This is a genomic window from Emticicia aquatilis (genome assembly GCF_014644295.1).
In the GTDB taxonomy this organism is placed as follows: domain Bacteria; phylum Bacteroidota; class Bacteroidia; order Cytophagales; family Spirosomataceae; genus Emticicia; species Emticicia aquatilis.
In genome coordinates this window covers 115,344-173,014 of record NZ_BMKK01000007.1, presented here as the reverse complement: position 1 = coordinate 173,014, position 57,671 = coordinate 115,344, and the positions used below count along the sequence as shown (strand labels likewise).

The following is a 57,671-nucleotide window of genomic DNA, read 5'->3' as shown; positions in this document are numbered from 1 at the left end:
TTTGTGTTTTGAATGGCAGTAGTATCGGTCAACACACTCGGCACGTTATTGAATTTTATCAGTGCTTACTCAAAGGTGTGGCTGGGGGAATCATAGATTATGATGCCCGTGAGCGAAACTTCCTGCTCGAAAACGACCTATATTTCACGGTCGAAACCTTAGAAAATATCCAAAAACAGATAATTTCTATCAAAAAACCTAATGAGTCAATCTTATTGGCAGTCAGTTATAGTCCAGATAATCAAGACTATATCGAAACCAATTTTATGAGAGAAATGGTTTATCTCGTTGAGCATTCAATTCACCATTACGCACTCATTCGTATTGGTTTACAAGAAAATTTTTCAAACATCTATATTCCAAAAAACTTTGGAGTAGCCTATTCAACCGTTCGTCACCACGAAATGAGTGCGTAGGTTTGGTGATTTGTTATTGGGAAACTTTACTGGTGGATTAGTCATTAATTATCAGCCAAGAGTATAACAATAACTAATTCTCAATTAACAATACACCAATAACCAGTTTCCCAATAAACCAATAACAAATCGACCAATAACAAAAATGTGCGTTCTGACCTACATACCAATCAAATCTGGCGGTTATCTATTCACTTCTAATCGAGATGAAAGTGTTTTGCGTGAAGCGGCATTACCGCCACGAAAATATGGGCTCGGAGGTCGATATGTTTTCTTTCCGAAAGACCCTGTGGGTGGCGGAACATGGATTGCAGGCTGCGATAGATTTACACTTTGTTTGCTAAACGGGGGTATTGAAAAACACCTACCTTCGCCGCCATATCGCCAAAGTCGTGGGCGAATCATCTTAGATTTTTATCAATTCCAAAACATTGATTCTTTCTACAAAAACTACCAATTTGAAGGAATTGAACCGTTTACGTTAATTATCATTGACCGAGAAAACTCTTTCATAATCAATGAATTAAGATGGACGGGCAGCCAAATAAGTATCAAACAAATTGATGCACAAAAACCACATATTTGGTCGTCGGTTACGCTCTATACTCCTCACATCATTCAAGAACGAGAAGAATGGTTTCTTGATTTTCTGGAGAAAAACCCCAACTGCACGGAAGAAGATGTACTAAACTTTCATCATTTCGGAGGAAATGGCGATGTACGAAACAACATAAAGATGAATCGTGAAAACAAATTGAAAACTTTGAGTGTTACACAGTTTAGTATTAGTAACGAAAATTTTCTGGTAAGATACCAAGACCTCCAAAAAGAGAAAGATTTCGTATATAGAGTATTCACAGAATATGTTTGAAAATCAACACTACAAGATACTGATTCTCACAAAAGTACGTTCTGAGTTAAGTTTACTTTGAAAACTATCGACTATTGTCGATGGACAATTGACTTTAATTCTCTTTCATGTCAAAAATATTAGCCATCGGCACTGCCAATCCGGCTCATCGTCATCAACAAAACGACATCATGCAATTTATGCTCGATGCCAATAATCCTGACGAAAAAAACAGAAAACTTCTTCCGATTTTATACCATAGAAGCGGCATTGATACACGTTACTCCGTATTTTCTGATTTCTCGCTTGCTCGTGGACAATGGGCTTTTTTTGGTGATAACTGCACCATGCCATCGCTCGAAAAACGTATGACTTTCTATAATCAAGAAGCTGTAAAATTATCAGTTTCAGCCATTGAAGACTGCCTAAATTCTATTGAGAAACCCACTGACATTCAAGAAATCACGCACCTAATTACGGTTACTTGTACAGGAATTACAGCCCCAGGATTAGATATACAACTCGTACAAGCCCTCAATCTTTCGCCCAATATTGTCCGTACTTCGGTCAATTTTATGGGTTGCTATGCCGCACTTCATGCCCTCAAGATAGCAGATGCTTTTTGTAGAGCCGACGCTTCGGCTAAAGTATTGGTTGTTTGTACTGAACTCTGTACGCTTCATTTCCAAAAATCTAACGATGTTGACGCCATTCTTTCATCCACGCTCTTTGCCGATGGCTCGGCGGCTTGTATCATCAGTGGCGATAAGAGTGCTAAAGGCTTAGAAATCAAGCAATTTTATTCACAAATTGCCTTGAGTGGACAAGCAGATATGGCTTGGCAACTATCGAGTACAGGTTTTCTGATGACGCTTACCAATCACGTTCCGAAGTTGATAAAGCATGAAATAAAGCATCTGCTTGAAAATTCACTACAAAAACTGGGCATAGAAACCGAAAGTATTACCGATTGGGCCATACATCCTGGGGGAAAAAATATATTAGAGGCCGTTGAATCTTCGCTCGAATTAGCTCCTGATGCCTTAGCCGAATCTTATGATGTATTAAAGAACTACGGAAATATGTCGTCACCGACAATCTTATTCGTTTTGAAAAAAATGATGGAAGACTCCAACAAAAAAGGCAATATTTTTGCAATAGCTTTCGGACCAGGTATCACGATGGAAAGCGTAATTTTAGAACGATGAATTTCAAAACTCGCTCCTACCAACCCGAATTACTCGATAACGACGAAATTCCGACCGAAGACCTTTACCAAAATCTTCGAGAGCTTGACTTTATCAATAGTTATCTCGGCGGACATTCAGTAGTTTTAGATGGAATTAGACATTTTATTAATTCAATACATAATAAATATACAGATAATACAATTCAATTAAACAATTCGATAAATTCCAATAAAAATATAAATTCAGAATTTACACAAAAAACAATTAATACAAATCAATCAAAAAATTCAATCATTCCAGTTAATAATATATTTTCAAATATTTCTGAAAAATTAAAAATATGTGAAATTGGTAGTGGTGGTGGTGATAATTTAAGAGCTATTAGTCGATTTCTAAGTCAAAAAAGTATATCACATTCGCTCGGTGGCGTTGATTTGAAAGAAGATTGTGTAAGATTTGCTGAAAATTTTGAAACGCAAAATACAACAATCAACTATGAAATAGCCGATTATCAACTGGCCACATTCCCAGATGGGAAGCCACATATAATCTTCAATTCGTTGTTTTGCCATCATTTCAAAGATGAAGATTTAGTAAAAATGCTACAATGGATGCAAAAAAATGCACAAGTTGGTTTTGTTATTGCCGATTTGCACCGACACCCATTGGCTTATTATTCAATCAAATGGCTTACTGCTATATTTTCAAAATCTTATTTGGTCAAAAACGATGCTCCTCTTTCCGTTTTAAGAGGTTTTTCGAGAAAAGAATGGGTAATTCTGCTTGAAAAAGCTGGCATCAAAAACTATAAAATCAAGTGGAAATGGGCATTTAGATGGTTGATTTTGGTAGAAAATTAAATCATACACCAAACTTTCCTTATCTTCGCTATCGACATTTGAAAACTTGTCCTACAATTTTATAACTTATTGTGGTTTCCGATGTTTATACTTTAATCATCAACTTCGTACTCATCAAAAAAATGTTTGTCAGCCTAACCATTGTTCGTTACCCAAAATATTTGATTCCTCTGGCGTTTATTTCGATGGCAATTCTGCATATACCGTTGTTTTTTACCAAAGGAATTACATTTTGGAAGCTATTGGGCTGTGGTAAAAATGGCACTTTTGATATTCATCCCGATTATCAACAATGGGGTTTGATGGCAGTTTGGAAAGAGAAAAATGACTTTGATAATTTCAAGAATAAATCATTTGTTTGGGCATGGTGGCGATTACTAACCAATGAACAATGGACAATCGGCTGTATTCCTTACGAATCGCACGGCAAATGGGACGATAAAGAACCATTTGGACAACCTACACCTAACAGAAACTATACTGGCCCAATTGCAGTACTGACCCGTGCAACAATTCGATTATCAAAATTATCTGGTTTTTGGAAAAATGTACCAACCATTGCGGCATCAATGACGCACGCCCAAGGGTTTATCACTTCGGTTGGGATTGGTGAAATGCCTTTTGTGCGACAAGCCACATTCTCAGTTTGGGATAGTTTAGAAGATGTGAAAAAGTTTGCGTATAGGCAGAGAGAACACGCCGAAGTCATCAAGAAAACACACGCAGAAGGTTGGTATTCGGAAGAACTTTTTGCGAGATTCATACCCGTAGAAACCTTCGGTACTATCAAGGGAATCAATCCATTTACAATCGAACTACAAAATCAGGCTTAACAAATATCACGCCAAACCACCTTTTTGAGTCAAAACACATTAAACAACTGACTATCAGCAAGATAATACACATTTTTATTATCCTTCATTTGCATTTCTCACTATATTTTTTAAATTTTACTGAATATTTCCCTCCACAGATTCGTTATCTAACAGATTCCGCTACTAACGGGCATGATTTTTGCTTAAAAAAACTATTGAGTGAGTGAACACATGAAAAGATTTTAACTATGTCCCGTATTAAATTTATTTTATTATGGTTATGTGCTTTTTGCATTACTAACCTTTCTTTTGGCCAGCAAGATACGAAGCCAGCAAAGTGTACAAATCCTGGAGGAGGTATATTAGTTGGCGGTTTTTTTGATGTCTCGCCTGGAGTTGGTTGCTTAAATTTCCAAACAAATTCAGGCACTGCGATAGTTGCAAATGCTAAAGACTTAACTGGTGGCACTAATTTTAAAGATTTAGGATACATTTTTAATTTTAAAGATGGCGATAATATCATTTTCCAACCTACTTTAGAAACATCTAAAACTTTTACACAACCTGGCACTTATTGGATTTTACAAGGTATGAATATAAATGGTGCTGCCTATATTACTTGTAATTCATTTGAATTAGTACAAACAGAAGTACCTGACCTTGATGTAAGCTCTTGCGGCACCAATGAAATAACCTTGACATTCAAAAAGTCGGCGGCTAATGATAAGCATAGTGGTTATAGAATTCTTTGGGGTGACGGTTCTCAAGAATTTCTTTCTGGCATCACTCCAAATAATTTCCCATTTACTAAAACGCATACTTATTCAGGAACTCCATCAGGTCAACCACTAATTGTCGGACGCTACGCTAAAGGTTGTGAAAGCACGCCGCTTCCGTTCCAGTTTAATGTAAATAATAAACCTAAAATCAGCGAATTAGAGGGATTAACTGGTGGAACAAGTAATAAAATTACAATGATTGAAGGGTCAGATGGTAAAGCTTACACTATCGAACAAAAGCCTAAAAATGGTAACTGGAATGATACAGGTATGAAATTAACCCGTAATATTGGCGAAACATTTAAAACCACAACTCTTACTGGCTTCAACGCTACAACCGAATATTGCTTTAGATTAAAAACTACTGATGGATGTAATAATGCAATTTTATCTAACGAAGTATGTACGATTATTCCAAAAGCAACCGTAACCAGCCCTAAAGAAGTAAAAATTGATTGGAATTCACCCGACCCAACTGTAACTCGTTACTCGGTTGGTTATAGCGAATCGCCAACAGGGGCAAATCCAAATACTGGAGCCCCAGTAACTCCAACAGGTACAACCTATCTATTTAATGCACTTGACTGCAAGAAAAAATATGATTTCAAAGTAACTGGATTTGTCGGTACTACTCCTAATCAAGTCGTAATCAAATCTCCAACTATTTTGGTTGACCCAGCAGTTTCGGCAAAATTAGCAGCTAAAACTATCGGTACTGTATCAGTTCTTAATAGTAGTACGATTAAGTTTAGTATTTATGAAGCTGGAAATAAGGCCGATAACTATATTTTTTATCGTTCGGAAGGTGGCCCAAATAATTTTGTACAAATAAAGCAGTCAACCGAAAATTTCTATGATGATAAAAGTGTTGAGCCAGCTAAACAACAATATTGTTATAAAGTAGAATATCAAGATGAATGTGGCAATACTTCTGAACCATCACCTGCGTTTTGCAGTATTTTTCTTACTTCTACTCGCCCAAATACACTCAATTGGACGCAATATGTAATTCCTGCTCCTGGAACTTTCCCAGTAGATTATTACGTAGAAACAATAGATGAAAGTGGCAACATCAATACGGTTAACTCTACTGGTGATACCGAATTAGGTGTAAAAATACAAATCGAAAAACTTTTAGAATCTCCAACTACCAATGGGGAGGCAAAGTTTAGAATAAGGGGAGTTCAAAAAGTAAAAATTGATATCGGAGGTGGAACAATAATCGACTTTCCATTTGAGGTATATTCCAACGAATATATATTTATTACCCCTGCCCAATTGTATGTTCCTACGGCATTTTCGCCTAATGCTGACGGCTTCAATGAAGTATTTGAGATAAAAGGCAGATTTATTGCAGAATTTAACTTAGAAGTCTATGACCGTTGGGGAAATATAATTTTTGAAAGTAAAAGATTAGATGATGGATGGAAAGGCACTGCCAGCGATGGCGTTACGCCTGCACCAGCAGGTAATTATGGCTTTAAAGTATTTGGTTTAGACCCCGCAGGACAGAAATTTGAGAAAGTCGGCTCAGTGACACTTATCAGATAATCAACTCATAATATTTAGGCGTGTTATTTTAACCAAAGGCAGTTCTTAACCGACTGCCTTTTTTTGTATATTTGCATTACAATTAAACTCATACGGATATGAACATGGGAGACCTTTTCGGGATGGCAAGCAAAATGAAAGAAATGCAAGCCCGAATGCAAGAAGCACAAGAGAATTTGACAAAAATAACCGAAGTAGGTGAAGCAGGAGCTGGAATGGTAAAAGCCACTGCCAATGGTAAAAAACAATTAGTACGCATAGAAATCGACGAAGATTTAATGAAAGCCAGCGACCGTGAAATCTTGCAAGATTTGATTGTGGCAGCCACTAATAAAGCTCTCGAAAAAGTAGAAGTAAAAGCCAAAGAAGAATTACAAAAATCGACTGAAGGATTGATGCCGAATATCCCTGGAATGGATTTGGATAAACTTTTCAAATAAAATACTATGACCAAAGTTGCCGTAGTAATTTTAAACTATAACGGACAAAAGTTTTTAGCGACCTTCTTACCATCTGTAATTAATCATAATGATGGGTATGAAATTATTGTGGCAGATAATGCCTCAACTGATAACTCTGTAAACTTTCTTAAAAGCAATTTTGCTGATATTAAAATTATTCAGCTTGCCAATAATGATGGTTTTGCGGGCGGATATAATAATGCACTGAAAGAAATTGAGGCAGAATATTATGTTTTGCTCAACTCAGATGTTGAAGTAAGTCCGAATTGGACAAAACCAATCATTGATTTAATGGATAAGGATAAGTCAATTGCAGCATGTCAACCAAAAATCTTGAGTTATCAGCAAAAAACGCACTTTGAATACGCAGGAGCAGCAGGTGGCTATATTGATTGGTTAGGTTATCCTTTTTGTAGAGGAAGAATCTTTGATAGTTACGAAGAAGATACAGGGCAGTATAACGATACCAAAGAAATTTTTTGGGCTACGGGTGCATGTATGTTTGTTCGGGCAGAAGTTTTCCACCAACTAAATGGATTCGATGCTCAATTCTTTGCTCACATGGAAGAAATTGACCTATGTTGGCGAATGAAAAATCAAGGAAATCGCATCATTTATTCATCAGCTTCAACTGTCTATCATGTTGGTGGCGGGACTTTGCACAAGTCAAATCCACGCAAGACATTTCTGAATTACCGCAATGGTCTTGCAATGCTTTATAAAAATTTACCAAGCAATAAGCTATTTTCAACGATTCTGCTAAGACTCATTCTGGATGGAATTTCGGGAATTAAACTATTGGCAGATGGCTCATTTTCTGATTTCTTGGCTGTTATCAAAGCACACTTTGCATTTTATGCAATGATTCCGAAACTGGAGAGAAAAGCTCCTAAGCAGGTAAATCATATTTATCAGAAAAGCATCGTTTGGGAGTATTTTGTGAAGAAACAAAAACCAATAATATGAAAGTAATTGGCATAACAGGAGGAATAGGCTCTGGGAAAAGCATTGTTTGCAAAGTTTTTGAATTACTGGGCATTCCTGTTTACTATGCCGATTTACGAGCAAATTGGCTTACTAATAATGATTTACAGCTACGAAAAGAAATCAAAGAATTATTTGGCCGACAAGCATACGACGAAAACGGTCAATATAATAGAAAATGGATAGCGAATCAGGTTTTTGAAAATCCTCAATTACTTCAAATGCTTAATATGTTGATTCATCCGAGAGTTTTTAAAGACACTCAACATTGGCTCGAACTGCATCAAAACCAAGCTTATGTTTTACGCGAAGCGGCCATCAGCAATGCAGCAGGAAAAGGCAATGATTTAAACAAAGTAATTGTAGTAAGTTGTCCGATTGAAATCAGAATTAAACGAATTCAGCAGCGTGACCCTCAGCGTAGTATAGAGCAAATACATTCGATTATTGCTCGACAGAAATCAGAAGAAGAATTTTTAAATATTGCTGACTATCAAATTATTAACGATGATAGCCAGCTTATTTTACCTCAAATTTTAAGCCTTCATCAAAAATTATTAGTTGGCTTTTAGAGCCAAATGTTGTGTCTTTAAGTAATCTTTTTCTTCATCAACATCAGTTAAAGTTGGTAAAAGAAAATACCTTAAATTCATTTCTTTACACGTTTCTATTGCCTCTTGCCCTACCCTTTCATGGCTCCATTCTTTATTCCAAAATATTTGCCTTAACACTTCCTCACTTGCTTCGCCAATTAACTCAAAATTAAAACCTATCAAATAATATCCACCATCAAAAGCCGGCCCTATAACTACCTCATTAGTAGATAGTTGTCGATAAGCATCAGTAATTATATCTTGATTTAGTTCCAGGCAGTCACTTCCAATTATCAAGGCTTTAGCGTGTTTTTGGTGGTACGTTTCAACGAATGCCTCAGCCATTTTTAGACCTAAATCTTGCCCAGCAAACTGAACGGACTTATGGTATTCCGTATTCCCCCAAATATCTTTTTCATCTACAAAATCAGAATAAAACAAATATTTATCAATATCTATTAAAGGCTTAGTGATTGCCTTTGTGTGTTGCATCAAAAGATGATAAATCTCTAAAGCTCGCTCATTGCCAACGGTTGCGGCTAAACGTGTCTTTACTTTACCCAATTGTGGATTTTTTATGAAAATTATGATGGCATCCTTTTTTAAAAGATTTTGATTTTCTGAAGTTTGTGTACCAGTCGAGCTGCTCATTTATTGTTAATAATTATGCGACGAAAATTGTTTATTGTCAGTTTTATTCTGATTTTTGTTTTTCAAATTTACGAAATTAAACGTAGAATGGTTTAAAGAAAATAGACACTCATAAAAACAAACATTATCTTCAACAAAAATTCATACATGAAACAAATCATTTATACCGAAAAAGCACCCGCTCCGATTGGACCTTACAGTCAAGCGGTTTTGGCAGGTAATACGCTGTACGTTTCGGGTCAAATTGCATTCGAATTATCAACATCGGGCGACCTAAAAGCCGAAGCTCAAAAAGTAATGGAAAACATCGGTAATATCTTAGCAGAAGCGGGTATGAATTACGAAAACATTGTTAAATCGAGCATATTTTTAAAGAACATGGACGACTTCGGTCTTGTGAACGAAGTATATGGCAGCTATTTTACATCAATGCCTCCTGCTCGTGAAACAGTGCAAGTAGCCAAACTACCAAAAGATGTAAACGTTGAAATATCAGTTATTGCAGTCCAATAAAGTGCTTTCAACACAAGTACAAGGCCAGTTTATTGACTATCAACTACTTATTTTACAATTAAATCTAATTTAAAGAAATAAAGTTTACCGTAAAATAATTTTCGTGTGTCAGAATGGGTCAATAATGAATAAAAACATTTATATTTACAAAAAACAAAAGTTCCCTCCCAATATTAATAACTAAAACTGATAGTTTAGCTATGAGAAAAAATTATTTTCTATCCCTTTTTTTGTTGATTACGGCATTTTGGCACGTGCAAGCATCAGATGCAAGTAAATCAACAAATGCAAATGGTAGCTCTACCAACACAACAATGTTTGCTGCTCCCAACGCACCTTCTGGCCTTTCAGGTTCAGCAGTTGGCGGAACTGGCACAAGAATCAATCTAACATGGAATGATAATTCTATAGACGAAGCGGAATTCCAAATTGCTTATTCTGTATTACCAACAGGTTACTCTTCTATTCTTACAGGTACAGCAAATAGTATCTCTGTCGGAGGTTACACACTTACTAATTTACAACCAAATACAACTTATTATATTTGGGTAAGAGCAATTAAAAACAGTGTGGAAGTTGCACCAACTTGTTCTCCGCAAACAAACATGCCTTCTGACCCTGCTCCTGCAGGAAGGAGTGCGTCATGTTGGAGTAATGGAATTGTTGTTTCAACAAACGATAATATTCCTGCACCTGTTACTGGTGCATTTGTAGGAACGCCTTATTCTCAACGCACTAATACAGTTTATTTCAACGATAACTCAACTAACGAGTCGAACTTTATTATTGAGCGTTCAACAGGCGGAGATTATAGTGTAATTGCCACAATACCTGGCATTGCAGGAACGGGGCAACGCTCTTATGTTGATAACACTACTCAACCGAATTCAACATACTCTTACCGTATATCTGCTCGTAATGGAAGCGGTGTTGCACTTCCAGAATCACGGACTTCGTTTTTCACAACATTGCCAGACCCTCCTGTTTCTCCAAATAGTTTAGGCACTTTTAGTATAGGTTTGAACTCAGTTGGTTTATTTTGGATAAATGGTGCAAACAATGCAACCGGTTTTGCAATCCAACAATCAGTTGACAATAATAGTTGGGTAACTGTGGGAACTAATCCACCAAATAATAATGGCTTTGTAGTGCAAAACTTAAATGAAGGACAGAGATATTTCTTTAGAGTAATAGCTTTCAATACAGGTGGTAATAGTGCACCTTCAGGGGTTTTACCAGTAACTACGTTGAAACGTATTGCTCCAAATCCAGCATTTAACTTGACTGCGAAGACAATTTCAACTACTCAAATTGATTTAGCTTGGAACTTAGGCACACAAGATGGTGTAACTAACAATCGTGTAGCACAGGGAGTATTTCGTTCATCTATAAGTGCCACTGATGGGTTTACTCAAATCGCAACTATTGGAGATTATGAATCAACTTATTCTGATAAATCTGCATCTCCAAAAACTAAATATTGGTATAAAATTGTTACTGCAAACTATCAAGGAGAATCACCGTTCTCAAATGTAGCTACTGCTACTACTTTAGGGCCTCCATTTGCTCCTTCAAATTTAACAGCAGTTTTGGCTAATGATGCTTTGGGTAATACTATTATCAAAACAGGATGGAAAGATAACTCAGATGATGAGTGGGGCTTTGCACTTGAAAGAGCAACTGACAGTACTTTCACAAAAGGTGTTGTTAGAGCAGACCTTGATTCAAATACAGTTGCAGCAACGAGTATTCCAATTGAAGAAGGTGTAACTTATTATTTCAGAGTAAGTGCATCAAACAAATATGGTAGTTCTAAATACTCTCCAACAACTAAACTTGATATTGTAGTAACTGCTGCTCCAAATGCTCCTTATGACCTTAAAGGAACTGCAACTGCTACTGAAGTTTCATTGAAATGGGGTGATGATTCAAACAAAGAAGCAGGTTTTGATGTAGAGCGTTCTACTGATGGAACAACATTTACGAAATTAGCATCAACTGGCCGCAATGAAGTTAGTTATGTTGATAAAACTGTAGCTGAGAAAACTAAATATTTCTATCGTGTAAGAGCTACTAACGTAAAAGGAAATTCTGATTACACTAATGTATTACAAATAACAACTCCAGCAAAAGTTTCTGCATCAATTGACCTTGTAGCTGAAGAAGTGTTTAAGGTATATCCTAACCCAACAGCTGATGCCGTTAAAGTTTCAGTTTCGGAAAATATGTTGAAAGAGTCAGGTATGATTATTATTACTGATAAATCAAACAGAGTAATTTCTAAAACGATTTTGACTCCAAATCAATCAGAATACCGTCTTGACTTGAGCAACTACTCAGAAGGAACATATACTATTAGTCTTCGTACAGAAACGCAACAAATTACAAAGCGTGTGTACAAATTCTAATTTCAATATTGGGTAAATACAAAAGAGGCGTTGCAAATTGCGACGCCTCTTTTTTGTTGCTTATTAGATAGTTAATAGTGCCTTTATTATAAATTTGATGGTAGTTTCTCAAGATATAAAATAATGATTTATCTCCCTAAGAATTTATGTTATGATTCTAAATACAAAGTTTAAGCATTGAGATATTCTATAAAATAAGAAGGTGTTTCTTAAGAATTAAATATTGGCAGAAAATATATTCTTCTTGCTTCCCCCCTATGGAATTTGAGTTTAAAGGACACTGAATTTAGTTTATTCACCTATTTTGGGGCAAATTTGACACGATTTAATACCAAACTCATTTTAAATTATAAGATACTAATACCTATATTTTGCTCCTTTAAAATCAAAAATTAGCTTTTCACTTCCATTAGCTTTTTTAATAATGATTTTATTCTCTTCATTGAAGTCAACTCGTTGAATAATTTCGGAATCTTTGGGTAGATAAAAGTTTGTTAGCTGTGCATCGGAAACAGAATAAGAAGGCATACCTACACCACCTCTCTTCTCAATGAAAACTGAAGGATACAAAACAGTATCGCCTTTTGCATATACTCGCTGAATTGCCTTTGCTGAAAACTCGTATGTATTTGCTTGACGAGGTTCTGAGAAATACATAAAATAACGTGGTGCATTATCATCCCAAATCGTATTTATCAGATGTAGAACCATGAAGAATTGTACGGCAAAAACTGCATAAATAGGGAATTTGACAATCGACTTTTTATTCCACAAGTCTTTGATAATCAGTGAAATCAAAACTAAAGAGAAGCAATACGAATAAGCCAAATAACGTGGCATTATTCGGAATGTATTACCATCTTGATAAGCAAAAACAATTAAGGTCAATAATGGAATAAATGATAATAAAACGATAAAAACTCTTAGCCGAAATTGTTGTTTGTCTGAGGTTTTTAGTGACTTTTGTACAAAAACAAAAAATCCTAAAAGTGCTGATAGAATAATGAGAAGATATATTTTCTTGTAGAAAACAGTCTGTGAAGGATAGCCATCAATCAGCAAGAACATGGCAGAAATAACATGCCTTAGCTGCTTTAGGATATTCTTTAAATTAGCTACATTTAGATAATCATCTGGTGTTTCGAGAGCCATTTGATTGTACGTTTTTACGCTATTTGCCACATAATCAAACAACCATCTTCCCCCATCACAATTTAACCATGCTAATGCCCCTACTAAAGGTATGATTGCAGCCAATGTAAATCCGATATAGCCCCTTTTTTGTCTAAAGAAAATGACAACAAATAAAGCATGTATTAAGAATAAAGGAAAAGTCGCAAAATGACAAAGTTCACAAGCTAAGGCACAGCAACCATAGAAAACATATTTCCAAACAGGCTTTTGGCTACTTTCTTCTTCTTGAATAATTTTTAATAATAGGTGTGTGGCCAGTAACGCAAAAAACATATTAATGCTATAATTGCGTGCTACTTGCGAGTAATTAATGTAGAACGGTGAAACGGCAGCGAGAAATGCTGCCAACAAGGCTAAATTCTGCGAGCGAAAATGTTCTTTTACGAAAACAAATAATAAAACAATAGTAAAAAGGTTAAAAATCAATGAAGGCATCCGCATACTTTTGTCCGAAACCCCAAACACATTTGTCCAATAATGCAAAGAATAGGTATATAAAGCCCCATTGCCCGTATCTAAACGTGCTATCGAATCGAAAAAATCTGGCAATGATTTTTCTGACCAAAATTCTTTCGGTGTAAAATACTTATCGTTAGGTTTTCTGACCGAATCGTGTTGATTATTGCCTTCATAGGTCACAAACTGGCTTACAAATAATGAATATTTCTCATCGCCAGCCAGTCCATGTTCACCTATTTTGTAATATCTCAAACCAAATGCTAAGACTACAATCCCGATTAGGACAAAGTTTGTATTCTGTTTAAGAAATTGCTGTATTTGCATCAATTAGATATTTTTTAAATCTGCAATCGTCTGAATTGGATTTTCTGAACTAAACACAAAACTACCTGCAACGAGAGCCTTTGCACCTGCATCAACGAGTTGTTTAGCATTTTTAGAAGTTACGCCTCCATCAATTTCAATCATTACGGTATCTGACATCTGACGCACTTTACGTACTTTTTCGTAAGTATGTTCTATAAACCTCTGTCCACCAAAACCTGGGTTTACTGACATCACCAGTACCATATCGATGTCATGAATAATATCTTCAAGCACGTTTACTGGCGTGTGCGGATTGAGTGCAACACCTGCCTTACAACCTAAGTCTTTAATTTGCTGAATTGTGCGGTGCAAGTGTGGGCAAGCCTCGTAATGAACCGTAATAATTTCAGCACCCAATTTCTTGAAAGTTTCTAAATAACGCTCTGGTTGAACAATCATCAAATGTACATCCAATGGCTTTTTAGCATGGCGTTGGATTGCCTCCAAAACTGGCATTCCAAACGAAATATTTGGCACAAAAACACCGTCCATGATGTCGATATGAAACCAATCAGCTTGTGATACATTGAGCATTTCGCAGTCACGTTGGAGATTCGCAAAATCGGCTGCTAAAACAGAAGGAGCGATAATTGCTCCACTTGGAAGAGAACTCATACTTTTTCTGAATATTTTTTTGCAAAGTTAGGGCTTAAAACTGTGGAACGAAATTTTATTTCGTTCAAATAACTGCAAAAGCTAATATTCAAAAAATAAATATGCCACAACTTGCTATCAGAAATAACAAATTGCAGCACATTTAGCACAATTTAGAAAATTGTGTTACGATTATTTATCACGATACAAAACCTCGTCAATCAAACCATAAGTTTTTGCTTCTTCAGCTTTCATCCAGTAGTCACGGTCAGAGTCTTGTTCTACCTGCTCGATTGTTTTTCCTGTATGATTTGCTAAGATTTCATATAATTCGTGACGTAATTTAATGATTTCCTTCACTGTAATCTCCATATCACGTGATTGTCCTTGAGCACCACCACTTGGTTGGTGAATCATCACACGTGCGTGTGGCAATGCCGAACGCTTACCTGCTGCACCACCTGCCAACAATACCGCTCCCATTGAAGCTGCTAATGAAGTACAGATTGTAGCTACGTCAGGGCGAACATACTGCATGGTATCGTACATACCCAAACCTGCATAAACCGACCCACCTGGGCTATTGATGTACATCAAAACGTCTTTTTTAGCATCAACTGACTCTAAGAAAAGCAATTGTGCTACTACTACGTTTGCTACGTAATCGTCAACGCCTGTTCCTAAGAAAATGATACGGTCCATAATCAAACGAGAGAACACGTCGATAGCGGCAAAACGCATCGGACGCTCTTCGATGATATTTGGAGTCATATTCTGAACGTTGTGCTTCATATAATCATCAATCCCTAAACCGCTCATGCCCATGTGATGTACGGCATACTTACGAAATTCTTCTCCAAAATGCATATTTTTCTGTAATTAGTTATTTGTTATCAGTAATATTAAAAACTGTATGCTATCTAACAAAACGTAACGTTATCTATCTAAGTTCAAAACAGAACTTTCTAAGTTGCCGAATTGTTCGATACAAAGATGTTAATTCTTTTAGAAATTTGTAGTCAGAATTTCAGATATTTTCTCAGAAAAACTGATTTCAGCTTTTACAATCAAATTTAAACTCCCCTTTGGGGACGGGCCGACGATTCGGCTGGGGGCTATGAACACAGGTGATAAAATTAGAAATATACGCTTACAAAAGGGTTATTCGCAAGAAAACATGGCCGATATGTTGGGAATCTCGACTACGGCCTACGGTGATATTGAACGCAATAAAACCGAATTGACGATTTCGAGAGCTACCGAAATTGCCAAAGTTTTGAGCGTTGGTATTGTTGACTTAATGGATATTGAACTTCATCCTGTTGATTTTTCGATGGAAAAACTCCAACTCGAAAATGAAAAACTAAAAGCCGAAGTAGAAAAATGGCAAATGGCGGCGGCATACTGGCACGAAAAATACGAAAATCGTTTTACAGGAAACGTCATGAGAATAATTACGGAAGAACCCGAACGTAGAAAAATTGGGTTTTGAGTGTGTTGTAACACAAATTGGAAACTTGTACTACAATTTCATCACATTTTCCTGTACTTCTAAAACATTTTTGAGTTTTGTGTAATTTCGGAGCATAGTTTTGTTGAAAAATTATGAAAAGGCTATGCAATCATTACAAAAAATCAGACGATACGAGTTCTTCCTTGTTTTTATTTCGACAATCATTTATGTCACCCGAAGGTTGTTTCAAGAAGCAAGCAGCTTTGACCAAACAGTCACGATTGCGGAACTGAATAGAGTGCCGCACGAACTTATTTGGGGACCACTCAGAAGCTATAATCACTTCTCAAATACGATATTTCCAATCATTACGGGAGCAGTATTTTTCTTAGGCGGTTGGTTTATTTTTCATTACTATATCTATCCTCGATTCAAAGAAAAAAAGATTGACTACCAGCTATTTATACTTTTTTTTATGAGTATTTGCTTTGTGGTTACAGGTGTATTTTTGTTTGATTTTCTTAAATTATACATTCGGCATAGAGTAGATAATCAAGAACAAGTAATAGGTATAAAAGTCTATTCTCTTTTCCGAAAGCTCTTTTTCTTTACAAATTCTTTGGCAGCAATAGTTATTATTTTGTTCTATGAAGGTTTTGCCCAGTTATATTATTTCCTAAATCAGAAATTGAATGAAGAAAAAGAAGAGAATTTTCAGTATTTGATATATTTCCTGAATATTTCAATCGCTGGTTTTATGATGTTGGTAGCTATAACGGCCAACCTTCCACGCAAAGACTATTGGTATGGAGCAGTCAGAGAGCTATCTTTAATGGCCATTGGTGCCACTACTATTTACTTTGCTCAAGAGGCATTTTATAAGAAAGTTCTCCCCTATTTTTCTTCTATAAAATCGAAGTCATTTCAGAACGGAGCGATTTATTTTCTATTTATCAATCTTTTGGGGGCAATTGGTGGATATTTTATCCAATATATAAGTTGGTTAACTTACTCCCATGTTTATTTAGGTTTTCATGCTGAATGGATTTTTCAATTATTCTTGATATTTACCTTTGTTTCTATTGTTATTGCCTTTTTAAGAAAAGTCATTTTCAAAGAAAAAATCGAGCTTAAAACACAAATTGTATCAAAATCGGCGGAATTGTTGAACCTTCGCTCTCAGATAAACCCACATTTTTTATTCAATGCACTGAACACACTTTATTCGGTTTCATTGAAAGAAAATGCCGAAAAAACCTCTGATGGTATTCAAAAACTGGGAGATATGATGCGTTTTATGCTGAATGAAAACCACCAAGACCGCATTCCATTGAGTAAAGAAATTGAGTATTTGCATAACTATATTGATATTCAACGCATGAGAATTGATGAAAATCATAACATTGAAATCAAGGTAAATATACAAAATAGCGAGCGAGAGATTTTTATTTCACCGATGTTGCTTAATCCATTTGTTGAGAATGCCTTTAAACATGGTATAAGTTTCAGAAGCCCTTCGTGGATATACATTACACTTACGCACGATGCCCAGAAACTTTATTTTAAAGTACATAATAGCCTGCACCCAAAACAAGAGAATTCGCCCGAACAAGCAAATAATGGCATTGGATTAGAGAATGTAAAAAAACGCCTTGAATTAATTTATCCGAACCGCCATACACTTGATATTCAAGTATCAGACAACGATTATTTTGTATCTTTGATTATCGGAATTTACTAAAAAAGGTTTGCACCGAAGGTCTGACCATCAAGCAAATATGACAATAAACGCCATTGCCATCGACGACGAACCAAGAGCTTTAGAAGTAATAGAAATTCATGCACAAAAAGTGCCATTTCTTGAACTAAAAGCAACTTTTACCGATGCTTTTGAGGCAATTCCATATTTGCAGCAAAACAAAGTTGATTTGATTTTTTTGGATATAAAAATGCCTGATATTTCGGGCATTGAGTTTGTGCATATTCTTCAAAAAACGCCCATGATTATCTTCACAACGGCCTATTCAGAATATGCAGTGAAAGGATTTGAACTCGATGCTGTTGACTATCTTTTAAAACCATTTTCGTTAGTAAGGTTTACGAAAGCTTGTAATAAAGCCCTCGAAATGAAGCTTTCTCGAACCGATACTGCACCCAATTTTCTGTTTCTGAAAACTGGCTACGAAGAAGAAAAAGTATTGCTCGATGACATACTTTATGTAGAAGCTGAAGGAAATTATATGGCTTATGTACTGCCGAATAAAAAGCTTTTATGCCGACAAAACATTGGCGAATGTATGGCCCAACTGCCTACTAATCAATTTATCAGAATACATCGCTCGTATATTGTGGCAGTGAATAAAATACAAAAAATTACCCGCCAATCGGTATGGGTGACGGGTGAAGAAATTTCGGTTGGGGCTTCGTATGAAGATAAGCTCAGCGAGATTCGGGAACGATTGAGGCTTTAGAGTTTATTCTTGTTCAAATCCATAGTCTCTTTCTACTTTACAGATTCGGGTTTTGTAGGCTTTATACCATTCTTTTCGACCTGTTTGTTGAGCAATCTGATGCTCGGCATTTTGTTTCCAGTTTCTAATATCTTCTAATGATTCCCAATACGAAACCGTAATCCCGATTTCGTTTCGAGCCGATTCTATACCAAGAAAACCTTTCATTTGACTACCCAACTCAACCATTCTATCGGCCATCTCGCCATAGCCGTTATCAATATCAGTCCTGTAAGATGTAAAAATTACGGCATAATAAGGCGGTTTTGGTGTATTCGCTATCATTTATCAACTATATTTAAATCAATTATACTTTAAAAATCGTTCAATGGCTTCTGGCTTTGAATCTACAAAGAAAATATGACCGTGTTTATTACTCTCAAAAATAAAATCTTTAAGGCTACTGCTTTCATACTTACTAAAGTCTCCAACAATAGCTAATTTTATTTTGTAGTTAGAAAATTTTTGAAGGATTTCGCCAGCTAATTTAGTTTTTAAATCGAAAAATTGCTCAGTAATAATATCTTTTTCAATCATTACTTTATCAAAACCTTGATAATATAGATTTCCAACTAAGTCAATACCGTCTTCAAGATTAGCAATAACCAATGAATCAGAGATTACTTCGGCAATTATTTGTTTATCATACTGATGTACTTTTATCTCCATTTAATCTATTTCCCTTTTTTCTTCAAATTATTTTCTAATAAAAACACGCCATTTTTATTCACAATAATAATGTCGAGTTTGCCATCTTTATTCATATCAGCAACCGTTACGTTGAGTCCCGAGCCTGAATCATTATCAATGATGTGCTCGGTCCAATAAGGTTGTTTTTTAGAATCAAACTCGAAATACATCAAAATCGGAGCATCGGCATCGCCAGCATCTCTGCCATTATGTGCCAAATAACGTTTACCTGTTATGTATTCTTTCTTTCCATCGCCATTCAAATCGGCCATAATTGATGAGTGAGTTTGGGCAGTAGTTGTGCTAATCGTGTGGGTTTTGAAGTCTATTTTCCCGTTTTCATTGATTTGCTCATAATACCAAACCCCCAAAGCGTGAGCCGATGCCGCCACGACATCGTTTTTGCCATCACCGTTTACGTCAAAAACTTGCATGTGAGAGCACGGCTCGCCCAAATTTGCTGGGTGAAACTCCCAATTTCCCCCATTGAGGTCTTTTGTACCTTGATACCAACCTTCACGAATCACTACGTCTTTTATTCCATCGTTATTAATATCGCCATAGCCAATTCCGTGCGAAAACATCTCTGTACCAGCTACCTTTTCTTTTGTCAAATTAAATCTTTTCCACGTAGTTTCTCCTTTTTTACTCGGTGATTTTAGCCAAACAATTTGTTTTTTGGCTTTATCTCCGCACAAAATATCCAGTCTTCCATCGCCATCAATATCCACAAAATTGGGAGATTCGTTGGCTATTCCCACCGAATCGGCGATGATGTGCTTTTTCCATTCGCTTACTTGCTGTTTTTTGGGGTTTTCAAACCAAAAAGCGGGTTTCCCTGGATAATCAATAATCACTACGTCGTCCCAGCCATCCAAATTTACGTCCATTCCGAAATTAAGAAATGAATTGCTGTATTCTTCACGAGGTTTAAATACCCTTGAAGGAGCCATTTCGTGACGAGTCCAGTTGGGTGCTTCAAACCAATAGTAGCCCGCTACAATATCAAGTTTGCCATCTTTGTTCAAATCAGCCACAGCTCCACCCTCCGATAAAAACTCTCTCGAAAGTGTTGTTTTTTTGAAATCTTGGGCAAAAGCAGGAAGCGATATTACGCCCAACAAACTACCGCAAAGGCTATATTGTAGGAATATTTTGAAATATTTTTTCATATTGATTTTCAGTCTAAAATTTTGGATTAATGAGTATGGTTGTGGTTTCCGCTATCCGTAGTTGAGTTATTCGTTCTTTTTTTCATGTATTCCAAAAACTTAGGAATAGGACTTTTTTCTGCCATCTGAATCGCTCTTTTGGCATCAACATCGGCCAAAGGCTCGGCAGCATACCAAATCATCAACGGTAAATTATGGTCGGTAATATCTTCAGTTTTTTGAGCGAGAGCCTCCACTACTTCCCAACGTTTGTTTGGCTCGATTCTTTGCATAGCCGACGCCAAATAAAGCCTCACCAAAGCAGATTTGTCAGTTTTAGCCATTACACCAAATTGTTTTAAAGCATCTGATGAAACGATGTTATTTTCAGCCAAAAACTGAATCGACCAACTTCTGATGTATTCACTTTGGTTTGAAAGCAAATCTATCAATTCTTTCTCCGAAAGGCCGTTAGTTACATAAAGTGTCCACAAAGCCCTCAATTTCCGACTAATATCTGGATTTGTATTCAGAATAACTTTTAGGGCATCGTACACTTGCTTATTTCCTCCTCTTTCTTGCAAAATTGTTCTTGCCTGACGCACATACCATTCATTCGGATTTAACTGATAATTAACCAATTCTAAGTCAGTTGCTTTGCGTAAATCTGCTTGTACCCATTTATCAGTTTCGTAGCTAATCTTAAAAATTCGCCCCATTGTTTTGTCATGCACATCGGGATTTGGACTATGGCATTGGTTTTTATCATACCAGTCAATCGCAAAAACTGACCCACTTGGGTCGTATTTGAAATTGAGCCACTGCGACCAGCTATCATTCATTGGCATAAAATCTTTTTTGTGTTTACCTACATAGCCTGAACCTTCACGCGTCAGCTCATCAATGTTCAATCTTGCACCATTAATATTATTCATGAAAATATTATTGCGGTATTCTTTCGGCCAATTATTTCCACCCAAATATATCATTGCACCTGCGTGGGCGTGTCCGCCACCTGCGGCTGCCGAGCGGAAATTTCCGGCATGAGGCCCACGGTCGCCCAAATAATGGGCATGGTCGGCAATGGTTTTAATATCATCATAGATATATGGATTGAAATGCTTGCCACCTTGACGTACATAACGCCCACCTTGAATCATGTGGTATAAATGCGGAATCACGCAAGCCGTGATAAAAGCATGTCCATAATTATTGAAATCTAAACCCCACGGATTGCTCGTGCCTTCGGCAAATAACTCAAAAATGTGCTTCGTTGGGTGGTATCGCCAAATACCTGCATTAAGTTTGGTGCGTTGGTCGTCGGGTGTTCCTGGTTTGCCAACTTTTGAGTGTGTAAAAACTCCATGTGTACCATAAAGCCAGCCATCAGGCCCCCATCTTAGGCTATTGAGGGTTTCGTGCGTATCTTGTGTTCCCCAGCCATCTAATAGTTTTTGTGGCTCACCCGTTGGCTTATCAGTAGTAAAATCGGTCGGAATAAACAATAAATAAGGAGCAGCTCCAACCCAAACACCACCCATGCCCACTTCTATACCACTAACAAGATTCAGATTTTCTATGAAAACCTTACGACTATCGAGTGTTCCATCGCCGTTTGTATCTTCAAAAATCAAGATTCTATCACGTCCTTGACCTTCGGGAGCGGGTACAGGGTAAGTATGCCCCTCTACCACCCAAAGTCTTCCACGCCAATCAATCGTAAAGGCAATCGGTCTTACAATATCTGGTTCGGCAGCGGCCAACGTAATCTTGAAACCTTTAGGTGGGGTCATGGCTTTTGCGGCCTCAACTCCTGAAAGTCCAGCATTGATAATGGGGTCGAGTGGTGGTAAAACAATAATATCTTTTTGAAATAATTCGTTTTGAAAATCTGGTCGTGAAGGATAAAATAAGAAATTATCAAAATTGATATGAGCCAATTTATCGTTAGGAATGTAAGGTATTTGCGAAATACCAGTTTCTTTATCTATAATTCTGACAAAGATATTTTTATTGAGGTATTTTCTTAAATCAACCACTACTGGCTGAAGATTAGCTCTCCCCTGCCCTGTTGATTGAAAAATTACTTTTTTGGTATCTGCTAAAACAATTTCTACACGAGTATCTTGCAAAGCCCCACCCGATACCATAAACGAAGCATAAGGCTGAGTTACGGCAAAAGGAACAGAAGTTAGTGTTCCTGTTAGTTTATAATTGACTGTACCGCCAGAACTAAGGAAGTTTTTGCCTTCAAAACCAATCGTCATATCTTTATCATGAATGGGCGATGGGTCAGCATTAATCAAAGGACTTGCAAAGGCATCGCCAGTGGCAGTCCAATCACGTAAATCTCCTGTTTCAAAGTTAAGATTGAGTGGTTTACCATTCTTCATGGGTAATTTACCCACTACAATTTTTTCAATTATTTCTCCTTCTACAACTTCCAATTTACCAACCATACCAGCGGCACGATGACCAGGAACAGTACAATAATAAGTATCGTTTTTATCAGCCACAAAAGTGATACTCGACTTTGAGCCTTTTTCAGAAACGGTCCCGCTTTTAATGCCCAATTTCTCTAAAGCAATATCGTGGGTCATTACCTCTCCGTTGATGATATTAATTCTTACTCTACTCCCTTTTTTTACTTTTAAAGTAGGATTTCTTGTACCATTCTTGAAGAAATAGCCCAACATGGTAGTTTCAAGCGTAAATTCTTTGTCGATTTTTGTTGTGTCTTGGGAATAGACAGAGGGGAGAATAGTCACCCCCAAAAGCAGGAGCAAAAGGAAACGTGATTTGTACATAGTCTTGATTTTAAGGTTGAATAGTTTTGTCGTAATTTTTTCGATGCCTGAGCGAAGTCGAAGGCAACGAAATCGCTCAAGCATCTATGATTAAGGTAATTCTTGCATATAAATATCTTTGAAAGCAACTTGGGCAGCTCCACCTCCGTGAATTTGTAGACCAATGAGTCCTGATTGTGGAATTGTTAGGTCAGGTTCGGTATAATCGGTTGTTTGTTTTCCGTTGATGTAGATGCGAATTCGTCGATTTTCAGCTCGTAGTTCGTAGTCGTTCCAATCGTTTAGTTTAATCAATTGCTGAGTAATTTTTGCATCTTGCCCAGCAATCGTTTTGTTTCTTCGAGATTCATCGTAGAGTGTTCCCCAATAATTTTCTCCATAATCTGCCTGATAGCCGGTCATTTCGTGAGCAGGGTCTTTCAAGCGTTGGCTACGAAACTGAATGCCCGAATTGATAAAACCCTTATTCCCAGTCAGTTTTACTTTGAGTTTTAGTATAAAATTAGCGTAGCTGCGAGTAGTACATATAAAATCATTGTGTGGTACGTCTTTATCTAAAAAACCACCGACTAAAGCACCATTTTCTATACGCCAAGTGTTTAGGGTATCTCCTTCCCAGCCTTTAAAGGTTTTTCCATCAAAAAGTCGGACACTTTTTTGGGTAGAATTGAATGCAGAAAGTACGCAAGCAAGTAATACGAAAGCATACGAGAATGTTTTCATTTGGTTTTAGAGGAATGAGGTTGAATTGTACCTCTAAAATAAATGAAAATTTTGGCTAAATTGCTTACTATCAGATAATATTTGAGAATAAATTGATGCTACAAGTTTTCAACTCTTTCCTTCAATGCCTTATTCATTGACTCAAAACCTTCTTTGGTATTTACATCAAGCATTTTCTTAAAAAGTGGAATAAGAATTCCTTCAAATTTTTCGCTTTGAATAAATGTCGTTGTTCCATCAAGATTATCAATCAGTTCAAAAGAATGTTCTCCATCAAATAAACCCTTGATGAATAAATGACCGAGCCATACAAACTTTTTGTTGGCTTCAAATACCAAAACTTTGGGCTTGAAAGTCATACCGCTGGCTTTGGGTGGTTCTAATCTTGCAATAATTGTATTACCAACTTTCACATCGCCAGTCAGCGATTTAATTAATGGATTCCATGCAGGATAACTACTGAAGTCGGTTAAAACTGCCCATACTTGTGCAGGATTTGCTTTAATTTTTATTTCGGTGATAAGTTCTTTCGCCATGATTTTTTGTGTTTAAAAGTTTGATAACACAAAGGTCAGGCAAAAAAAGCAGGCTTCTCTTGATAAAAATCAAGAATTTCAGTGCATCGTCTTTTTTCTGATTCGACTAAATGTTTCGGGAGTCATACCGAGCATTGAGGCTAAATATTGCAGTGGTACTTGATTGAAAAGTGCGGGGTTGAAATCAAAAAAATGCTGATACCGCTCTTCGGCAGTCATTGAAAGGTGAGTCATGATTCGTTCTTCGAGAATACTAAAACAACGAGTAATAAAAAGTTTTTCTAACTCTTGCCAACGAGGAATTATTTGTCCAATCTGCTTATAATCAGCGTATTTAATTACATAAACATCGGCATCTGTTAGAGCATGAATATTCCATCGAGAAGGCTGCTGGAATACAAAACTTGATAAATCAACCGTAAAATAGCCTTCGGTCGAAATCCATTTCGTAATTTCTTTACCATCGGCATAGACAAATTCTCGGACAATACCCGATTGCACAAAGCCAAGTCGGTCAGAGACTCTACCTGATTTCAGAAAGTAATCGCCCTTTTTTAGTCTTACTAATTCAAAAAACGAACTAATTTCCTGCAAATCGTCAATCGGAATTCCGAAATAAGACTGAATGTATTTTTCGAGAGCAGTCATTGGTGCTTGTTTTGTTTGAGCTGATAAAATTATATAAAAAAGAGGAACAAAAAAACGCCAATCGTTATGACTGGCGTCTTAATAATCTAAAAATATCTCATCGAATACCCGTATCAATTGCAATCTCCAGTTGAGTTGTTTTATTTTTTTCGATAGTGAAAGGTCTCGGAAAACCTTGCTTAGTAAAAAAGCTCTTCGGAGTAAAATCAAGTTCATACTCTCCTACTGACATATCAGTGCTTTTTAGAACGCCATTTGTGCCATTATAAGCCAAAGTTTTTTCTAAAACCACTTTTCCAGTTTTTGCCTCCTTCACCGTAAAAGTGTAGGCTTCATAAACTTTTCTAATGTCATCGGTAGTTTTATTACAAGGTTCAACAGGGCAAAGTGGCCCAATTGTCACTTTTAAATCAAGCGAACCAACATCGGGAGTAATCGTCTGCGATGAGCAAGCAAGCAATGTCACTAACATCATCGACAATATTATGAGGTTTTTCATGTTTTTATTATTGAATTCCCGTGTTCACATTCAAGCTAATGGTTGTCACAATACTTTTTGTAACACTAACCGTTTTTTTCAATTCGCTACCCAATTGAGTTGAAGCAACACTTCCTTGCGGTAATACAACCTCAACTGAATATCCCCCAGTCGGAACTTCAAACGAAAACGCTCCTGTTCTATTCAATACCACCTCTTTCAATGCAGTCTTTGGGTTACTTTCACTATAAATAGCCACTTTGTATTTTGAATAAACTTGGTCCATTTGTGCATCAGTAAATCCACACGGGTTAGTACCAGTCGTTCCTGCTGGCATATTACCACAAAGTGGCCCAATCGTTACTTTTCCTTCTACTATCCCTGCTTCAACGGCTACGCTTTCGCAGCTAAACAAAAATAAGAACGCAACCAATGCTAACATTATATTTTTCATTTTAGTAATTAGTTTTAAAAGCTTTCATATACAACAATGATTCCAATACTTACGAAATGGTTGGAATCATTGTTGTATTTAGAAGGTCTCTAATTACACCCTCCAATCAGAGCCTTGAAAATAGCTCCACTTTGGGTTTCAAACTTAGGTTCGAGCAATACATAGTTTTTGGCACTATATGTAGTATTAGCTCCAGTCTGAATAACATTTGCGGTATTTCCATTGATATAGGTACCTGACAAAACAGTCTCTGTTCCCGACATATTGCCTGTTTTAACTACATTAGTGGGGCAAACTGGCAATTTAGTAGTGAAGATTCCTCGACCGTGCGTTGCAACAGCCACAGTATTATCAGCAGAACGGTAATATAATTGGTGACAACTCACATTCGCCAAGCCTGTATTAGTTACACCCCAGCCTGGGTTGGAGGCTGTTATATCTGTCGATGACCAAACCCCCAATTCTGTTGCTAAAAGTACTTGTTTTCGGTCAAGTGGGTTAAAAATTCCATACCTAATTGGTACATCTGGAAGGCCATGAGCTGCCTCATCTTTACTTACCCAATTTGCACCGCCATCATTGGTATAATAAACGGACTTTATCCCATAATTTGAAAGTGTTACCAATAATTCATTCTCAGTAGCTCCAACTGCAATCGAAGAAACAGAACCGGTACCTAAAGTACCAATAAGCGTTGTTGTTTGACCTGCTTCACCAAAATTAACAATCTTATACACCTTCCCTCCACTTCCAAATGGCCAAGTAATTGCTCCAGTTCCTACAAATAAAGTATGTTGAGTAAGCCCCACACGAATAAACGACGTTCCAGCAGGAATACCCGTGGTGTATGAAGTAGCAACAGGCGTTGTGTTAACACTTCTTACTTTCCAAATAGATGTTCCGTTAGTATTATCTGAATAGAAAATATTATTTTGGCTATCATAATCGGCAGTCGTAATAAATTGAGCACTGCTTATACCTAAACTCGTTGAGGTACTTGTTGTGGTATTCATCTTTCTATAGCCTCCAAATTGAGCCGAAATAAGAGCAATTGTTGGGTCATCTTGGTCTACAAAAGAGGTGATTCCATCGCCTCCATTTACATTAGTACCATCCCCTATTACATTTTCAGCAGAATTAATTCTCAGTGTATTATTATCTTGTGTACCACCCACAACATAACCATCGCCTGCTACGTTTTTCATAGAAATTCCATAAAACTGCGTAACATTATAACCTGTATTACGTGTCGAAAAAGAAGGGAAGGCATCTGCTGCATCACCATAATCAGGAGAATAAATTACCCCTCCATCATTACCGATAACTACTTCATTATAACTATTCCCATTTTGCCTAAACATCACTGCATGTTGGTCAGGGTGTGGTGTACCATAAGACTGCAAAGTCCATGTAGTACCACCATCTATTGTTCTACCTATTACGTTTCCACCTGCAATAACGAGATTAGGGTTTGTAGGATGTACCGCCAAAATCATATCATACCAGCCCTGTGTACCCAGAATACTCGTATTAGTTACATCAGTCCACGTAGCTCCCGCATCAGTTGATTTTTTTATCCAAGCTGGTGAATTTGCACTTGTATTTGCATCTGCCATTGCATAAATTATTTGTGAAGCACCCGATGTAGATGGTGCAAGTGCGATTTCAACTCTTTTTCTATTGTTGTCGGGAGAAATATCAGTCCAAGATACTCCTCTATCTGTTGATTTATAGATTTTGCTTGAAAAAGTGCCTCTTCCAAAAGCTGCGTAAATTACACCATCAGTTCCAATTTCTAAATCTGAGACAAAGCTTGTCCCAGCCTGCGATACACTCCATGTAGCACCTCCATCGGTTGATTTTAATACTCCCGTCTGAGTACCAGCAAAAACTTCACCGAAGCTATTGACGACAATTTTTTGGGTATTTTTAAAATTATTAGCGTAGGTTGCGACGCCTGTGGTAGAGGCCAATAAAGCCCAAGTTGTACCACCATTAGTAGTTTTGTAAAGACCAGCCCCTTGTATAACATCAGAACTGTTCCATCCCTCGCCAGTACCCACATACATTATTTGTGTATTTGAGGGGTCAAAAGCTATACAACTTACCGCTATGTTCGCCCAAAAATCATCAATTTTTGTCCAAGAGCTTACGGCCGAAGTTATATCATTGTTATACCATAATCCTCCACCAACTCCACCCGCAAAAACTCTTTTTTTAGTAGCATCATTAGGGTCAAACATCAATGCTCTCGTTCGACCACCGATATTATTAGGACCACGCTCGTACCAATTTAAACCAGAGATGGCAGTTTTTATTGTTTTATCTTGTAGCCCCTTACGTAACTTTTCACGTTCTTGTACAAGTCTTTCAAACGGAACACGACCTAAGGCGGGGTCGAGTGTCATATTAGTCTCATGTCTCATCCGTTCTTCTGGAGAATCTTCATCTTCGACTTGAGCCAATAAAATCTGGGGGATAACCATACAGATACCCATAAGGAGAAGTCTTTTCATAAAAAAATGTGTTTGGGGGTTTATTTCTATCAAAGATAAAAAGACTTTTGGCTTTTTAAGTAACATTCGCCCAATTTTTACTTAACGGTACCCATCTTCTTCAAGGCACTTTTCATACCTTTTTCGATGGCTTTATAATCTTCGATTCCTTTACCGATGTAGATAAATGCAATATTGAAATTTCCTGTAAGTAGTTGTTTATGAAGGCGATAGGCCTCACGCATTCGGCGACGAATGAGGTTACGGTCAACGGCGTGCTTAAACTGCCGCTTCGGAACGGAGAATAAAACTTGGGTAGAAGTTTGAGAAGAAATCACACCATCAATCTCGACTGATGGCTGAGGCTGAAAAACCACACGCATCGGGTACGAAAATACACCTCCATTGGCAGAATTCTTTCTGTCAAAAAGGTTTTCGATTACCTTCACACTGCAAAGACGCTCGTCTTTTTTAAATGTTTTTTTCATGTGGAGCGAACTTCCAGTTCGCATTTATGAATTTTAGTAATTTACGAAGCACAACTTCACTCCAAAATAAAAAAAGCCACCAATAAGGCGGCTCAAATATCTTTATTATCAAATAGATTGATAAAATTTCTATTTCAAGAAAAAATCTTATTTGTGTTTTTTCTCGTCAGATACAGTTAATCTTTTTCTGCCTCTTGCACGGCGTGCTGCCAATACTCTTCTTCCATTAGCAGTTTCCATACGCTCACGGAATCCGTGTTTGTTACGACGCTTTCTATTTGATGGTTGGAATGTCCTTTTCATTATATTTTTGTTATTTTTGTTCTTGGAATCTTAAATTCGGGAGTGCAAAAGTACTACTATTTTTTAAAACCACAAAATCCTTACGAAAAAAAACTGTATGAACTACAAAATATATTCAAAAAATAAGGTTTCTCACTTCATTGATATCGAATGTAGCGTCGAAAACATTCAAACTGATGAAATTGAGCTTCAATTACCCGCATGGCGACCTGGCCGCTATGAACTCCAAAATTTTGCCAAAAACATTCAGATTTTTGAAGTTTTTGATGAAAAAGGCCAAAAATTACCGACATCAAAAATAACCAAAGACCGCTGGAAAGTACAAACCAACGGAACGAGAAATATCACAGCAAAATATAATTACTACGCTAATTTAGTGAATGCAGGAAGCAGTTTTGTTGATGAAAACATTTTGTACGTAAACCCCGTAAACTTGTGTATCTATGCCGAAGGCCACATCAACGAACCATGTACCTTAGAGCTACACAAAGCTGAGAATCAGAAAATTGCAGGATTAAATAACCAACAAAAATTGGATAATAACCGAGTAAGCATAGCTTTCAATGATTTTTATCATTTGGCCGACTCTCCGTTTATTGTCAGCTCAAATCTGAAACATGACTTTTATGAGGTCGGAAAAATAAAATTCAATATTTGGTTTGAAGGGAATTTTTCAAGAGAAAATTTGGGTAGAATCAGAACTGATTTCAAGAAGTTTACCGAAGAGCAAATCAAACTTTTTGGCGAGTTTCCCGAAAAAGAATATCACTTCATCACTTGGATTTTGCCCGTACCCTACTATCACGGTGTAGAGCATCGGAGTTCTACCATGCAAGTTTTGGGTCCAGATAGCCAAGACTTTGACGGTTCGCCGCCCGAAGAACTTTACATTGATTTACTCGGTTTGGCTTCGCACGAACTTTTCCATACTTGGAATATCTGTAAACTTCGCCCAACAGAGCTTCTTCCCTACGATTATACGAAAGAAAATTATTTCCCGACTTGCTTTGTGGCCGAAGGCGTAACAACCTATTACGGAGATTTGATGCTCTACCGTTCGGGCGTTTTCAACCAAACTCAGTACCTCAAAGAACTCGAAACTTATTACAAACGCCACTTCGACCACGCTGACCGTGCCTCACAATCGCTCGTCGAATCTTCGTGGGATTTGTGGCTTGATGGTTACAGCCAAAGCATTCCCGACCGCAAAGTTTCGGTGTATCATAAGGGAGCGATAGCCGCTCAGATTTTAGATTTACATATCCAACGAGTATCGCACAAAACTCGCTCGATTGATAATGTGATGCAAATCTTGTGGAAACGTTTCGGAGCTTCAGAAAACGGCACGCCATTGAAAGGCTACACCATGCAAGATTACAAAGATATTTGTGAGGAAGTAGCCGAAGAATCACTCGACTGGTATTTTGAAAAGTGTATTCTCGGCACCGAATCTCTTTTTGATTTAATAAATCATTATCTGAAAGACATTGATTTACATATTACTCGAAACGAAGAGAACTTAGTACAATTAGAAATCCTAAGCTAAACATTACCCAAAACATTCTCAATTCTACATTATTCATTATCAATTAAAATAAATGTATTCATTCGATTATAATTACCGAGTCCGCTACGCCGACATCGACCAAATGGGCTATATGTATTACGGAAACTACGCCAAACTCTACGAAATTGGCCGTGTAGAAGCCCTACGTTCGTTGGGTTTGCGTTACCGAGACTTGGAAGAAACAGGAATCATTATGCCTGTTTACGAAAACAAATCTCGCTTTATTTCTCCAGCCAAATACGATGATTTAGTAACTATTCGAGTGATTATTAAAGAGTTACCGAAGGTAAGAATAGTATTTAATTACGAAATCTACGACGAGCAGCAAACGCTCTTACACACTGGCGAAACCACATTGGTCTTTGTAAGAACATCCAATAATCGAATTGCCACTTGTCCAAAGGAAATTACGGATAGATTACTACCTTTTTTCCAGTAGAGCAATTTTCTAAATTGCGTAAAACAAATGAGCCACCTCAAAAAAGAAGTGGCTCATTTTTAGTAAGTAATAATACGGAGAATTGTTTTACAATTTTGGATGTCTTTTATGGAAATCTGTTGCATCTTGGTAAGCTTTGGCAACTTGCAAAAGCTTCGCTTCGCCAAATAATTTACCCATAAATGTAATACTCAAAGGACGACCTTCCGCACGGAAACCATTCGGTAAAACCACACACGGATGCCCAGTTAGATTTGTCATAGTTAGGTTTTTGCTAAACGATGGCGTGACGTACACATCAAATCCTTTCAAGGTTTTATCTAATTCTTGAATCAACAAGGTACGGTGGCGATTGGCCTGTAAATACTCAACCGCAGGCACAAATCGAGCCGAACGGAAAGCATTTGGCCAAGCATTTTTGTTTTGTCTGACCATCAAATCATCTTTGCCTGAGCGAGTCAAATCATCAAAAGCAGCAGCAGCCTCTACACCCAGCAAAAAGCTAATTTCGTTTGATGGCAAAGTAGGTAATTCAATCGGAACCAACTCAGCACCGAGTTTTTTGAGCGTAACTAAAGTAAGCGAATCAGTTGTTTTGTTGGGGTATCGTCGCTCAAAATCACTTTTTACGTACGCTATTTTCATGCCTTTGATACCTTTCGTTCCGTCATAGTTAAACGGAGCTTTCATACAAGTAAAATCCTGATTATCAACTCCTTGAATTACGTTTTGTACGATTGCACAATCTTCAACAGTTCGGCAAATTGGCCCCAACTTATCCATACTCCAACTCAAAGCCATTGCACCCGTGCGAGGTACACGTCCGAAAGTTGGACGTAAACCCGTAGTTCCGCACTCAGTAGAAGGCGATACTATCGAACCCAGTGTTTCGCTACCAATAGCAAAAGGTAACAGTCCAGCCGAGACCGAAGATGCCGAACCTGCAGACGAGCCACTCGAACCACGCTTCAAATCCCACGGATTAAGGGTTTTTCCACCAAACCAAACATCACCCATGGCCAATTCTCCCAACGTTAATTTCGCACAAAGCACCGCTCCTGCTTGTTCCAAACGCTGAATCACCGTGGCGTCTTTATCAATCATTTGGTCTTTATACGGTACCGAACCCCAAGTAGTTTTATAACCTTTTACCGCCAACAAATCTTTCGCACCGTACGGAATTCCGTGCAGAAATCCACGGTATTTTCCTGCCTTAATCTCGGCATCGGCTTGAGCGGCTTGTTTGAGTGCCAAATCTTCGGTAAGCGTAACTACGCAATGCAGTTGAGTATCATATTTTTTTAATCTTTCCAGAAAAAACTTTGTTAATTCTACCGAAGTGATTTGTTTGGTTTTGAGCAACTCACCCAATTCTCGAACCGAATAAAACGCTAAATCTTCACGATTCGCAGGTAACTTTACAGCAGAAATCTGCGAAGCCTTGAATGGCAAATAGTTCTTTTCAAACTCAAAACCCACAGGAAGTGGATTGAAATATAGAGCTGGCGAAACGCTATTGTCAAGTGGCACTTTTCGCATAGCTTCAAAATCTTTCTGATTATCTCGCAAATCATTGAGCATCGAGTCAGCCTCGGCATCGGTAAAATCGAATCCCAAGATTTTTTCAGCTTGGTTAATTACATCAACTGTCAAAGGCGGATTTTCGACAACTTTTGTGATAAATGCACCAAGGCCAAGCGATAACACACAGGCAATAGGAAGGATAAGTTTTTTCATGTTTATTGATGAGTTAAGTCACTAATTTACTAAAAGTTTGGTTTGAGAAAATGAGTTTTTAGTTTTTTATTAGTAGAACTAATTTGTGAGTATATTTGATTTTCAGTTTATCAACAAAATATCAATCAATGAAAAAAATATTTTTATCATTCGTTCTAATCGCAGCTCTAACAGACGCGGGAAGGGCTTTCGCACAAACACCGAGCAGTATTCAAAAACATATTAATTATTTAGCATCCGATAAACTTGAAGGACGTGGAACAGGGACAGAAGGAGGAAAAACAGCCGCTAAATATTTAGAAAAACAATTCAAAAAGATTGGCTTGAAACCCTACGGCGATAAAGGGACTTACCTACAAGAATTTCCTGCAAAAAAGGGTTTACCACCTAATGTTAGCTACGTGCAAGCGACCAATGTTGTCGGTTTTTTGGATAATGGTTCGGAAAAAACCATCATCATTGGAGCTCATTACGACCATCTCGGCAAAGGCGACCAAGGGAGTTCGCTCGAAGCAAATTCGGTTGGGAGCATCCACAACGGAGCCGATGATAATGCCTCTGGAACGGCTGGTTTGATAGAAATGGCTAAGTTTTACGCTAAAAACAAAATCAAGGAAAAACATAATTTCTTATTCATTGGTTTTTCGGGCGAAGAATTGGGTCTGATTGGCTCAAAATATTACGCAGATAATGCAACAATCGACTTAAAATCAGTTAATTGTATGGTAAATATGGATATGATTGGGCGTTATCGTGAAGATAAAGGCTTAACAATTGGTGGTTGGGGAACGAGTAGTTTTTGGGGAAAGAATATCCCACAACTGGCTATGAATCAGGGAGTTAAATATAATGTCGACTCAGCAGGAGTTGGTCCATCTGACCATACTTCTTTCTATCTCAAAAACCTTCCAGTGCTGTTTTTCTTTACTGGAGCTCACCAGGAATACCACAAACCAAGCGATGATGCGAATCTGATTAATGCCGAAGGCGAAGTAAAAGTTTTAGATTTAGCAAAAAGTATTATTGAGAAAATAGAAGAATCTCCGAAACTTGATTTTATACAAGTGGCCAATAACCCACATGCAGGAAATGCCCGCAGTAGTTTTAAGGTAACAATGGGAATTATTCCAGACTATGCTTATGACAAAGTAGGCGTAAGAATTGATGGAGTGACCAAAGGCCGCCCAGCCGAAATAGCAGGTATCCAAGCGGGTGATGTTATTATGAAACTCGGAGATAACGCAACCACTGATGTACAAGAATACATGAAAGCACTCGGAAAATTTGAAAAAGGCCAAACAATTGATGCCGAAGTGAAACGAGGAGCAGAAAAGCTGATTTTGAAGATTACTTTTTGAAACTTAATTAACGTCGGCATGGTTTTGAACCATGCCGACGTTAAAAGATTTTATCAGAACACCAATTCCAGCCCCAATTTATCTCTCAATTCCAATAAAGCTGGGTTTTTATTGGCTAAATATTCAAATTTTTCTTGGGCTGTATATGGCCTACGTTCGGTGGTGGTCTCAACAATTTCGGCTACTATCTGAATCGAAGCATTTCTTAATCGCTGACGCAAAAATGTGGCTAAATCTTGCTTCATTTGCGTGAGCGTATCCATCTGAATTTGGTTATCTAACTGCAACTTAAAGGTTGTTCCTTCTAAGATAAACTCTCGTTTGAGCATTACCCTTAGGGTTTCTAAGTCACTTTCGTTGGCAAATGCAAACAAGGCTTGTTGTGCAGCTTCATACGTAAAAGCATCACTATAATTTGGCAAAGCTGGCTCATTATCAACACTTTGCACATCAGTTTTTGGATTAAAAACCGATGTTTCGATATCAACCGTAGAACGCAACTTTGAAGAAGCCATCGAAGGACGAGCAGTAGGCTGTACGCTCGGTGCGGGACTTGGCACAGTCGGAGTAACTGGCCTTGCGGGCATAGCAGGAATCGACTGTACATAACTTGGTTGTGCCTGTGAGGTGGTAGTTGGTGTAGCCGCAGCCACAACCGATTTTTGTTCCGAACTCTCAGCCCTCACGGGCGTTGACGAAACTACTGAATTGCTATTTTTTTTTTCGTCCCCGTTGTTGGGTAGCTCACTCAAATTCAAAACTTGATTAATCTGTGAGAGTTTCATCAAACCAATTTCAACGTGTAAACGCTGATTTTTGGCCGATTTATAATTGATATCAAGCTGACTACCAATACTTAATGAAGAAAAAATATAACCCAACGATAACTTTGCCGACTGCTCAACGTATCGCTGCTGAATAGATTCGGCTACCTGCAAAAGTTTCACCGTTTGCGGGTCTTTACTTACCATGATGTTTCGGAAATGCTCATTCAAACCAACCACAAATTGGTGTCCATCAAAGCCTTTTTCCAAAATCTCGTTATATATTAAAAACGCTTCCGATACATTTCCTGCCGATAAGGCATCGGTCATTCGGAAGTAATAATCATAATCGAGAATATGTAAATTTTCTAAGACAGCCTGATAGGTAAGTCCATTACCCGAAGAAAACGTTACGTTCAAATCAAACATCGAAAGGGCATCACGTAAACCTCCATCAGCCTTTTGAGCAATAAGTTCAAGTGCTTGATAATCAGCTTTTACATTTTCTTTGGTGGCAACACTGGCCAAATGTTCAGCAATATCTTTTATCTGAATACGGTTAAAATCAAAAATCTGACAACGACTCAGAATCGTTGGTAAGATTTTGTGTTTTTCGGTGGTTGCTAAGATAAAAATGGCGTAGCTCGGTGGCTCTTCGAGGGTTTTTAAGAAAGCATTGAAAGCTGCCTGCGAAAGCATGTGAACCTCATCAATGATATAAATCTTATACTTACCCGACTGCGGAGGAAAACGCACTTGGTCGGTCAGATTTCTAATATCTTCAACCGAGTTATTAGAGGCCGCATCGAGTTCGTGAATATTGAAAGAAGCATTATTATTGAAACTCTTGCATGACTCGCACTCGTTGCATGGAGAAATATCTTCGGTGAGATTTTGGCAGTTGATGGTTTTGGCCAAAATTCTGGCACAAGTTGTTTTACCTACACCACGAGGGCCGCAAAACAAAAACGCCTGTGCTAAATGATTCGTGCGAATGGCATTTTGCAAAGTAGTTGTGATGTGCGACTGACCTACAACTGTATCGAAAGTGATAGGGCGGTATTTTCGGGCCGAAACAACAAATTTTTCCATGACGCAAGTTACAAAAAAAATGGAATTTTAAGAGATATTCACGCACAGAATCGTATGATTTATTTACTTTTGTGGCGAAAAACCAACCGACAAAATGACTAACAAACTGACAATAAAGGCATTCAACCACGTAGCTTTACAAATATCTGATATTGAAAAAAGTCGAGTTTTTTACTCAGAAATACTTGGTTTAGAGGAAATTCCTGCCCCAGCTTTTGATTATCCAGTTGTTTGGTTTAGCTTAGGAAACGGCCGAGAAATACATCTGATTGGTAGAAAACCCGAAACTCCATTTACTCCCATAAGAAGTAACCATTTTGCACTTGAAGTAAGCGATATATATTTGGCAGAGAAAATTCTGAAAGAAAATGGAGCGAATTGTTTACCCATTAAATCTCGCCCCGATGGAATTTTGCAGTTATTCCTGACCGACCCTGATGGGAATTTTATTGAACTGTGTCAGATTTGATTAATTCAAACCTCTATATCTTGCGGCAGAGCCGCCCAATATTTGTAGAAATAAAGTTTTTAATGAAACAAGGTGCATCGCACTGTGAAATAGTTCCAGTAATATCTCGGTGCGATGCACCTTACAATCACGATTATTTTGCTAATTTCTACAAATATTTTAGTGCTACGCACTTTTTGTATTGGCAGTAACTTGAATCAATTTCCAAACATCGCCTTCAAGGCTCCCCAAAGGGTCTTTTTCAAATCGAGGTTAGTATCAAGCACACGAAGTTCGTCTGATAGTAAAAAATCAACCCCAGCAACATTTTTAGGTTGATAGATATTAAGTAGAATATTCCAGTTTATTTTACCGAGACCTACACCAAAACTCACAAATTTCTTCGTAACATTCTGTGATAAAAACGACTGATAATCAAGCGTTTGAACTTTGCTCAATTCTACTAAATCAACTTGTTCGAGAGTAAGGCCGATTGCTCCGAGAATTTTCACTAAAAGTGCTTTTTCGGACTCTGAAATCGTGTCGGTCAAAATCAAAACTTGATTTTGGAATTTGAAAGTCGGAATAACTGGCTTGGCCACCTCTCGTGGCGGAATTGGGGCAGGAACTGGTTCTTGCACAACTGCTTTTTGCTCAACAACAGGTTTGGCTTCCACAACTTTGGGGCTTTCGGAAACTACATTTTTGTAGAGTGTTTCGGTACTAAAAAGATAATTGGCAAGATTTGAAGTCATCTTCTTAAAACTTATAAAACAAGTCTACGACTTGTTCCTGTTCGCTACTCACAAGTTGAAAACCTGTGTTACAAAATAAATGTGCCACACTTTTCAGACATGGCACATTTAAAATCAATATGAATTATATTGCTTAACGCAAAATGATTTCTTCACGGTCTGGGCCCGTTGAAATAAAGCTAATCGGTACTTGAAGCTCAGTTTCTAAGTAAGTTACGTAATCAGCTAATTCAGCAGGAATTTGGTCGAATTTACGCATTCCCTCAAGCGAGCAAGCCCAACCTTTGAATGTTTTGTAGATTGGTTCTACATCAGTATCAGTCAAATCAAACGGCATTTGCTCGGTGACAGTACCATCTGGCAAGCGGTAGTGCGTACAAACGTTTACTTCATCTAAGAAATTCAGTACGTCAACTTTCATCATAATCAATTGCGTTACGCCATTGAGCATGATACTGTATTTGAGTGCTGGCAAATCTAACCAACCCGTACGACGAGCTCGGCCAGTAGTTGCTCCAAACTCACGTCCTTCTTGGCGGATTTTCTCTCCGAGTTCGTTATCTAATTCGGTCGGGAATGGGCCACTTCCTACACGTGTGCAATATGCCTTGAAAATTCCGTAAACCTCTCCTACTGTGTTTGGTGCAACGCCCAAACCTGAGCATACACCAGCAGCAGTTGTGTTTGAACTTGTAACGAACGGATACGAACCAAAATCAATATCAAGCAATGAACCTTGAGCACCTTCGGCCAATACTTTTTGTCCGTCTTTCAACGATTGATTGACAACGTATTCGGTATCTTGAAGATTAAATTCTTTCAAAAACTCAAGAGCAGCGAAAAATTCTTTTTCAGCTTCAGTTAGGTCATACTCAAAGTTATGGAAATCTAAGATTTGTGTATGTTTCGCTACTAAGGCTTTATATCTTTCGGTGAAGTTTGGCGAAATAATATCACCTAAACGCAAACCTTGGCGAGCAACTTTATCAGAGTATGCTGGGCCGATACCTTTCAAAGTTGAGCCAATTTTGGCATCACCTTTGGCTTTTTCGTAAGCGGCATCAAGCAAACGGTGAGTTGGAATGATTATGGCAGTTTTCTTAGAAATAACTAAGTTTTTCTTCAAATCAAGGTTATATTTTCCTAAACCATCAATCTCTTTCTTGAAGATAATTGGGTCAAGCACCACACCATTTCCGATAATATTTAAGCAATCGGTGCGGAAAACACCCGATGGAATTTGGTGTAATACGTGTTTATTGCCGTTGAATTCGAGCGTATGACCAGCATTTGGGCCACCTTGAAAACGTGCAACTACTTGATAATCAGGAGCAAGTACATCAACAATTTTGCCTTTGCCTTCATCGCCCCACTGTAAGCCTAAAAGAATATCAACCATTTTTGAATTAAGACGGAGACACCCGTCTGATTAGAATTGAGAATGTAGAATGACCATATTCTACTACTAAAACCTTTATTTTTTACTCGAAAAATCAAAATTCTAAACCTCAGCTTCAAGAAGCTGCTTTATTCTCACAATTTTCTCGTTCACAATTACCATAAAAAATCAGCGAATGGTGCATCACTTTAAACTTTAGCATATCGCCAACCATGTTTTGGATATTCTGTACACGTGGGTCGCAAAACTCCATTACCTTGTGGCAGTCAACACAAATGAGGTGGTCGTGCTGCTTAGAGCCATAAGCCTTTTCGTATTGAGCTAAGTTTTTGCCAAACTGATGTTTTTTCACTAAGTCGCACTCAACCAACAAATCGAGGGTATTATAAACCGTGGCACGGCTTACTTGATATTTCTTATTTTTCATAGAAATATACAAATCTTCTACCTCGAAATGGTCATTTCTTGAGTAAATCTCTTCCAAAATTGCGTATCTTTCGGGCGTCTTACGGAGCAATTTTGTCTCCAAATAAGCCGTAAAAATACTTTTTGCTGATTCAAAATTTGAAGGATTAGAAACCATTTTATTAAATGAGTTTGACTATGATTTTAGGATAAAATTACTAATAAAATACAGAACTTCCATCATTTAAAAACTTATTGCCTCAATTAGCTACGTTTATTTCAATCAATTCTTAAATAAATACCAAAATAGCATACTAACAAAAACGTCGGCATGGATTGTGAACCATGCCGACGTTGGATTTGAGTATAAATCCTTACCAAGTATTTTCTAAGTCTTTAGCAGTGTAAGTATGATTACGCTCATCATAAGCACTACCCGAAAGTTTTTTTAGCTTCAAAGAATCAGTTTTCTTGAAAACTCGCATCAATAAAGCCAACGGAGTCAAGAAAATAAAGAAAATAAGACTCAATAAAATAGTAGAATTTACTCGTCCCAAAATCTCAGCAATTTTGAGCCAAACCCAAGCGATTTTCTCTGCCACAAAGTCAGAAAATACGCCCAAAATGCCTAAAATAAGAGCGGTATTCAATAACCACTTTGATTGTAGAAAGAAATAAAACACCAACAAACCCACGACAATCGTGAGGATGATTTCTTTATTATTTTGTTTTTTCATTTAGAACAACGTGTAAATAAATGGAGCAATAGCCGAACCACCTCCGATTACGATTAATACACCAATCAATAATAGAACTACAATCATGGGCATCAACCACCATTTTTTGCGTTCTTTCAAGAATTTTAAAAGGTCTGATAAAAATTCCATAGATAAGACCCCCATCCCCTAAAGGGGGGTTTAAAATTAAAGTTTTTAAGCACCCCTTCAGGGGATGGGGGTGCTGGGCTTAATCTAACTGATATTCTTCCTTCCACTTTTCAGACTCGGTCCATTGTGGTTGGGTGTTTTTATCGAATATATAATTTCCTACTACCAAGAAATCCATTTCTGTACGCATCAAGCATTTGTAAGCATCTTCGGGCGTACAAACGATTGGTTCTCCACGTACGTTGAAACTCGTGTTTACAATCACGCCGTAGCCCGTTTGTTTCTTAAATTCATTGATAAGTGTCCAATAACGGGGATTAGTTTCAGCATGAACCGTCTGAATACGGGCCGAATAATCAATGTGTGTAATAGATGGCAAATCCGACCGCAAAAAATAGAGTTTTTCCATCATCGGCAAGTTTTCATAACTCGCTGGAAACTTTGTACGACGTTTTTCGGCCACTCCATGCACCAAAAGCATATATGGCGATGGCGTTTCGCACTCAAAATAATCTTGCACATCTTCTGCCAAAACCGATGGAGCGAACGGACGGAAACCTTCACGGTACTTGATTTTCAGGTTTAACTTTTTCTGCATTTCGGGGTTGCGAGCATCACCCAAAATACTTCTTCCACCCAACGCACGAGGGCCAAACTCCATACGTCCTTGAAACCAACCAATTACATTACCTTCGGCCAATAATGAAGCCGTTTTGGCTGCCAGAGCATCAAAATCATCAAAACGCTCGAAAGCAGCGTTGTATTTTCTTGACATTTGTTCTACTTCAAGGTCAGAATACTCAGGCCCTAAGTATGAACCTTTCATGGCATCGAGTTTACTGGTATCAACCTTACGCTCTTGACCAAAATAAATATGATACGCTGCCTGTGCAGCACCTAAAGCACCACCAGCGTCACCCGCTGCGGGCTGAATATATACGTTTTCAAAGATATTTGTCTTTTGCAATTTGCCGTTGGCTACGCAATTTAGGGCAACTCCACCCGCCAAGCAAAGGTTTTTAGAACCTGTCAAACGTTTGGCTTCTCGAGCCATCTTAATTACCACTTCTTCGGTTACCTCTTGAATTGCTAAAGCAAAATCACAGTGAATTTGCTCCAATAAACTCTCTGATTCACGGCGTTTGAAGCCCAATACCTCAGCCCATTTATCGTCATAAACCATTCTTAGGCCCGTAGCATAGCTAAAATATTCTTGATTCAGCCAAACTGAACCATCCTCTTTGATTTCTACGAGTTTGTTTTTGATAATATCTACAAAACGAGCCACTTGCTCGGAGCCATGACTGCCATACGGAGCCAAACCCATGAGTTTATACTCACCCGAATTCACCTTAAAACCACAATAATACGTTACGGCAGAATAAAGAAGCCCCAATGAATGCGGAAAACGCAATTCTTTTAGAATCGTCATATCTTTACCTTTTCCGTAGCAAATCGAAGCGGTTGCCCACTCGCCTACTCCATCAATAGTCAGCACGGCGGCTTCCTCAAATGGAGACGGATAGAATGCACTTGCTCCGTGCGAAAGGTGATGTTCGGGGAAAAGTAGTTTAGCTTTTTTCTTATCGTAATTACCAATTTTTTCCAGCTCTTCGTGCAGCATTCGCTTCAAAAACATCTTCTCTTTCAACCATACAGGAATTGACGTTAGAAAAGACTTTAAGCCTTTAGGCGAAAAACCGTAGTAAGTTTCGAGCAAACGCTCAAATTTCAGGAGAGGTTTATCGTAGAAAACAATAGCATCAATTTTATCGAGGGTAAGACCTGCGTAATCAAGGCAAAACTTTACGGCATTGCTTGGAAATGCAGGGTCGTGTTTGATACGTGTAAATCTTTCTTCTTGTGCTGCGGCAATGACTTCACCATTTTGAATAACAGCAGCGGCTGAGTCATGATAAAATGCAGAAATTCCTAAAATATTCATCTAAACGGTTTACATAAAATTTGTCTAAGCGGGCCGCAAAAATAGCAAAAATATTGCAATTTATATATAAACTTATATTTAAAGAATATGTAAAGTTATTTTAAGGAAATCGAGAAGCCAATGCCATTGGTTTCGGTTAAACCGAATTGAATTTTATTTATATAGCTGGTTTTTGGATTTGACTTTAGCTTGGCGTTATAAATATCAACGGCATGTTGGGCAAGTTCGTTAGATGATTCAACCATACTCAAACCACCCACGACTAAACTTAAACCTATCAGTAATTTAGGTAAACTTCTGATTTTATAATCTACTGGCTCTCCATCAACTATTGCAGTGGCATCTACGCCTTTAAGGGCTACATACGCTAACCCAACACCTCCAACAGCAACTACTGGCCCGATTGGTTTTAGGATATTTGACCACTGATATTTAATTTTGGACTGTTCGGTATTGCTAAATATTTTCGTGAGTTTCCCACTCGAAAGTTTTATCCCATCTTTATAAATATGTGTAGCCAGAAATACCCGTTTGGCATAAAGTGTATCTGGTTTCTGAGCAAAACCATCAAAAAAACTACCACATATAATTAATAAAATAAAGACGCTGTACTTCATTAGAGATATAATAAATTTAGAAAGTGTGTATTGCTTCTATAAGCTACAAAAACAATACATTCATATTTTTTATCAAAGAAAAATACTTCGATAGTTTATTTTAGTAAAACTGAAAATCCAATAGCATTACTCTCGGTTAACCCAAACTGGATTTTATTAATCGCATTGGTTTTCTGGCTCGCTTTGAGCATCGAATTATAGATATCAACCGAATGTCGGGCAAGTTGGTTAGAAGAAGCTATCACACTGCAACCAATCACAAACATACCTACTCCAACCGAAAGTTGAGTCAAACTTATCATTCTATAATTAATTTGTTTGCCTTCAATTGTTGTAATAAAACTCGTTCCTTTGATAGCATAACTTGTAAGTCCAATTCCTCCCATAGCCACCAATGCTCCAACAGGTTTTAGGGCTTTTGACCACTTATATTTTATTTTAGGAGCCCACGTATCCTTAAACAATTCTGTCACTTTTCGATTAGATAATTTTACACTATCATCATAAATATGGGTCGAAAGAAAAACTCTTTTGGCATAAAGAGTATCTTGTTTTTGAGCAAAAACCTGCATACAACTCATACACAAGGCTATCAAGACAAAAATGTTTTTTCTTCTCATACCTCTTGATACGAAAGTGCTTAATCTAATGTTAAGCCATTGTTATAATTTTCGGGGTTATTCAACATCAACTCTCGTTACCTTATTCATGCCTTCTATACCATTTAGTTTTTGCATAAGTGTTTCTAAATGTCGAGTATCTTGTACGTAGAGTTTGATATCTCCCGTAAATATACCATCATTTGTATCAACTGCCAAAGAACGCATATTGATATGTAGTTCGCTTGAGATAACTTTAGATATATCTTGAATCATTCCCATACGGTCAAGTCCATCGAGATGAATACTGGCAACGAAGGCTTTAGCCACTTGCGACGACCAACGTGCTTTAATAACCCGATTGCCGTATTGTGAAAGCAGCTGTTGAGCATTCGGACAAGAATTTCGATGGATTTTGATACCTTCATTGACGGTCAAAAAACCAAAAACATCATCACCCGGAATCGGGCTACAACACTTTGCCAATGTAAAATCAATTTCTTGCAAATCATCTCCAATAAAAAGCGTATCAACTCCCTTTACTTTCTTAAATTCTTTCTCAAAACTCTTGGCATCAATAAAGGCTTTATTATCAAGCTCAATCTTTGCTTGTTTATTGATTCGGGCATCACGGTCAGCTTTAAATTTCTTAATTTCATCGGGCTGAATATAGCCTTTACCGAAACTATAATATAAATCGTTGTAGTCTTTTTTGTTGAAATATGCCCGAAGCTGATTCAGCGTTTCGAGGTTATTTTCAATGCCTAAAATCTTAAATTTCTTTGCAATAATATCTTTTCCGTCACTGAAATAAACTTTGTTTTCTTCCTTCAGTAAGTCTTTGATACGTGCTTTGGCTTTAGAGGTCGTAACGAACCTCAACCAATCTTCCGAAGGCTTCTGATTTTTAGTAGTCAGAATCTCGATTTGGTCGCCGTTTTGCATCACATAACTAATCGGTACTAACTGGCCGTTTACTTTTCCTGCCGTACATTTTCTACCAATATCAGTATGAATTTCAAAGGCAAAGTCCAGAATCGTAGCACCTTTACGCAAAACCTTCAAATCTCCTTTAGGCGTAAAAACAAATACTTCTTCGTTATAGAAATTTCCACGAAAATCCTCCAAAAACTCAATCGCTGATTTATCGCCCGACTCCAATGTTTCACGCACTTGATTTATCCAGCGGTCAAGCGGAGCATCCATCGAAGTATCATTTCCTTTATACTTAAAGTGGGCGGCATAACCACGTTCCGAAATTTCGTCCATGCGTTCGGTACGAATCTGCACCTCAACCCACTGGCCAGTATGGCTCATTACGGTTGTGTGCAGCGATTCATATCCATTGGCTTTGGGAATCGAAATCCAGTCTTTCAAACGGTCAGGATTGGGTTTATACTCGTCAGTAACAATAGAATATGCCTGCCAACACGCCGATTTTTCTTTTTCGGGCTGAACATCTTGGAGAATAATTCGGATAGCAAACAAATCAAAAATATCCTCAAACGCAGTTTTGTGCGTTTTTACTTTATTCCAGATTGAATAAATGTGCTTCGGACGACCCTTAATTAGGAAATTGATACCCGCATCATTGAGTTTTTTCTGAATCGGCTTTATGAAGTTCTCGATGAAACGGTCACGAGTAGCTTTGGTGGTTTTTAGCTTATTAGCTATATCTTTATATATGTCTGGCTCGGTATATTTGAGATACAAATCTTCGAGTTCGGACTTGATTTTATATAAACCTAAGCGGTGAGCCAAAGGTGCATATATAAATATTGTTTCGTGAGCAATTTTAAGCTGTGAATTACGAGCCATGCTTCCGAGCGTACGCATATTATGCAGACGGTCGGCGAGTTTTATCAAAATCACCCTTACATCTTCCGAAAGTGTAAGTAGCATTTTTCTAAAATTCTCGGCTTGTGCCGATGTACCTTGCTCAAAATTACCTCCAATTTTAGTCAAACCATCAATGATACGAGCTACTTTCGGGCCGAATTCTCGCTCAATATCTTTCAATGTCATATCGGTATCTTCGACCACATCGTGCAGCAAAGCACAAATGATAGAAGTAGCACCGAGGCCAATCTCTTCGACACAAATTTGGGCAACTTCAAGCGGATGAAATATATAAGGCTCACCCGACTTTCGTCGCATATCTTTATGAGCCTCCATCGAAATCGTAAAAGCTTTTTTTATTTGCTTGGCATCTTCACCTTTTAAAACTGGTTTTGCTGCCCGAAATAATCGTCGATACCTTGCCAGTATTTCATTGCGTTCTTTTTCTAAATCAATCATTGCCCCTTGCTGACTAACTTCCATTATACTGCTTCCTTCTTGCTCTATCACTGCGACCCTCCTTTATTTTGTTTTGTTGTATTTTCGTAACACTAAGTTAACAAATCGGTTTTTAGGAACAAATTATTTTCTACGATTCATCTTCCGAAACGCTTCTTTTGCGTGACAAAGATTATTTAGATAAAATTTATAAAATATTTTTTAGTTTTAGGTTGACACAATCAAAAAAACTCATTACCTTTGCAGCCCAAATGACAAGAAACGTCTCGAAAAACAAGTTGTTTTTCCGACAATTGCCAGACTGGAAAATGCGGGCGTGGCGAAATTGGTAGACGTGCCAGACTTAGGATCTGGTGCCGCAAGGCGTGGGGGTTCGAGTCCCTTCGCCCGTACGAAAAAACCCTCTGAACCTTGCTTGGTTAGGGGGTTTTTTAAGTTTTAGCAGTTAGCTTTTAGCGATTAGCTTACTTCAGAATTATAGTTTGTTTTTTAAAAACACTTTTTAAGATTCTCAATAAAAAGCTAACGACTAAATAGTTAACCACTAAATGCTTGCAAAGTAAAAATTCTTGTTTTTTCAAAGCTAAAAGCTAATAGCTAAATGCTACGAGCTACAAAATCAAAAATAATCCTCAATGGAAACTACATTAGATAGAATTTCTTCTACCGAAGGCAGATTGAAAGTAACACTCACAGAGGCTGACTACAAGCCAGAGGTTGATAAAAAAATCAAACAATACAGCAAAACTGCTCAAATAAAAGGCTTCCGCCCTGGCATGGTGCCAAAAGAATATATCCAAAAATTACACGGTAAAAGTATCTTAGTTGATGAGGTAATCAACATGGTATCTAAAACTGTGAATGATTATATTTCTACAAACAAATTACGTGTTGTTGGCGACCCAATGCCAGATAATGAAGCTGCACAGAACATCGACTGGGACAACCAAAAAGATTTTACTTTTGAATACCAAATTGGTACTGCTTCTGACTTCACGGTAGATTTATCGAAGATTCCAGCTATCAAAACTTATGATATTGCGGTTTCGGAAGATAAAATCAATGAGGCAATCGAAGATGTGCGTAAGCGTTTCGGAAAAGATGCTGAGGTTGAAGAAGTAGAAGCTGGCGATATGATTTTTGGTACTTTGAAACAAGAGTCTTCGGAATTTGAAGTAAAAGATGCCACTATCCCAACTGACCGTGTGAAAGAAGAATCGGCTCACATTTTCAAAGGTTTAGAAAAAGGAAGTAGCGTGAAATTTGATATTCAATCAATTTTCACGAACACAAAAGATTTAGGTTTTGCTACTGGTAAAACTGAAGAAGAAGCGGCAGCATTGAGCGGTGAGTTTGAATTGACAGTTGAGAAAATTACTCGTGTTGGTGCAGCAGATATCGACCAAGAATTGTTCGATAAAGCTCTTGGACAAGGTAAAGTAAGCAACGAAGAAGAATTTAGAGCTGAAATTGCGAAAATCATTGGCGAAAACTACGCTCGTGAAAGTGAATATTTATTAGATTTTGAAGTTGAAAAAACACTTTTAGATAATATCTCAATCGAACTTCCTGACGAATTCTTAAAAAAATGGTTGTTCAATATCAACGAAGGTAAATTTACTGAAGAAGATATCGAGAAAGACTACGCTGCCTTTGCTAAAGGCTTACGTATGGATTTGATTCGTAATGAAGTTGCTTCAAACAACGAAATCAAATTAGAATTTGCTGATATTTTGGAAGAAGTAAAAGCTGAAATGAGAAATTATTTCGGAGCCTACTCTTACGAAGGTTTGGACGAAATGATTGACCAAATGGCTCGTAAAACTTTGAAAGAAAACAAAGATAATGCTGTTCGTCGTTATACTGACCGTGCATTTGGCAAGAAAGTACGTGAGTTCTTGAAAGCAAACGTTACGGTTGAGAAATCATCAGTAAATGTTGAAGAATTCAACAAAGTTGCTGAAACGGTTTACGCATAATTTTAAGACCACAGTCAACTGACGACGGTCAACAGAATATAACAAAAATCCCCCAAGAGCAAACTCAAGGGGGATTTTTGTTATTTGGTGTTTACGGAAGACTTCGCTTAAAGCGAAGTCTTCCGTTTTGGGTAATTTTAAATCAAAACGTTTCCAGTCATTTCTTTTGGAATTTCCACGCCCATCAATGTCAGAATCGTAGGGGCAATATCACCCAATTTACCATCTTTTACCTCAAAATTGTCAGTTTTGTCAACAATAATACACGGTACAAGATTAAGCGAGTGTTGAGTATTTGGCGTTTTGTCATCGTTAATCATATAATCAGCATTACCGTGGTCGGCAATTACAATAAATGTATAACCATTTTTCAAACCAGTTTCTACCACTTGCTCAAGGCATTTATCAACTGCTTCTACGGCCTCAACAACTGCCGAGAAAACGCCCGTATGACCAACCATATCTGGGTTAGCAAAGTTTAAGCAGATAAAATCTACTTCACCTTTTTCGAGTTCGGGTAAAATGGCATTGTCAATATCAAAAGCGGCCATTTGTGGTTTCAAATCATAAGTAGCCACATCTTTTGGAGATGGACACATTAAACGACTTTCACCCTCGAATGGTTGTTCGTGTCCGCCCGAGAAGAAAAATGTTACGTGAGGATATTTTTCGGTTTCGGCAATACGAATTTGTTTTTTCTTCGCTCGCTCCAAAACTTCACCCAGCGTATTATTTAGGTTGTCTTTTTCGTAAATAACCTTCACATTTTTGTATGTTTCGTCATACATTGTCATGGTTATGTAGTACAAATTCAAGGCTTTCATGCCGAAATCTGGGAAGTCTTTTTGAGTCAAAGCCTCCGTAATTTCACGCCCACGGTCAGTACGGAAATTGAAGCACATCACAACGTCCCCCTCTTCGATTACGGCAACTGGTTTTTCGTCTTCTACGATTACGATTGGTTTCAAAAACTCATCGGTAATGCCTTCGTCATAGAAATCTTGAATTACTTGTGGCAATTCTTCAATCTGAATTTTTACTTCTAAGCCCTCTACGTTTTCGTCAACTGCCGCAATACCATTCACCATGGCATCGTAAGTCATTTTTACACGCTCCCAACGCTTATCTCGGTCCATTGCGTAATAGCGGCCCGTTACCGAAGCCAATTTACCACCTGTTTGCTCAAGTGTTGCTTGAAGCTCAGCCAAGAAACCTTTTCCACTTTTTGGGTCGCAGTCACGGCCATCAGTAAAGGCATGTACGAAAACATCGGTCAAACCATAATCACCAGCGGCTTTGGCAAGACCTTTTACGTGGTCAATGTGTGAGTGAACACCACCATCCGACACCAAACCGATAAAGTGTACTTTCTTGCCATTGGTTTTGGCATATTCAAAAGCATCGACAAGCACTGGCTCTTTTGCCAATTTACCTTCTTCGACCGCTATATTGATTTTTTCTAATTCTTGATAAACTACTCGGCCAGCCCCCAAATTCATGTGACCAACTTCTGAGTTACCCATTTGTCCGTTTGGTAAACCTACGGCACGACCGCAAGCCTCAAGCGTACTATTGGGGTATTCGCTCATGAGTTTTCTGAAATATGGCACATTGGCTGCTTCGATTGCCGAACGCCACTCTTCTCCTTTTTTAGGAATTCCCCATCCATCAAGGATGATTAAAGCTACTTTTTTGTTCATAAGTTAAACCCCTTGCCTCCAGAGAGGAATTTTATTAAAACGAATCGTATGAGGAGGCTCGTGAAGCATACGAATTGGAATGAATTCTTTGGTTAATTGATTCCCCAAATTTACTCATTTTTTTTTCAATTCGGCTAAAACTTTCTTTCCTCTGCTATTTATTCCTGCCGAACAATCTTGGTGTTTGAGCAATAAATCTTCGATTGTTACTTGCAGTTCGGTTTTTAGTTCGGGAAAATATTGAGTGATTCTGAAGCAAACAGTCATCGAGAATGCAACCACAGCAATAGCTTCATTATCAGTTAGATAACGAAAACAAATATCATAAACTTCACCCATAAACTCTTCGGGGATTTCTACAAATTGCCAGACTCTAACAATGTTTCGTCTGACAGCCCCATGAATTTCGGGTTCGTGCAGTTTATCAAGTAAGTTTCGGAAATATGGTTTTATCAAGAACGGATACTGCTCGGCACACTCGCTTACCATCCATGACGAACGCTGCGTGGTGCGGTAATCTCCTTTCAAGAAAATCTGCATCAGTTCGGCGAAACGGTCTTCGTCGCTGCCAATATAGTCGGTGATTTTCTTGACGTTGGCTTTAGAATGTTCTCGAAGAATTTCTTGATAGAGATTCATTACTCCTCTGTTTTTACGATTTGATGTTTTTCAATCAAATAATCGAGCAGAGCCTCATTACTTCTCCAAACGATTTGGTAAACATCCTCGAAGAATGGTTCTGACTCGTAATATGGGTCTGGTACTTCTTTGATTCCACGAGTTTCAGGGTCGTGGTCACGGAGTAAGAAGAGTTTATCCGCCGATGGCGTTTTGTGTTTAGTTTTGTAATACAAATCATTCACATCTTTGAAATTTGCTTCGTCCATGACTACGATATGGTCGAAAGCATCTAAATCTGCTACCGAAAGTTTACGCCCACGATGGGTGAGCTTTAGGCCATGTTTTTCGGCGTTTTTTATGGTACGTTGGTCGGGCAATTGCCCAATGTGATAGCCAGCTGTACCAGCCGAATCACAAGAGATTTTATCTTGTAAACCACGTTTTTTTACTAATTCACGGAAAGTAGCTTCGGCTATCGGAGAGCGACAAATATTACCGAGGCAGACGAAAAGTACATTTATCATAAATTTTCGATTAAATATTTAAAAATCACATAACAGTTCCTCTGATACCTTCGAGTAGGGCCTGCCAAAATGTGGTGAAAAATCCTTTTTTGGGGTTACGTTGGAAATTAACGGCTACTGTTTTTACTGGCTTATTTCTTATTGGATTGCTGCTCTTCAAAACACTTTTATTGGCAAAAAACGACAAAAGTTTCTTTATTTTCATGACTTTGGTCTTTTCTTGCTCTTTCATCAAACTTACTTTTAGGTCATGATACAAAAATGTGACAGGGCCTCGTAAACCATATTTATCGCCTTGTAAATTAAACGAAAAACTATCAAGAATACCAGAATCAACTTTTGCTTTTGCCAAAGCATTAGTCACTTGATTAAGGTCAGATAAGGGCATTGGCGAAACCTCTCCCTTACATCTGAAAGCTCCCTTAGGGTCTTTTAGATTAAAATTGAAAGTCAAATTTACAGGATTTTTCTTCATAAACCTCGTTGATAAATATGCTTCGCAGATTGGATTTTGTTGCAAAGGCAATGTATCGTTTGTGACATTGAGAAGTTTGCCCTTGATATTATTGAAATATAAATATCCAGTCAAGCGTGTTTCGGGGTTGTACTGCGAAAACGTAATATTAATTTGTTGGAGACTTATTTTTTGAATATTAAACTTTAAATTAAGCTGAGCAAAAGCCTGATGCGGATAAAGTCGATAGTTGATTTTGGCAGGACGTATAAATGGGCGTTCATCTGAAAAAACATTTAATCTTCCTTTATCTATGCTTAATTCTTTGGCGTAAATTTTCTTTTCATCGAGTAGTTTTTCTAAATCTATGTTCGAGACTTTGATGGCTTCGCAGAGTACTTCTACCCTATCATTGCCATTTGAGCGATTGCCGTACTCAAAAGGTTTGTAATGTGGCTCTAATGCTAACTTTTGAATGGTTAAAGTACGATTCTCGCTCGAAAACTCTAAAGTATTAAGCCGAAATGTGTTGAGCGAATCAGCCGATGGAAATTCGAGCTTTTTTAGTCTTACGATACACTCTTTTGAATAATAAAAACGTGCGGTGTCTTTGTGAGAAAGTGAGTCTATCAACAAATTGGAAACCTCTAAATCAAGGCTGGCGATTCTACTACTTTTTGTCCGTTTTGATTTTGATAAATTGGTGTAGGTCAAACTAATATTTTCGAGATTTATTTTATCAACCGAAAAAGATTCAACAAATCTTGAAATTGCCTGATAAGGAGTTTTGGCTTTATTGGAATTATTGTATGCGTGTTTTTCGTGAAGAATTTCAATGAATGGATTTTCGACGGAGATTGTACTAATATTTAGTTTTTTTGAAAAAATGATAGTCCACGGCTTTAGTCCTGTCAATTTTATTTTTTCGATTTCACACTTAAAAACATTGTTGGGGAGTTTTTCTTCATTTCTTAGCTTATCAAACAACATCGAGTCAGCCATCCAAGTTACAGCTCTGATTTCAGCATTGCCTGTCATTGGGCTATACTGAATACCTTTGAAGTCTATTTGATATAAACCATTGGTAGAAGTCAGAATTGCTTCTTTGATTCGGCTTGACAACAAAGGTTTTAAGCCCCAAATACCTATCAAAGTTACTACGATACTGAAAAATATAAAGCCGTAGAGAACTCGGAGCAGAATCTTACGTGCGGTGTTTACTGGTTTCATTGTGTAGCTTTTAGAATTTTACAATTATTCGGTTGAATGGCGTAGTAAAATACTATATGCTAAAAAATACCCGTAACCCAAATGTATTTCAATACGTTGATAATATTGACTAAAAATTCGTGCCACGGGTATTTCAAAAAGGCTTAATGAACCTTCTCTCCTCCGACAAATGTATTCAGAACCTTTACATTTCTCAATTTTTCTTTCGGAGCGAGCATCAAGTCGTCTTCTAAAATTACAAAATCTGCCATTTTTCCTGCTTCAATACTGCCACGTTCTTTTTCTTCAAAGTTGGCGTAGGCACTCCAAATCGTCATGGCTTTTAGGGCTTGCTCACGAGTAAGTGCATTTTCCATCTGAAAACCTCCTTCGGGGAAATTCTTAGCATCTTGACGGGCTACTGCCGAGTGAAAACCATATAAAGGATTTACAAATTCAACAGGAAAATCGCTACCATTGGCCAAAAAGCCATTTTGCTTCAATAAATCTTGAAAAGCATAAGCAGTTTTTACACGTACATCGCCCAAACGTTCGTCAGCCCAATACATATCCGATGTAGCGTGCGTAGCCTGAATCGAAGGAATAATTGAGTATTTACCAAATTTCGGAACATCCTGTTTATCAACCACTTGTGCGTGTTCGATTCTCCAACGGCGGTCGTTTTTGGTTTTTAATAATTTACCATAAATATCCAAAATCAAACGATTGGCTGAGTCGCCAATACAGTGGGTATTTGCCTGAAAACCTGAATTGTAGATTTGTGTAAGGCTACGCTCTAACTCAGCTGCACTCAACAACAAAAAGCCAGTTTTTGAAGGTTCGTCGCTGTATGGTTTGAGCAAACAAGCACCTCGTGAGCCCAAAGCACCATCGGCGTATAATTTAAATGAACGCACATTGAGGCGGTCGGTTTTGTAAACGCCTTTCTTGATAAAATAATCAAGGTTTCTGATTCCGAGCGAAACCATTACATAATTACGGATTTTCAACGAACCTTCTTTGTTCATTTTATCAATCAAATCAATGTCGTCTTGATTTAAGCCCGCATCTGAAACTGTTGTAAGGCCGAGTTTAAAACACTCTTTCTGAGCGGCCAAAAGCATTTTTCGTTTATCTTCTTCGGTAGCTTGCGGGATAACTCTACGCACCAAACCCATGGCATTGTCGACTAATATTCCAGTCAATTGGCCATCAATTACTTCCACATCACCCCCATTTACCTTACTTGCAGGCGAAATTTTTGCCAATTCAATCGCTTTTGAATTGACCACTGCCGCATGACCATCAATACGAGTCAAGAAAACAGGTTTATTCGGGAAAGCTTTATCAAGTAATTCTTTGGTCGGAAAAACTTTTACATCCCAATCGTTTTGGTCCCAGCCACGGCCAATCAACCATCTATCGCCTTTGTGCTGGGCTTCAAATTTCTGTAAGCGTTCGATGATTTCGGTGTAAGACTTTGTATCAACCAAATCGCACTGACTAAGCATTTGTCCAAGCCCTAAAAAATGACTGTGGGGGTCATACAAACCTGGGAAAACGGGTTTGCCTTTGGCATCAATTTTTTGTTTGGCAGTGTATTTAGCCAAAATACTTTTTGAAGTGCCAGTTTCGAGAAATTTCCCACCTTTGATGGCAAATGCCTCGGCTTTTGCAAATTGATTATCGACGGTGTAAACCACCGCATTATGCACAATGAGGTCGGCCGTTTTTTTCTGTGCGAAAAGCTGAAACGTTGCAAATGATAGAGAACTTAGAAGTAGATTTTTGAAAATAATTTTCATAGGGTAGTTTTATAGTTTGTTTGGTACAAACATACAAAAAAGCGAAGTAATCTGATGTTTACTTCGCTTTTTTGGTAAGAAATTATTCTTTTGAAGATTGCTTACTGAAAACTGTCTAAGAAAGATTATTTAATATTCGCTTTATCGAGTGCTTCTTGGAAAATACGGGCGTTATTTGTGTGTTCTTCGAAAGTTTCGGCAAAATTATGATAGCCCGAAAAATCTTCTTTTGCACAGAAATACACGTATTTATGGCGTTCGTAGTTCAAAACAGCATTTAAAGCCACTGGCTCTGGCAATGCAATTGGGCCAGGAGGCAGACCTGTATTTTTATAAGTATTGTAAGGGGAATTTACGGCTAAATGCTTGTAAAGAATACGACGTAATGAAAAATCACCAACAGCAAATTTAACAGTCGGGTCAGCTTGCAATGGCATATTTGCCGCCAAACGGTTGATATATGCTCCCGCTACTCTTGGCATTTCGTCAACTTTATTCGTTTCCGATTGCACGATTGACGCCAAAACCGCCACCTGAATCGGTGTCATATTAATAGATTTTGCTTGAGAAAGGCGTTCGCTTGTCCAATATTTATTGTATTCGTCGTGCATTCTTGCCATAAACTTCTCAGGTGTGGTTGTCCATCTGATAAAATAAGTATTCGGCAAAAACATGCACATAATAGTAGTGGTATCGAAACCGTATTTCTGACAAGCCTCTGGGTTACGTAATAAATCGACCAATTCTTCGGTTTTAAATTCAAAACGTCCGCCCATTTTCTTAATCAAATCTGATTTTAAGCGTACATTGTTGAATGTCAAACGAACTTCATCTTGCTCGCCTCGGCGTAGTTTTCCGATTACTTCACGGTTGCCTGAGTTTGGTTTGATGATGTAGCGTCCAGCCTTTACTTTTTCGGGGTAATCCATGAATTTTGAGAGAAATTGGAAAGAAATTTCGTCATGAATTACTTTATGTTTATGCAATGAATCAACAACGTTTTTGTAAGTTCCACCAGTTGGGATATACAAAACGAAGTCTTTTTTGCCCTCGACATTCAGGTTGGCACTATTGGCGACTTGCCAAAAATAAAAGGATAATGTAGCCGCAACGGTAGTGACAACTACTAATGCGTAGGCAATGAATTTTCTGTTTTTTAACATTTTGTAATTAAAAATTTGTAATAGTTTTCAAAATTTTCTTTTTCAGTTTACCCGAAAGCTTATCGGATTCTTGAATGATGGTTGCTTTAAGTTCCGCCAGACTTCCCTTTCGTAGTTGTATGAAATTATGTACGGTGCTTATGGTATAACTAATAAACACTACATGATTTTCATCTAATTGATTTCGGAATGAGTTGAATTCTTTTAGAAATGCAAAGGTAGGAAAGGCATTGTTATCTAAGAAAAAAACTTGAGAAGACTTTAAGGAGATTGTTGAATTTTCTGATAAAACTCTTTGATAGAAACGTGCCGTGTCGGGTGGCTTTGTAGCAAATATTTGCTCGATAACACTCGGAATTTTCTCAAATCTATCATCGTGGTCTTCCATGCGTGTCCATCGGGCAAAGCCTTTTTCTTTTAATTGAGATTCGTAACGCAAGAAAATACTCAATTTACTGATGAGTGCAGGCACAGCCATGAGCCTTAGATGGAAAGAAAAATCATTTTCTCGCAGCATATCAACGGTTTGATAAACCGCATTGATGTTTCCACCCAGTGTACTATCAATTATGAGATTGAATTTGTTTTCGATACAGTGTTTTATTAAGCGTTCTGTCCAAGCTGAAGCGTACGGATTTACGAGATTAGCAGCATTTTGAAATGTTTCGGGATTTTGTTGGAGAGCAGCATAAGCAGGATGATAAAGTCGGAGGTCATCAGTACTGATAAAGATAAAGTCTTTTTGAAACTCGTCTTCAACTTCCTTAACCAAATAAGATTTCCCTGCCCCTGGTTGTCCTCCAAGTATAATTCCCAAAGGTTTTGTTTGTGTAGTTTTAGCAAAAGTAAAATCAAAAAGAATATCGTTAAATATTTCTTCAGATTTCTCATCAGTAATCTCAATAAGCATATTTTTCAGAGAGATGTTTATTTTCTTGCATTAACTTGAGTAAAATATTTTGTCGTTCTGATAAACTAAGTCGACGATATTCATTTCTCAAAGTTATCCAGTTGATTTTCTTTGCCTTCAAATCTTCTATTTCTTTCTGCGAAAGTCCTGCTACTTCTCGACAAACATGGCTCATTCGAGCAATCACTTCCGCAAAATAATTTTGGAGGTTTTCTGCCATTAAAAATTCATCCTCCCAAGATAGAGGAAGAAATGGCACACCGATTTCAGCTAATTGGCTTTCAATTTCTTGCCAGTCCATCGAGTCACTCTTAGGAAGGTCTTTTTCGGTTAATGCTACCATAATTCAATATTTTTATCAAATATAGATATTTTCAGAAACTATACCAATCGACTAATTATTTGTTCGATAGACAGTTTTTCCTGCTCGCCCAAAGTCATATTTTTGAATGTCAGTTCGCCCGATTGCATTTCTTCCGAACCTACAACGATTACAAACGGAATATTCTTGCGATTAGCGTAATCAAACTGCTTTTTGATTTTTGCCGATTCTGGATAAATTTCAGCATTAATGCCAGCATCACGCAACTTTTTTAGGATTGGCAAAGAATACTTTTCGGCTTCTGCATCAAAATTTGTCAGTAAAACTTTTGTCGTAACTGATTGATTTTCAACGAATAAACCTAATTCTTCCATCACATCAAAAATACGGTCAACTCCCAACGAAATACCAACTCCCGAAAGCCCCGGCATTCCGAAAGTTCCTGTTAGATTATCATAACGACCTCCGCCCGAAATACTTCCAATCTGTACACCATTGGCTTTTACTTCAAAAATTGCTCCTGTATAATAGCTGAGTCCACGAGCGAGCGTAATATCAAGTTGTGTATTGGCATTTTCTAAACCAAAACTTTGCACCAATGACCAAACTTTTTCCAATTCTTCGATACCTTTCAAACCAGTTTCAGAATCTTTCAACCAAGCCTTTAGTTTATCAAATACTTGGCTATCAGCTCCTTGTATTTCAAATATCGGCTGTAATTTCTCAATAGACTCTTCTGAAAAACCACGTTCACGGAGTTCGTCTTCTACTTTTTCTTTCCCAATTTTATCCAATTTGTCAATCGCAACCGTTAGCGGTACTTCACTGCCTTTTACACCGATTACTTCGGCAATACCCGATAAGATTTTTCGGTTATTGATTTTAATAGTAAAGTCTTTGATGCCCAAATTTTGCAAAATCTCCTGCAACATCAACACGATTTCGGCTTCGCAAATCAATGAATCAGTACCCACAACATCAGCATCGCATTGATAAAACTCACGATAACGGCCTTTTTGAGGGCGGTCGGCACGCCAAACAGGTTGAATCTGATAACGTTTGAATGGCATCACCAAGTCGTTGCGGTTCATGACCACAAAACGAGCAAACGGAACCGTCAGGTCATAACGCAGACCTTTTTCTGAGATTTTTTTCAGAATATGTTTTTCTCCTTTATCTAAATCCTCATCGTTTATTATACGCACGCCCTTGTGATGCAAAAAATCACCCGAATTTAAGATTTTGAATAAAAGT

General features: G+C 37.7%; 55 protein-coding genes and 1 tRNA gene (2 of these 56 cut by a window edge). 20 read left to right on the top strand and 36 right to left on the bottom strand.

What is annotated here, in order from left to right:
- The 9 genes from IEX65_RS17830 to coaE form a co-directional block, all read left to right on the top strand.
- Positions 1-416, top strand: partial view of a DinB family protein gene (locus IEX65_RS17830; protein WP_188767868.1) — the 3' portion only. It extends 85 nt beyond the left edge of the window; 416 of the gene's 501 nt are visible here — the last part of the coding sequence; the start codon falls outside the window, past its left edge; it ends in the stop codon at positions 414-416.
- 145 nt (positions 417-561) lie between these two features.
- The gene (locus IEX65_RS17825; protein WP_188767867.1) at positions 562-1,287 is read left to right on the top strand and encodes an NRDE family protein; all 726 of its coding nucleotides are present in this window, start codon (positions 562-564) and stop codon (positions 1,285-1,287) included.
- Between the two features lie 107 nt (positions 1,288-1,394).
- Positions 1,395-2,474, top strand: a complete 1,080-nt coding sequence (locus IEX65_RS17820) for a type III polyketide synthase (protein ID WP_188767864.1) — start codon at positions 1,395-1,397, stop codon at positions 2,472-2,474.
- Positions 2,471-3,316 (top strand): methyltransferase domain-containing protein, encoded by an 846-nt coding sequence (locus IEX65_RS17815; RefSeq protein WP_188767863.1) that lies wholly within the window; start codon positions 2,471-2,473, stop codon positions 3,314-3,316. Before IEX65_RS17820 ends, IEX65_RS17815 begins: the two co-directional genes overlap by 4 nt.
- A gap of 122 nt (positions 3,317-3,438) precedes the next feature.
- Positions 3,439-4,149 carry a DUF3291 domain-containing protein gene (locus tag IEX65_RS17810; protein WP_188767862.1) on the top strand — a complete coding sequence of 237 codons (711 nt, stop codon included), beginning with the start codon at positions 3,439-3,441 and terminating at the stop codon, positions 4,147-4,149.
- 230 nt (positions 4,150-4,379) lie between these two features.
- Positions 4,380-6,461 (top strand): T9SS type B sorting domain-containing protein, encoded by a 2,082-nt coding sequence (locus IEX65_RS17805; RefSeq protein ID WP_188767860.1) that lies wholly within the window; start codon positions 4,380-4,382, stop codon positions 6,459-6,461.
- 98 nt (positions 6,462-6,559) lie between these two features.
- On the top strand, positions 6,560-6,901 hold the full coding sequence (locus tag IEX65_RS17800; RefSeq protein WP_188767858.1) for a YbaB/EbfC family nucleoid-associated protein: 342 nt from the start codon (positions 6,560-6,562) through the stop codon (positions 6,899-6,901).
- Between the two features lie 6 nt (positions 6,902-6,907).
- A complete protein-coding gene (locus tag IEX65_RS17795) occupies positions 6,908-7,888 on the top strand; it encodes a glycosyltransferase family 2 protein (protein WP_188767856.1) in 981 nt (326 codons plus the stop codon).
- A complete protein-coding gene (coaE, locus tag IEX65_RS17790) occupies positions 7,885-8,478 on the top strand; it encodes a dephospho-CoA kinase (RefSeq protein ID WP_188767854.1) in 594 nt (197 codons plus the stop codon). Before IEX65_RS17795 ends, coaE begins: the two co-directional genes overlap by 4 nt.
- On the opposite strand, the gene IEX65_RS17785 is transcribed toward coaE, so the two are convergent.
- The gene (locus IEX65_RS17785; RefSeq protein ID WP_188767852.1) at positions 8,464-9,150 is read right to left on the bottom strand and encodes a TIGR04282 family arsenosugar biosynthesis glycosyltransferase; all 687 of its coding nucleotides are present in this window, start codon (positions 9,148-9,150) and stop codon (positions 8,464-8,466) included. The genes coaE and IEX65_RS17785 overlap by 15 nt on opposite strands.
- A gap of 147 nt (positions 9,151-9,297) precedes the next feature.
- On the opposite strand from IEX65_RS17785, the gene IEX65_RS17780 reads away from it, so the two are divergent.
- Positions 9,298-9,663: a Rid family detoxifying hydrolase gene (locus IEX65_RS17780; RefSeq protein WP_188767850.1), complete on the top strand. Its 366-nt coding sequence runs from the start codon at positions 9,298-9,300 to the stop codon at positions 9,661-9,663.
- 200 nt (positions 9,664-9,863) lie between these two features.
- Positions 9,864-12,071 carry a fibronectin type III domain-containing protein gene (locus IEX65_RS17775; RefSeq protein ID WP_188767848.1) on the top strand — a complete coding sequence of 736 codons (2,208 nt, stop codon included), beginning with the start codon at positions 9,864-9,866 and terminating at the stop codon, positions 12,069-12,071.
- A 357-nt stretch (positions 12,072-12,428) separates the two neighbouring features.
- Here IEX65_RS17775 and IEX65_RS17770 read toward each other — a convergent pair whose 3' ends face one another.
- The 3 genes from IEX65_RS17770 to IEX65_RS17760 all read right to left on the bottom strand — a co-directional run bounded on the left by IEX65_RS17770 (position 12,429) and on the right by IEX65_RS17760 (position 15,551).
- Positions 12,429-14,048 carry a glycosyltransferase family 39 protein gene (locus tag IEX65_RS17770; protein ID WP_188767846.1) on the bottom strand — a complete coding sequence of 540 codons (1,620 nt, stop codon included), beginning with the start codon at positions 14,046-14,048 and terminating at the stop codon, positions 12,429-12,431.
- Positions 14,049-14,051: 3 nt separating this feature from the next.
- Positions 14,052-14,705, bottom strand: a complete 654-nt coding sequence (gene rpe, locus IEX65_RS17765) for a ribulose-phosphate 3-epimerase (RefSeq protein ID WP_188767845.1) — start codon at positions 14,703-14,705, stop codon at positions 14,052-14,054.
- A 171-nt stretch (positions 14,706-14,876) separates the two neighbouring features.
- The gene (locus tag IEX65_RS17760) at positions 14,877-15,551 is read right to left on the bottom strand and encodes a ClpP family protease (RefSeq protein WP_188767844.1); all 675 of its coding nucleotides are present in this window, start codon (positions 15,549-15,551) and stop codon (positions 14,877-14,879) included.
- Positions 15,552-15,801: 250 nt separating this feature from the next.
- Between IEX65_RS17760 and IEX65_RS17755 the strand changes: the two genes are divergently transcribed.
- From IEX65_RS17755 to IEX65_RS17745, 3 genes are all read left to right on the top strand, one after another.
- Positions 15,802-16,176 (top strand): helix-turn-helix domain-containing protein, encoded by a 375-nt coding sequence (locus tag IEX65_RS17755; protein ID WP_188767843.1) that lies wholly within the window; start codon positions 15,802-15,804, stop codon positions 16,174-16,176.
- 124 nt (positions 16,177-16,300) lie between these two features.
- Positions 16,301-17,878 (top strand): sensor histidine kinase, encoded by a 1,578-nt coding sequence (locus IEX65_RS17750; protein WP_188767842.1) that lies wholly within the window; start codon positions 16,301-16,303, stop codon positions 17,876-17,878.
- A gap of 37 nt (positions 17,879-17,915) precedes the next feature.
- A complete protein-coding gene (locus IEX65_RS17745; protein WP_188767841.1) occupies positions 17,916-18,608 on the top strand; it encodes a LytR/AlgR family response regulator transcription factor in 693 nt (230 codons plus the stop codon).
- A gap of 3 nt (positions 18,609-18,611) precedes the next feature.
- Here IEX65_RS17745 and IEX65_RS17740 read toward each other — a convergent pair whose 3' ends face one another.
- The 12 genes from IEX65_RS17740 to rpmH form a co-directional block, all read right to left on the bottom strand.
- A complete protein-coding gene (locus IEX65_RS17740; protein ID WP_188767840.1) occupies positions 18,612-18,932 on the bottom strand; it encodes an antibiotic biosynthesis monooxygenase family protein in 321 nt (106 codons plus the stop codon).
- 18 nt (positions 18,933-18,950) lie between these two features.
- A complete protein-coding gene (locus tag IEX65_RS17735) occupies positions 18,951-19,316 on the bottom strand; it encodes a DUF4180 domain-containing protein (protein WP_188767838.1) in 366 nt (121 codons plus the stop codon).
- 5 nt (positions 19,317-19,321) lie between these two features.
- Complete coding sequence (locus tag IEX65_RS17730) at positions 19,322-20,509, bottom strand: FG-GAP repeat domain-containing protein (protein WP_188767836.1); 1,188 nt, start codon at positions 20,507-20,509, stop codon at positions 19,322-19,324.
- Positions 20,510-20,535: 26 nt separating this feature from the next.
- Positions 20,536-23,295 carry a PVC-type heme-binding CxxCH protein gene (locus IEX65_RS17725; protein WP_188768053.1) on the bottom strand — a complete coding sequence of 920 codons (2,760 nt, stop codon included), beginning with the start codon at positions 23,293-23,295 and terminating at the stop codon, positions 20,536-20,538.
- A 90-nt stretch (positions 23,296-23,385) separates the two neighbouring features.
- Positions 23,386-24,018 carry a 3-keto-disaccharide hydrolase gene (locus tag IEX65_RS17720; protein ID WP_188767834.1) on the bottom strand — a complete coding sequence of 211 codons (633 nt, stop codon included), beginning with the start codon at positions 24,016-24,018 and terminating at the stop codon, positions 23,386-23,388.
- Positions 24,019-24,116: 98 nt separating this feature from the next.
- Positions 24,117-24,554, bottom strand: a complete 438-nt coding sequence (locus tag IEX65_RS17715) for an SRPBCC domain-containing protein (RefSeq protein ID WP_188767832.1) — start codon at positions 24,552-24,554, stop codon at positions 24,117-24,119.
- A gap of 78 nt (positions 24,555-24,632) precedes the next feature.
- Positions 24,633-25,202, bottom strand: coding sequence for a Crp/Fnr family transcriptional regulator (locus IEX65_RS17710; RefSeq protein ID WP_188767830.1), 570 nt, complete (start codon positions 25,200-25,202; stop codon positions 24,633-24,635).
- Between the two features lie 97 nt (positions 25,203-25,299).
- Positions 25,300-25,701 (bottom strand): hypothetical protein, encoded by a 402-nt coding sequence (locus IEX65_RS17705; protein WP_188767829.1) that lies wholly within the window; start codon positions 25,699-25,701, stop codon positions 25,300-25,302.
- A gap of 7 nt (positions 25,702-25,708) precedes the next feature.
- On the bottom strand, positions 25,709-26,134 hold the full coding sequence (locus tag IEX65_RS17700; RefSeq protein ID WP_188767828.1) for a hypothetical protein: 426 nt from the start codon (positions 26,132-26,134) through the stop codon (positions 25,709-25,711).
- An 89-nt stretch (positions 26,135-26,223) separates the two neighbouring features.
- Positions 26,224-28,650 (bottom strand): WD40/YVTN/BNR-like repeat-containing protein, encoded by a 2,427-nt coding sequence (locus IEX65_RS17695; RefSeq protein ID WP_188767827.1) that lies wholly within the window; start codon positions 28,648-28,650, stop codon positions 26,224-26,226.
- 77 nt (positions 28,651-28,727) lie between these two features.
- The gene (gene rnpA, locus IEX65_RS17690; RefSeq protein WP_188767826.1) at positions 28,728-29,117 is read right to left on the bottom strand and encodes a ribonuclease P protein component; all 390 of its coding nucleotides are present in this window, start codon (positions 29,115-29,117) and stop codon (positions 28,728-28,730) included.
- Positions 29,118-29,264: 147 nt separating this feature from the next.
- Complete coding sequence (gene rpmH / locus IEX65_RS17685; RefSeq protein ID WP_015029776.1) at positions 29,265-29,420, bottom strand: 50S ribosomal protein L34; 156 nt, start codon at positions 29,418-29,420, stop codon at positions 29,265-29,267.
- A 97-nt stretch (positions 29,421-29,517) separates the two neighbouring features.
- On the opposite strand from rpmH, the gene IEX65_RS17680 reads away from it, so the two are divergent.
- Together IEX65_RS17680 and IEX65_RS17675 are read left to right on the top strand one after the other, a co-directional pair.
- Positions 29,518-30,966, top strand: a complete 1,449-nt coding sequence (locus tag IEX65_RS17680) for a M61 family metallopeptidase (protein ID WP_188767825.1) — start codon at positions 29,518-29,520, stop codon at positions 30,964-30,966.
- 52 nt (positions 30,967-31,018) lie between these two features.
- Positions 31,019-31,426: an acyl-CoA thioesterase gene (locus IEX65_RS17675; protein WP_188767824.1), complete on the top strand. Its 408-nt coding sequence runs from the start codon at positions 31,019-31,021 to the stop codon at positions 31,424-31,426.
- Between the two features lie 87 nt (positions 31,427-31,513).
- On the opposite strand, the gene IEX65_RS17670 is transcribed toward IEX65_RS17675, so the two are convergent.
- The gene (locus tag IEX65_RS17670) at positions 31,514-33,163 is read right to left on the bottom strand and encodes an amidase (RefSeq protein ID WP_188767823.1); all 1,650 of its coding nucleotides are present in this window, start codon (positions 33,161-33,163) and stop codon (positions 31,514-31,516) included.
- Positions 33,164-33,291: 128 nt separating this feature from the next.
- On the opposite strand from IEX65_RS17670, the gene IEX65_RS17665 reads away from it, so the two are divergent.
- Positions 33,292-34,521: a M20/M25/M40 family metallo-hydrolase gene (locus IEX65_RS17665; RefSeq protein WP_188767822.1), complete on the top strand. Its 1,230-nt coding sequence runs from the start codon at positions 33,292-33,294 to the stop codon at positions 34,519-34,521.
- Positions 34,522-34,574: 53 nt separating this feature from the next.
- Here IEX65_RS17665 and IEX65_RS17660 read toward each other — a convergent pair whose 3' ends face one another.
- On the bottom strand, positions 34,575-36,377 hold the full coding sequence (locus IEX65_RS17660; RefSeq protein WP_188767820.1) for a DNA polymerase III subunit gamma/tau: 1,803 nt from the start codon (positions 36,375-36,377) through the stop codon (positions 34,575-34,577).
- Positions 36,378-36,471: 94 nt separating this feature from the next.
- Between IEX65_RS17660 and IEX65_RS17655 the strand changes: the two genes are divergently transcribed.
- Positions 36,472-36,846 (top strand): VOC family protein, encoded by a 375-nt coding sequence (locus IEX65_RS17655; RefSeq protein ID WP_188767818.1) that lies wholly within the window; start codon positions 36,472-36,474, stop codon positions 36,844-36,846.
- Between the two features lie 197 nt (positions 36,847-37,043).
- On the opposite strand, the gene IEX65_RS17650 is transcribed toward IEX65_RS17655, so the two are convergent.
- The 9 genes from IEX65_RS17650 to IEX65_RS17610 form a co-directional block, all read right to left on the bottom strand.
- Positions 37,044-37,580 carry a DNA polymerase III subunit psi gene (locus IEX65_RS17650; RefSeq protein WP_188767815.1) on the bottom strand — a complete coding sequence of 179 codons (537 nt, stop codon included), beginning with the start codon at positions 37,578-37,580 and terminating at the stop codon, positions 37,044-37,046.
- 133 nt (positions 37,581-37,713) lie between these two features.
- Entirely contained in the window at positions 37,714-38,979 is a 1,266-nt protein-coding gene (locus tag IEX65_RS17645; RefSeq protein ID WP_188767813.1) for an adenylosuccinate synthase, read from the bottom strand.
- A gap of 115 nt (positions 38,980-39,094) precedes the next feature.
- A complete protein-coding gene (locus tag IEX65_RS17640; protein ID WP_188767812.1) occupies positions 39,095-39,562 on the bottom strand; it encodes a Fur family transcriptional regulator in 468 nt (155 codons plus the stop codon).
- Positions 39,563-39,758: 196 nt separating this feature from the next.
- The gene (locus IEX65_RS17635) at positions 39,759-40,121 is read right to left on the bottom strand and encodes an SxtJ family membrane protein (RefSeq protein WP_188767810.1); all 363 of its coding nucleotides are present in this window, start codon (positions 40,119-40,121) and stop codon (positions 39,759-39,761) included.
- Positions 40,122-40,271, bottom strand: coding sequence for a DUF5989 family protein (locus IEX65_RS17630; protein WP_188767808.1), 150 nt, complete (start codon positions 40,269-40,271; stop codon positions 40,122-40,124).
- A gap of 79 nt (positions 40,272-40,350) precedes the next feature.
- On the bottom strand, positions 40,351-42,216 hold the full coding sequence (locus IEX65_RS17625; protein WP_188767806.1) for a carbamoyltransferase family protein: 1,866 nt from the start codon (positions 42,214-42,216) through the stop codon (positions 40,351-40,353).
- Between the two features lie 95 nt (positions 42,217-42,311).
- On the bottom strand, positions 42,312-42,833 hold the full coding sequence (locus IEX65_RS17620) for a hypothetical protein (protein WP_188767805.1): 522 nt from the start codon (positions 42,831-42,833) through the stop codon (positions 42,312-42,314).
- A gap of 95 nt (positions 42,834-42,928) precedes the next feature.
- Positions 42,929-43,453 carry a hypothetical protein gene (locus IEX65_RS17615; RefSeq protein WP_188767803.1) on the bottom strand — a complete coding sequence of 175 codons (525 nt, stop codon included), beginning with the start codon at positions 43,451-43,453 and terminating at the stop codon, positions 42,929-42,931.
- Between the two features lie 57 nt (positions 43,454-43,510).
- Positions 43,511-45,754, bottom strand: a complete 2,244-nt coding sequence (locus IEX65_RS17610; protein ID WP_188768052.1) for a RelA/SpoT family protein — start codon at positions 45,752-45,754, stop codon at positions 43,511-43,513.
- A 286-nt stretch (positions 45,755-46,040) separates the two neighbouring features.
- Between IEX65_RS17610 and IEX65_RS17605 the strand changes: the two genes are divergently transcribed.
- Positions 46,041-46,122: transfer RNA gene (locus tag IEX65_RS17605), tRNA-Leu, on the top strand.
- A gap of 243 nt (positions 46,123-46,365) precedes the next feature.
- Positions 46,366-47,709: a trigger factor gene (locus tag IEX65_RS17600; protein ID WP_188767801.1), complete on the top strand. Its 1,344-nt coding sequence runs from the start codon at positions 46,366-46,368 to the stop codon at positions 47,707-47,709.
- 137 nt (positions 47,710-47,846) lie between these two features.
- On the opposite strand, the gene gpmI is transcribed toward IEX65_RS17600, so the two are convergent.
- From gpmI to hisS, 9 genes are all read right to left on the bottom strand, one after another.
- Positions 47,847-49,409, bottom strand: coding sequence for a 2,3-bisphosphoglycerate-independent phosphoglycerate mutase (gene gpmI / locus IEX65_RS17595; RefSeq protein WP_188767799.1), 1,563 nt, complete (start codon positions 49,407-49,409; stop codon positions 47,847-47,849).
- Positions 49,410-49,523: 114 nt separating this feature from the next.
- Positions 49,524-50,048 (bottom strand): HEAT-like fold family protein, encoded by a 525-nt coding sequence (locus IEX65_RS17590; RefSeq protein WP_188767797.1) that lies wholly within the window; start codon positions 50,046-50,048, stop codon positions 49,524-49,526.
- Complete coding sequence (locus IEX65_RS17585) at positions 50,048-50,554, bottom strand: low molecular weight protein-tyrosine-phosphatase (protein ID WP_188767795.1); 507 nt, start codon at positions 50,552-50,554, stop codon at positions 50,048-50,050. Before IEX65_RS17585 ends, IEX65_RS17590 begins: the two co-directional genes overlap by 1 nt.
- Before the next feature lie 25 nt (positions 50,555-50,579).
- Complete coding sequence (locus IEX65_RS17580; protein ID WP_188767793.1) at positions 50,580-52,238, bottom strand: hypothetical protein; 1,659 nt, start codon at positions 52,236-52,238, stop codon at positions 50,580-50,582.
- A 143-nt stretch (positions 52,239-52,381) separates the two neighbouring features.
- Positions 52,382-54,022: an amidohydrolase gene (locus tag IEX65_RS17575; protein WP_188767791.1), complete on the bottom strand. Its 1,641-nt coding sequence runs from the start codon at positions 54,020-54,022 to the stop codon at positions 52,382-52,384.
- Between the two features lie 125 nt (positions 54,023-54,147).
- Complete coding sequence (gene mltG / locus IEX65_RS17570; protein ID WP_188767789.1) at positions 54,148-55,185, bottom strand: endolytic transglycosylase MltG; 1,038 nt, start codon at positions 55,183-55,185, stop codon at positions 54,148-54,150.
- 7 nt (positions 55,186-55,192) lie between these two features.
- A complete protein-coding gene (locus tag IEX65_RS17565) occupies positions 55,193-56,095 on the bottom strand; it encodes a zeta toxin family protein (RefSeq protein ID WP_188767787.1) in 903 nt (300 codons plus the stop codon).
- A complete protein-coding gene (locus IEX65_RS17560; RefSeq protein WP_188767785.1) occupies positions 56,085-56,438 on the bottom strand; it encodes a hypothetical protein in 354 nt (117 codons plus the stop codon). Before IEX65_RS17560 ends, IEX65_RS17565 begins: the two co-directional genes overlap by 11 nt.
- A gap of 38 nt (positions 56,439-56,476) precedes the next feature.
- Positions 56,477-57,671, bottom strand: the 3' portion of a protein-coding gene (hisS, locus tag IEX65_RS17555) for a histidine--tRNA ligase (RefSeq protein ID WP_188767783.1). Its footprint extends 182 nt past the window's final position; the window shows 1,195 of its 1,377 coding nt (coding positions 183-1,377); its start codon lies off the right edge, out of view; its stop codon occupies positions 56,477-56,479.

Excerpts from the sequence above, each read along its gene's own strand:
- IEX65_RS17825 (WP_188767867.1), top strand. The coding sequence starts at position 562 with ATGTGCGTTCTGACCTACATACCAATCAAATCTGGCGGTTATCTATTC.
- IEX65_RS17820 (WP_188767864.1), top strand. The coding sequence starts at position 1,395 with ATGTCAAAAATATTAGCCATCGGCACTGCCAATCCGGCTCATCGTCAT.
- IEX65_RS17815 (WP_188767863.1), top strand. The coding sequence starts at position 2,471 with ATGAATTTCAAAACTCGCTCCTACCAACCCGAATTACTCGATAACGAC.
- IEX65_RS17810 (WP_188767862.1), top strand. The coding sequence starts at position 3,439 with ATGTTTGTCAGCCTAACCATTGTTCGTTACCCAAAATATTTGATTCCT.
- IEX65_RS17805 (WP_188767860.1), top strand. The coding sequence starts at position 4,380 with ATGTCCCGTATTAAATTTATTTTATTATGGTTATGTGCTTTTTGCATT.
- IEX65_RS17800 (WP_188767858.1), top strand. The coding sequence starts at position 6,560 with ATGAACATGGGAGACCTTTTCGGGATGGCAAGCAAAATGAAAGAAATG.
- IEX65_RS17795 (WP_188767856.1), top strand. The coding sequence starts at position 6,908 with ATGACCAAAGTTGCCGTAGTAATTTTAAACTATAACGGACAAAAGTTT.
- coaE (WP_188767854.1), top strand. The coding sequence starts at position 7,885 with ATGAAAGTAATTGGCATAACAGGAGGAATAGGCTCTGGGAAAAGCATT.
- IEX65_RS17785 (WP_188767852.1), bottom strand. The coding sequence starts at position 9,150 with ATGAGCAGCTCGACTGGTACACAAACTTCAGAAAATCAAAATCTTTTA.
- IEX65_RS17780 (WP_188767850.1), top strand. The coding sequence starts at position 9,298 with ATGAAACAAATCATTTATACCGAAAAAGCACCCGCTCCGATTGGACCT.
- IEX65_RS17775 (WP_188767848.1), top strand. The coding sequence starts at position 9,864 with ATGAGAAAAAATTATTTTCTATCCCTTTTTTTGTTGATTACGGCATTT.
- IEX65_RS17770 (WP_188767846.1), bottom strand. The coding sequence starts at position 14,048 with ATGCAAATACAGCAATTTCTTAAACAGAATACAAACTTTGTCCTAATC.
- rpe (WP_188767845.1), bottom strand. The coding sequence starts at position 14,705 with ATGAGTTCTCTTCCAAGTGGAGCAATTATCGCTCCTTCTGTTTTAGCA.
- IEX65_RS17760 (WP_188767844.1), bottom strand. The coding sequence starts at position 15,551 with ATGCATTTTGGAGAAGAATTTCGTAAGTATGCCGTACATCACATGGGC.
- IEX65_RS17755 (WP_188767843.1), top strand. The coding sequence starts at position 15,802 with ATGAACACAGGTGATAAAATTAGAAATATACGCTTACAAAAGGGTTAT.
- IEX65_RS17750 (WP_188767842.1), top strand. The coding sequence starts at position 16,301 with ATGCAATCATTACAAAAAATCAGACGATACGAGTTCTTCCTTGTTTTT.
- IEX65_RS17745 (WP_188767841.1), top strand. The coding sequence starts at position 17,916 with ATGACAATAAACGCCATTGCCATCGACGACGAACCAAGAGCTTTAGAA.
- IEX65_RS17740 (WP_188767840.1), bottom strand. The coding sequence starts at position 18,932 with ATGATAGCGAATACACCAAAACCGCCTTATTATGCCGTAATTTTTACA.
- IEX65_RS17735 (WP_188767838.1), bottom strand. The coding sequence starts at position 19,316 with ATGGAGATAAAAGTACATCAGTATGATAAACAAATAATTGCCGAAGTA.
- IEX65_RS17730 (WP_188767836.1), bottom strand. The coding sequence starts at position 20,509 with ATGAAAAAATATTTCAAAATATTCCTACAATATAGCCTTTGCGGTAGT.
- IEX65_RS17725 (WP_188768053.1), bottom strand. The coding sequence starts at position 23,295 with ATGTACAAATCACGTTTCCTTTTGCTCCTGCTTTTGGGGGTGACTATT.
- IEX65_RS17720 (WP_188767834.1), bottom strand. The coding sequence starts at position 24,018 with ATGAAAACATTCTCGTATGCTTTCGTATTACTTGCTTGCGTACTTTCT.
- IEX65_RS17715 (WP_188767832.1), bottom strand. The coding sequence starts at position 24,554 with ATGGCGAAAGAACTTATCACCGAAATAAAAATTAAAGCAAATCCTGCA.
- IEX65_RS17710 (WP_188767830.1), bottom strand. The coding sequence starts at position 25,202 with ATGACTGCTCTCGAAAAATACATTCAGTCTTATTTCGGAATTCCGATT.
- IEX65_RS17705 (WP_188767829.1), bottom strand. The coding sequence starts at position 25,701 with ATGAAAAACCTCATAATATTGTCGATGATGTTAGTGACATTGCTTGCT.
- IEX65_RS17700 (WP_188767828.1), bottom strand. The coding sequence starts at position 26,134 with ATGAAAAATATAATGTTAGCATTGGTTGCGTTCTTATTTTTGTTTAGC.
- IEX65_RS17695 (WP_188767827.1), bottom strand. The coding sequence starts at position 28,650 with ATGAAAAGACTTCTCCTTATGGGTATCTGTATGGTTATCCCCCAGATT.
- rnpA (WP_188767826.1), bottom strand. The coding sequence starts at position 29,117 with ATGAAAAAAACATTTAAAAAAGACGAGCGTCTTTGCAGTGTGAAGGTA.
- rpmH (WP_015029776.1), bottom strand. The coding sequence starts at position 29,420 with ATGAAAAGGACATTCCAACCATCAAATAGAAAGCGTCGTAACAAACAC.
- IEX65_RS17680 (WP_188767825.1), top strand. The coding sequence starts at position 29,518 with ATGAACTACAAAATATATTCAAAAAATAAGGTTTCTCACTTCATTGAT.
- IEX65_RS17675 (WP_188767824.1), top strand. The coding sequence starts at position 31,019 with ATGTATTCATTCGATTATAATTACCGAGTCCGCTACGCCGACATCGAC.
- IEX65_RS17670 (WP_188767823.1), bottom strand. The coding sequence starts at position 33,163 with ATGAAAAAACTTATCCTTCCTATTGCCTGTGTGTTATCGCTTGGCCTT.
- IEX65_RS17665 (WP_188767822.1), top strand. The coding sequence starts at position 33,292 with ATGAAAAAAATATTTTTATCATTCGTTCTAATCGCAGCTCTAACAGAC.
- IEX65_RS17660 (WP_188767820.1), bottom strand. The coding sequence starts at position 36,377 with ATGGAAAAATTTGTTGTTTCGGCCCGAAAATACCGCCCTATCACTTTC.
- IEX65_RS17655 (WP_188767818.1), top strand. The coding sequence starts at position 36,472 with ATGACTAACAAACTGACAATAAAGGCATTCAACCACGTAGCTTTACAA.
- IEX65_RS17650 (WP_188767815.1), bottom strand. The coding sequence starts at position 37,580 with ATGACTTCAAATCTTGCCAATTATCTTTTTAGTACCGAAACACTCTAC.
- IEX65_RS17645 (WP_188767813.1), bottom strand. The coding sequence starts at position 38,979 with ATGGTTGATATTCTTTTAGGCTTACAGTGGGGCGATGAAGGCAAAGGC.
- IEX65_RS17640 (WP_188767812.1), bottom strand. The coding sequence starts at position 39,562 with ATGGTTTCTAATCCTTCAAATTTTGAATCAGCAAAAAGTATTTTTACG.
- IEX65_RS17635 (WP_188767810.1), bottom strand. The coding sequence starts at position 40,121 with ATGAAAAAACAAAATAATAAAGAAATCATCCTCACGATTGTCGTGGGT.
- IEX65_RS17630 (WP_188767808.1), bottom strand. The coding sequence starts at position 40,271 with ATGGAATTTTTATCAGACCTTTTAAAATTCTTGAAAGAACGCAAAAAA.
- IEX65_RS17625 (WP_188767806.1), bottom strand. The coding sequence starts at position 42,216 with ATGAATATTTTAGGAATTTCTGCATTTTATCATGACTCAGCCGCTGCT.
- IEX65_RS17620 (WP_188767805.1), bottom strand. The coding sequence starts at position 42,833 with ATGAAGTACAGCGTCTTTATTTTATTAATTATATGTGGTAGTTTTTTT.
- IEX65_RS17615 (WP_188767803.1), bottom strand. The coding sequence starts at position 43,453 with ATGAGAAGAAAAAACATTTTTGTCTTGATAGCCTTGTGTATGAGTTGT.
- IEX65_RS17610 (WP_188768052.1), bottom strand. The coding sequence starts at position 45,754 with ATGGAAGTTAGTCAGCAAGGGGCAATGATTGATTTAGAAAAAGAACGC.
- IEX65_RS17600 (WP_188767801.1), top strand. The coding sequence starts at position 46,366 with ATGGAAACTACATTAGATAGAATTTCTTCTACCGAAGGCAGATTGAAA.
- gpmI (WP_188767799.1), bottom strand. The coding sequence starts at position 49,409 with ATGAACAAAAAAGTAGCTTTAATCATCCTTGATGGATGGGGAATTCCT.
- IEX65_RS17590 (WP_188767797.1), bottom strand. The coding sequence starts at position 50,048 with ATGAATCTCTATCAAGAAATTCTTCGAGAACATTCTAAAGCCAACGTC.
- IEX65_RS17585 (WP_188767795.1), bottom strand. The coding sequence starts at position 50,554 with ATGATAAATGTACTTTTCGTCTGCCTCGGTAATATTTGTCGCTCTCCG.
- IEX65_RS17580 (WP_188767793.1), bottom strand. The coding sequence starts at position 52,238 with ATGAAACCAGTAAACACCGCACGTAAGATTCTGCTCCGAGTTCTCTAC.
- IEX65_RS17575 (WP_188767791.1), bottom strand. The coding sequence starts at position 54,022 with ATGAAAATTATTTTCAAAAATCTACTTCTAAGTTCTCTATCATTTGCA.
- mltG (WP_188767789.1), bottom strand. The coding sequence starts at position 55,185 with ATGTTAAAAAACAGAAAATTCATTGCCTACGCATTAGTAGTTGTCACT.
- IEX65_RS17565 (WP_188767787.1), bottom strand. The coding sequence starts at position 56,095 with ATGCTTATTGAGATTACTGATGAGAAATCTGAAGAAATATTTAACGAT.
- IEX65_RS17560 (WP_188767785.1), bottom strand. The coding sequence starts at position 56,438 with ATGGTAGCATTAACCGAAAAAGACCTTCCTAAGAGTGACTCGATGGAC.